The sequence below is a fragment of the Halorubrum saccharovorum DSM 1137 genome (assembly GCF_000337915.1).
Classification (GTDB): Archaea; Halobacteriota; Halobacteria; order Halobacteriales; family Haloferacaceae; genus Halorubrum; species Halorubrum saccharovorum.
Genome location: NZ_AOJE01000057.1, coordinates 227830 through 279133, shown reverse-complemented (window position 1 = coordinate 279133; position 51304 = coordinate 227830). Strand labels below are relative to the sequence as shown.

46 protein-coding genes (1 of these 46 cut by a window edge) are annotated in these 51304 nt (G+C 68.2%); 18 read left to right on the top strand and 28 right to left on the bottom strand.

Annotated features, from left to right (window positions below; all coding sequences use genetic code 11):
- Nucleotides 1-144: 144 nt before the first annotated feature.
- The 3 genes from C471_RS10700 to C471_RS17705 all read right to left on the bottom strand — a co-directional run bounded on the left by C471_RS10700 (nucleotide 145) and on the right by C471_RS17705 (nucleotide 1411).
- Entirely contained in the window at nucleotides 145-585 is a 441-nt protein-coding gene (locus C471_RS10700) for a DUF7346 family protein (RefSeq protein WP_004048874.1), read from the bottom strand.
- A 27-nt stretch (nucleotides 586-612) separates the two neighbouring features.
- Nucleotides 613-1119, bottom strand: coding sequence for a DUF7322 domain-containing protein (locus C471_RS10695; protein WP_004048872.1), 507 nt, complete (start codon nucleotides 1117-1119; stop codon nucleotides 613-615).
- Nucleotides 1120-1237: 118 nt separating this feature from the next.
- Complete coding sequence (locus tag C471_RS17705; RefSeq protein ID WP_004048870.1) at nucleotides 1238-1411, bottom strand: DUF7331 family protein; 174 nt, start codon at nucleotides 1409-1411, stop codon at nucleotides 1238-1240.
- A gap of 101 nt (nucleotides 1412-1512) precedes the next feature.
- Between C471_RS17705 and C471_RS10690 the strand changes: the two genes are divergently transcribed.
- From C471_RS10690 to C471_RS10665, 6 genes are all read left to right on the top strand, one after another.
- On the top strand, nucleotides 1513-5535 hold the full coding sequence (locus C471_RS10690) for an intein-containing DNA polymerase II (protein ID WP_004048868.1): 4023 nt from the start codon (nucleotides 1513-1515) through the stop codon (nucleotides 5533-5535).
- A gap of 148 nt (nucleotides 5536-5683) precedes the next feature.
- Nucleotides 5684-6604 carry an ABC transporter ATP-binding protein gene (locus C471_RS10685; RefSeq protein ID WP_004048866.1) on the top strand — a complete coding sequence of 307 codons (921 nt, stop codon included), beginning with the start codon at nucleotides 5684-5686 and terminating at the stop codon, nucleotides 6602-6604.
- A 52-nt stretch (nucleotides 6605-6656) separates the two neighbouring features.
- The gene (gene sufB / locus C471_RS10680; protein ID WP_004048865.1) at nucleotides 6657-8087 is read left to right on the top strand and encodes a Fe-S cluster assembly protein SufB; all 1431 of its coding nucleotides are present in this window, start codon (nucleotides 6657-6659) and stop codon (nucleotides 8085-8087) included.
- A gap of 1 nt (nucleotide 8088) precedes the next feature.
- Complete coding sequence (sufD, locus tag C471_RS10675) at nucleotides 8089-9321, top strand: Fe-S cluster assembly protein SufD (protein WP_004048864.1); 1233 nt, start codon at nucleotides 8089-8091, stop codon at nucleotides 9319-9321.
- A 175-nt stretch (nucleotides 9322-9496) separates the two neighbouring features.
- Nucleotides 9497-9982 carry a hypothetical protein gene (locus C471_RS10670; protein ID WP_004048863.1) on the top strand — a complete coding sequence of 162 codons (486 nt, stop codon included), beginning with the start codon at nucleotides 9497-9499 and terminating at the stop codon, nucleotides 9980-9982.
- 43 nt (nucleotides 9983-10025) lie between these two features.
- Nucleotides 10026-10466 carry a metal-dependent transcriptional regulator gene (locus C471_RS10665; protein WP_004048862.1) on the top strand — a complete coding sequence of 147 codons (441 nt, stop codon included), beginning with the start codon at nucleotides 10026-10028 and terminating at the stop codon, nucleotides 10464-10466.
- 45 nt (nucleotides 10467-10511) lie between these two features.
- Here the strand turns inward: C471_RS10665 and prf1 are convergent, their stop codons facing one another.
- Nucleotides 10512-11762 (bottom strand): peptide chain release factor aRF-1, encoded by a 1251-nt coding sequence (prf1, locus tag C471_RS10660; protein WP_004048860.1) that lies wholly within the window; start codon nucleotides 11760-11762, stop codon nucleotides 10512-10514.
- Nucleotides 11763-12088: 326 nt separating this feature from the next.
- Complete coding sequence (gene argS, locus C471_RS10655; RefSeq protein ID WP_004048858.1) at nucleotides 12089-13897, bottom strand: arginine--tRNA ligase; 1809 nt, start codon at nucleotides 13895-13897, stop codon at nucleotides 12089-12091.
- Between the two features lie 221 nt (nucleotides 13898-14118).
- Between argS and C471_RS10650 the strand changes: the two genes are divergently transcribed.
- Together C471_RS10650 and C471_RS10645 are read left to right on the top strand one after the other, a co-directional pair.
- Nucleotides 14119-14250 carry a hypothetical protein gene (locus C471_RS10650; RefSeq protein WP_394295193.1) on the top strand — a complete coding sequence of 44 codons (132 nt, stop codon included), beginning with the start codon at nucleotides 14119-14121 and terminating at the stop codon, nucleotides 14248-14250.
- A gap of 45 nt (nucleotides 14251-14295) precedes the next feature.
- Nucleotides 14296-14856, top strand: a complete 561-nt coding sequence (locus C471_RS10645) for a rhomboid family intramembrane serine protease (RefSeq protein ID WP_004048856.1) — start codon at nucleotides 14296-14298, stop codon at nucleotides 14854-14856.
- Between the two features lie 108 nt (nucleotides 14857-14964).
- Here the strand turns inward: C471_RS10645 and rpsJ are convergent, their stop codons facing one another.
- The 5 genes from rpsJ to C471_RS17470 all read right to left on the bottom strand — a co-directional run bounded on the left by rpsJ (nucleotide 14965) and on the right by C471_RS17470 (nucleotide 18493).
- Nucleotides 14965-15273: a 30S ribosomal protein S10 gene (gene rpsJ / locus C471_RS10640; protein WP_004048854.1), complete on the bottom strand. Its 309-nt coding sequence runs from the start codon at nucleotides 15271-15273 to the stop codon at nucleotides 14965-14967.
- 3 nt (nucleotides 15274-15276) lie between these two features.
- Complete coding sequence (gene tuf, locus C471_RS10635) at nucleotides 15277-16542, bottom strand: translation elongation factor EF-1 subunit alpha (protein WP_004048840.1); 1266 nt, start codon at nucleotides 16540-16542, stop codon at nucleotides 15277-15279.
- A 219-nt stretch (nucleotides 16543-16761) separates the two neighbouring features.
- Nucleotides 16762-17748: a homoserine dehydrogenase gene (locus C471_RS10630; RefSeq protein WP_004048838.1), complete on the bottom strand. Its 987-nt coding sequence runs from the start codon at nucleotides 17746-17748 to the stop codon at nucleotides 16762-16764.
- Nucleotides 17745-18338 carry an amino acid-binding protein gene (locus tag C471_RS10625; protein ID WP_049909281.1) on the bottom strand — a complete coding sequence of 198 codons (594 nt, stop codon included), beginning with the start codon at nucleotides 18336-18338 and terminating at the stop codon, nucleotides 17745-17747. The genes C471_RS10630 and C471_RS10625 overlap by 4 nt, the downstream gene beginning before the upstream one ends.
- On the bottom strand, nucleotides 18335-18493 hold the full coding sequence (locus C471_RS17470) for a hypothetical protein (RefSeq protein ID WP_160163147.1): 159 nt from the start codon (nucleotides 18491-18493) through the stop codon (nucleotides 18335-18337). The genes C471_RS10625 and C471_RS17470 overlap by 4 nt, the downstream gene beginning before the upstream one ends.
- Nucleotides 18494-18721: 228 nt before the next feature.
- Between C471_RS17470 and C471_RS10620 the strand changes: the two genes are divergently transcribed.
- A complete protein-coding gene (locus tag C471_RS10620; protein WP_004048834.1) occupies nucleotides 18722-19216 on the top strand; it encodes a DUF3592 domain-containing protein in 495 nt (164 codons plus the stop codon).
- A gap of 63 nt (nucleotides 19217-19279) precedes the next feature.
- On the opposite strand, the gene C471_RS10615 is transcribed toward C471_RS10620, so the two are convergent.
- Nucleotides 19280-21469: an elongation factor EF-2 gene (locus C471_RS10615; RefSeq protein ID WP_004048832.1), complete on the bottom strand. Its 2190-nt coding sequence runs from the start codon at nucleotides 21467-21469 to the stop codon at nucleotides 19280-19282.
- A gap of 203 nt (nucleotides 21470-21672) precedes the next feature.
- Here C471_RS10615 and C471_RS10610 point away from each other — a divergent pair, with 203 nt between their 5' ends.
- Nucleotides 21673-22317, top strand: a complete 645-nt coding sequence (locus tag C471_RS10610; RefSeq protein ID WP_004048830.1) for a bifunctional 4-hydroxy-2-oxoglutarate aldolase/2-dehydro-3-deoxy-phosphogluconate aldolase — start codon at nucleotides 21673-21675, stop codon at nucleotides 22315-22317.
- 92 nt (nucleotides 22318-22409) lie between these two features.
- Nucleotides 22410-22559 carry a hypothetical protein gene (locus C471_RS17465; RefSeq protein WP_160163146.1) on the top strand — a complete coding sequence of 50 codons (150 nt, stop codon included), beginning with the start codon at nucleotides 22410-22412 and terminating at the stop codon, nucleotides 22557-22559.
- Between the two features lie 56 nt (nucleotides 22560-22615).
- On the opposite strand, the gene C471_RS10605 is transcribed toward C471_RS17465, so the two are convergent.
- The 4 genes from C471_RS10605 to C471_RS10590 form a co-directional block, all read right to left on the bottom strand.
- The gene (locus C471_RS10605; RefSeq protein ID WP_004048828.1) at nucleotides 22616-26725 is read right to left on the bottom strand and encodes a DNA-directed DNA polymerase II large subunit; all 4110 of its coding nucleotides are present in this window, start codon (nucleotides 26723-26725) and stop codon (nucleotides 22616-22618) included.
- Nucleotides 26726-26741: 16 nt separating this feature from the next.
- Nucleotides 26742-27161, bottom strand: coding sequence for a PPC domain-containing DNA-binding protein (locus C471_RS10600; protein ID WP_004048826.1), 420 nt, complete (start codon nucleotides 27159-27161; stop codon nucleotides 26742-26744).
- A 204-nt stretch (nucleotides 27162-27365) separates the two neighbouring features.
- Nucleotides 27366-27743, bottom strand: coding sequence for a NifU family protein (locus C471_RS10595; RefSeq protein ID WP_004048824.1), 378 nt, complete (start codon nucleotides 27741-27743; stop codon nucleotides 27366-27368).
- Between the two features lie 102 nt (nucleotides 27744-27845).
- Nucleotides 27846-28175: a DUF5783 family protein gene (locus tag C471_RS10590; protein WP_004048822.1), complete on the bottom strand. Its 330-nt coding sequence runs from the start codon at nucleotides 28173-28175 to the stop codon at nucleotides 27846-27848.
- 214 nt (nucleotides 28176-28389) lie between these two features.
- Here C471_RS10590 and C471_RS10585 point away from each other — a divergent pair, with 214 nt between their 5' ends.
- Nucleotides 28390-29313 (top strand): hypothetical protein, encoded by a 924-nt coding sequence (locus tag C471_RS10585; protein ID WP_004048820.1) that lies wholly within the window; start codon nucleotides 28390-28392, stop codon nucleotides 29311-29313.
- A gap of 19 nt (nucleotides 29314-29332) precedes the next feature.
- Here C471_RS10585 and C471_RS10580 read toward each other — a convergent pair whose 3' ends face one another.
- Both C471_RS10580 and C471_RS10575 read right to left on the bottom strand, forming a co-directional pair.
- On the bottom strand, nucleotides 29333-32047 hold the full coding sequence (locus C471_RS10580) for a heavy metal translocating P-type ATPase (RefSeq protein ID WP_004048818.1): 2715 nt from the start codon (nucleotides 32045-32047) through the stop codon (nucleotides 29333-29335).
- Nucleotides 32048-32580: 533 nt separating this feature from the next.
- The gene (locus C471_RS10575) at nucleotides 32581-33180 is read right to left on the bottom strand and encodes an AsnC family transcriptional regulator (protein ID WP_004048816.1); all 600 of its coding nucleotides are present in this window, start codon (nucleotides 33178-33180) and stop codon (nucleotides 32581-32583) included.
- A gap of 131 nt (nucleotides 33181-33311) precedes the next feature.
- On the opposite strand from C471_RS10575, the gene C471_RS10570 reads away from it, so the two are divergent.
- Nucleotides 33312-33509 carry a CopZ family metallochaperone gene (locus tag C471_RS10570; protein ID WP_004048813.1) on the top strand — a complete coding sequence of 66 codons (198 nt, stop codon included), beginning with the start codon at nucleotides 33312-33314 and terminating at the stop codon, nucleotides 33507-33509.
- A 30-nt stretch (nucleotides 33510-33539) separates the two neighbouring features.
- Here C471_RS10570 and lpdA read toward each other — a convergent pair whose 3' ends face one another.
- From lpdA to C471_RS10535, 7 genes are all read right to left on the bottom strand, one after another.
- A complete protein-coding gene (gene lpdA, locus C471_RS10565) occupies nucleotides 33540-34967 on the bottom strand; it encodes a dihydrolipoyl dehydrogenase (RefSeq protein WP_004048810.1) in 1428 nt (475 codons plus the stop codon).
- Nucleotides 34967-36646 carry a dihydrolipoamide acetyltransferase family protein gene (locus C471_RS10560; RefSeq protein ID WP_004048808.1) on the bottom strand — a complete coding sequence of 560 codons (1680 nt, stop codon included), beginning with the start codon at nucleotides 36644-36646 and terminating at the stop codon, nucleotides 34967-34969. The genes lpdA and C471_RS10560 overlap by 1 nt, the downstream gene beginning before the upstream one ends.
- Before the next feature lie 2 nt (nucleotides 36647-36648).
- Entirely contained in the window at nucleotides 36649-37635 is a 987-nt protein-coding gene (locus tag C471_RS10555) for an alpha-ketoacid dehydrogenase subunit beta (RefSeq protein WP_004048805.1), read from the bottom strand.
- Nucleotides 37636-38739 (bottom strand): pyruvate dehydrogenase (acetyl-transferring) E1 component subunit alpha, encoded by a 1104-nt coding sequence (pdhA, locus tag C471_RS10550; RefSeq protein ID WP_004048802.1) that lies wholly within the window; start codon nucleotides 38737-38739, stop codon nucleotides 37636-37638.
- 310 nt (nucleotides 38740-39049) lie between these two features.
- Complete coding sequence (locus tag C471_RS10545; protein ID WP_004048800.1) at nucleotides 39050-39454, bottom strand: hypothetical protein; 405 nt, start codon at nucleotides 39452-39454, stop codon at nucleotides 39050-39052.
- A gap of 104 nt (nucleotides 39455-39558) precedes the next feature.
- On the bottom strand, nucleotides 39559-40239 hold the full coding sequence (locus C471_RS10540) for an RPA family protein (RefSeq protein WP_049909278.1): 681 nt from the start codon (nucleotides 40237-40239) through the stop codon (nucleotides 39559-39561).
- Nucleotide 40240: 1 nt separating this feature from the next.
- Nucleotides 40241-41167: a hypothetical protein gene (locus C471_RS10535; RefSeq protein WP_004048794.1), complete on the bottom strand. Its 927-nt coding sequence runs from the start codon at nucleotides 41165-41167 to the stop codon at nucleotides 40241-40243.
- 310 nt (nucleotides 41168-41477) lie between these two features.
- Here C471_RS10535 and C471_RS10530 point away from each other — a divergent pair, with 310 nt between their 5' ends.
- The 4 genes from C471_RS10530 to C471_RS10515 all read left to right on the top strand — a co-directional run bounded on the left by C471_RS10530 (nucleotide 41478) and on the right by C471_RS10515 (nucleotide 45996).
- The gene (locus C471_RS10530) at nucleotides 41478-41780 is read left to right on the top strand and encodes a DUF7091 family protein (protein WP_004048788.1); all 303 of its coding nucleotides are present in this window, start codon (nucleotides 41478-41480) and stop codon (nucleotides 41778-41780) included.
- Between the two features lie 88 nt (nucleotides 41781-41868).
- A complete protein-coding gene (locus C471_RS10525) occupies nucleotides 41869-43083 on the top strand; it encodes a hypothetical protein (protein WP_004048786.1) in 1215 nt (404 codons plus the stop codon).
- A 106-nt stretch (nucleotides 43084-43189) separates the two neighbouring features.
- Nucleotides 43190-45202, top strand: a complete 2013-nt coding sequence (locus C471_RS10520; RefSeq protein ID WP_004048784.1) for an ABC transporter substrate-binding protein — start codon at nucleotides 43190-43192, stop codon at nucleotides 45200-45202.
- Nucleotides 45199-45996 carry a phosphatase PAP2 family protein gene (locus C471_RS10515; protein WP_004048782.1) on the top strand — a complete coding sequence of 266 codons (798 nt, stop codon included), beginning with the start codon at nucleotides 45199-45201 and terminating at the stop codon, nucleotides 45994-45996. The genes C471_RS10520 and C471_RS10515 overlap by 4 nt, the downstream gene beginning before the upstream one ends.
- Here the strand turns inward: C471_RS10515 and C471_RS10510 are convergent, their stop codons facing one another.
- Nucleotides 45997-46662: a DsbA family oxidoreductase gene (locus C471_RS10510; protein ID WP_004048780.1), complete on the bottom strand. Its 666-nt coding sequence runs from the start codon at nucleotides 46660-46662 to the stop codon at nucleotides 45997-45999. It lies immediately after the preceding gene.
- Between the two features lie 85 nt (nucleotides 46663-46747).
- Between C471_RS10510 and thiD the strand changes: the two genes are divergently transcribed.
- On the top strand, nucleotides 46748-47587 hold the full coding sequence (gene thiD, locus C471_RS10505) for a bifunctional hydroxymethylpyrimidine kinase/phosphomethylpyrimidine kinase (protein WP_004048779.1): 840 nt from the start codon (nucleotides 46748-46750) through the stop codon (nucleotides 47585-47587).
- Nucleotides 47588-47602: 15 nt separating this feature from the next.
- On the opposite strand, the gene C471_RS10500 is transcribed toward thiD, so the two are convergent.
- The 3 genes from C471_RS10500 to C471_RS10485 all read right to left on the bottom strand — a co-directional run.
- Nucleotides 47603-48400 (bottom strand): ZIP family metal transporter, encoded by a 798-nt coding sequence (locus C471_RS10500; protein ID WP_004048777.1) that lies wholly within the window; start codon nucleotides 48398-48400, stop codon nucleotides 47603-47605.
- Nucleotides 48401-49235: 835 nt separating this feature from the next.
- A complete protein-coding gene (locus C471_RS10490) occupies nucleotides 49236-50354 on the bottom strand; it encodes a signal peptidase I (RefSeq protein WP_004048774.1) in 1119 nt (372 codons plus the stop codon).
- A protein-coding gene (locus tag C471_RS10485; RefSeq protein WP_004048773.1) for a DUF7467 domain-containing protein crosses the window boundary here: on the bottom strand, nucleotides 50354-51304 show its 3' portion. Its footprint extends 135 nt past the window's final position; the window shows 951 of its 1086 coding nt (coding positions 136-1086); the start codon falls outside the window, past its right edge — the gene reads right to left on this strand; its stop codon occupies nucleotides 50354-50356. Before C471_RS10485 ends, C471_RS10490 begins: the two co-directional genes overlap by 1 nt.

The following is a 51304-nucleotide window of genomic DNA, read 5'->3' as shown; positions in this document are numbered from 1 at the left end:
CGAGCGGTCCGCGAGGGAGTCGGTGGTCCGGAGCGACGCGGAGGACCACCGACGAGGCTGGGGAGGCGTGAGGCACACGCTCGGCCGAGCGAGGGTACGGACGCGAACCGGCGCGAACGCCACCGTATTACGCTTATAAGCGAATCACTCGACGCTCTCCGACCCGCCCCGCAACAGCCCCATCGCTTCAACTGCGACCGAAGTCGCCTCGTAGCCGCGCCGCCCCGCGACGTCGACCTCGTCGATCAGGCCGGCCGCGCGGAACTCCGAAATCGTCCCGTGGAGGTCGGACTCGCACATGTCGGCCGCGTCGAGGAGGTCGATCGCGGCGATCGGCCCCTCGTCGACGACCACCGCGAGGAGGCCGAGTGACCGATCGTCGCGGACCGCTCCGATCGCCTGGCGGACCGGGGCCGGAACGCCCGAGGCCGCGGTCGCGAGCGGCGACTCGCCGTCGACGACGCGAAGCTCGTCGTTGTCGACGTACCGCTCCTCACCGGTGGCCGGATCCCGCACTCGACTCGAGTCGGCGGAGCGTTTCACGAGGAGGTACGTCGCGCCGGTCGCGTCACGAACCGTCTGCATGGATCGGAAACAGCGGTCGCGCGGGCATTACGCTTCCGGGGGCTCGGCGTCGGTACCGGAGTCGTCGGGGCCGGCGGGACCGGTGGGGGAGTCGGAGGTGGCGGAAGAATCGGGGGCGGACCCGTCGTCCGCGTCATCTGCGTCGTCCGCGTCATCCGCGTCATCCGCGTCGCCGCCGGGCTCCGGCTCCGCCGCGTCCCGCGATCGCTCCCACGACCGGTACGTCTGGTAGGTCCGGACGCCCGCGAGGAGTCCCGCGACGAACAGGGCCGGACCGATCCGCGACCACCCCTCGAAGAACCACAGCATCGGGCCGAGCGCGACGAGGAGCACGGCGGCGTTGGCGTAGATGACGGCGACGACGAACGCGCGGAGAGTCCCCGAGTCGACATCGCTCGCGCCCTCGAAGTCCCCGCCGTCGTCGAACGTCTTCACCGAAGGCGCCTTCGGGATGTCGGGCGTCATCTCCCGCTCGGCGTCGGAGCTCTCTCCGAAGGAGACCTCGCCCTCGTCGTCCTCGTCGAGGCTGAACACACCGAACGTACGCGGGGACGGGGCAAAGGGGTTCCGCCAGGGTTCGTCCGCGAGTCGCGGCTGCGAAGGGCTGGGATCGGAGCGAAAGGGGCGAAAGGGGCGAAAGGGGTGGCCGCCGTCAGAGCGCGTCGGCCAGCCGAACCGTTCGGCTCGCCTCGACCCACGCGAGGGGGTTCGCGGCGTCGAAAAGCACCACGTTCCCGTCGTCCTCGTACACCTCCACCTCGGCGTCGACCTCGTCGCGATCGGCCGGGCGAGCCGCCTCGGGTTCGGAACGCGGGTCCGAAGACATAGAGCGTGGTATGCCGTCACACAATATATGCCTTTCCGTGGCGGGAGTGCTCGCCGCACCCGAAAGCCGAGTTTTTTAGCCGGGTGCGCCGAAGCACGGGTATGACTCAGTCGGGGCTGTCGGACTTCTCGTCGTCCGGAGAGGCGGGCGACGAGTCGGGAGACAGCACGGAGGCCGAACGGGAGGAGCTGGCCGCACAGGAGGCGGCCGTCGTCGCCGGCGGCGGACGCGGACACGTCAGCGACGTGGTCGACGTCGACGAGGCGAAGTTCCCGGAGTCGACCGGGACCGTCGACCTGATGATCACCCAGATAGACTACGCCGTGGAGGGGTACGGCAGCGACGAGTACCCGGTCGTCCACGTGTTCGGCCGGCGACCGGCGGAACACGTCGACGGCGAGGACGACGCCGTCGAACACCTCCGCGTGCTCGGCGTCGAGCCGTACTTCTACGTTCCCACGTCCGACCTCGACCGCAACCCCGTCGAGGAGTACGACGTGGTGATCGGGACCAGAGAGGAGACCCCCGACGGCGAGCCCTTCGAGAGCATCCGCGGCGAGCCGCTCACCCGGATCGTCACCCGGACGCCCCGCGACGTGGGGAGCATCCGCGACGACTTCGCGACGACGTTCGAGGCGGACATCCTCTTCCCGAACCGCTTTCTGATCGACAACGGGATCAACGGCGGCATCCGCGTTGAAGAGCGCCGCCTCGACGACGGAGAGGGGACGATCCAGGTCCACGAGGGAATGCTCGAACCCGCGGATGTCGACGCCGAGATGCGGGTGAACACGTTCGACATCGAGGTGGACGACCGGCGCGGCTTCCCCGAGGACGGCGAGGAGCCGATCATCTGTCTCACCAGCCACGACTCCTACGACGACGAGTACGTCGTCTGGCTGTACGACGCGCCGGAGGCCGAGATCCCGCCGCCCGAGGATCTCCCCGACTACGAGGGGATCGTCGACGAGGGCGAGGAGCTCGACTTCCGAGTCCGCACCTTCGACGAGGAGGCCGCGATGCTCGACGCGTTCGTGGAGTACATCGCGGAAACCGACGTAGATCTTATGACGGGGTGGAATTTCGAAGATTTCGACGCACCGTACCTTCTGGACAGGATGGAGGTGCTCGACGACGGGAGCCAGTACGACCTCTCGATCGATCGGCTCTCCCGGATCGGCGAGGTGTGGCGCTCCGGCTGGGGCGGCCCCGACATCAAGGGCCGGGTCGTCTTCGACCTGCTGTACGCCTACAAGCGCACGATGTTCACGGAGCTGGAGTCGTACCGGCTCGACGCCGTCGGCGAGCGCGAACTCGGCGTCGGCAAGGAGCGCTACACGGGCGACATCGGCGACCTCTGGGAGCAGGACCCCGAACGCCTGCTGGAGTACAGCATCCGCGACGTGGAGCTGTGCGTCGAGATCGACCGGAAGCAGGACGTGATCGCCTTCTGGGACGAGGTGCGCACCTTCGTCGGCTGCAAGATCGAGGACGCGCCGACACCCGGCGACACCGTCGACATGTACGTCCTCCACAAGGCGTTCGGGAAGTTCGCGCTCCCGACGAAGGGCCAACAGGAATCGGAAGAGTTCGAGGGCGGCGCCGTCTTCGACCCGATCACCGGCGTCAAAGAGATGGTGACGGTCCAGGACCTGAAGAGCCTCTACCCGATGTGCATGGTGACGATCAACGCCGGCCCGGAGACGAAGGTCGACCCCGCGGAGTACGACGGCGAGACGTACGTCGCGCCCAACGGGACGCACTTCCGGAAGGAGCCGGACGGGATCATGCGCGAGATGGTCGACGAGCTCCTCACCGAGCGCGAGGAGAAGAAGGCGCTCCGGAACGATCACGATCCCGGCACCGAACCCTACGAGCAGTACGACCGACAGCAGGGAGCTGTCAAGGTTATTATGAACTGCTTCACGCCCGATACCGAGGTCGTAACCCCGGACGGCGTTCGGTCGATTACGGACTTGGAGGTCGGCGACGCCGTGTATTCGCTCGATCCCGATACGGAGGAGATGGAGGTGAAGACCGTCGAAGAGACCCACGCGTACCCGGACTACCGGGACGAACTCGTCGACATCGAAACGTCGAAGATCGACTTCCGGGTGACGCCGAACCACCGGATGCTCGTCCGGAAGAACGAGACGAACGGGATCACCGAAGACGGGTACAGTTTCGTGGAGGCGGGCGACCTGGACCGGGCGACGAACTACGAACTGCCCCACGATTGGGATGGACCGGACGGCGAACGGATCGACGAGGTCGATCTGACCGAACTCGTCGACGGGGAGTACGAGGTGTGGGTCCGACCGAGCGTCCACGACCACACGTTCACCGCCGAACTCGGCTGGACGCCGCGACGCGTTCCGAAGGCGGATGTCGGTCAGACCGGATACGTCTTCACGGCCTCGGAGTTCGAGGAGCACCGCGAGTACGTCGAATCGGTGTGTGAGACGAGCTTCGTTCACCGCGAGTCCGGTCGAAAGTGGATCCCGCGGACGTTCGACGGCGACGACTTCCTCGATCTGCTCGCGTGGTACGTCACCGAAGGAAGCGTGTACACCTCAGAGGAGAAGACGTTCGGTGAGAATCACCGGAGCTCCGCGACGACGGTAAAGATCGCACAGAACGCCATCGTCGACGGAGGCGGCCATCACGCGAGCATCGGCGAGCTGCTCAACGGGATGGGGTTCGACTGCTACGTCGACGACCGCGCGTATCAGTTCACGTCGGGGCTTCTCGGAGATCTGCTCCGAGAGATCTGCGGCGGCGACAGTTTCGAGAAACGGATTCCGGACATCGTGTTCGATGCGACCCGGACACAGAAGCGCCGCTTCTTGGAAACGCTGATCGACGGCGATGGGGATCGACAGTCGGGATCGTGGCGGTACACGACCTCCAGCGACCGGCTCCGTGACGACGTGCTCCGGCTGTGTGCCCACCTCGGGCTCACCGCGAGCTACAACCGCGACAACGGGAGCTGGCGGATATACGTCACGGAAGACGCGAAGAACACGCTCCGGATGCATCGGGGCGGAGCTCGGAGCGAGGCGGAAGACGGGGTCTACTGCGTGACCGTCGAAGATAACCACACGCTCCTCGCGGGGCGGAACGGAAAGTTCCAGTTCGTCGGACAGTCGCTATACGGCGTGACGGGATGGGATCGGTTCCGCCTCTACGACAAAGAGGGCGCTGCGGCCGTCACGGCGACCGGGCGGGAGGTCATCGACTTTACAGAGGAAGCCGCCGAAGAACTAAATTATCAAGTTGCGTATGGAGACACCGACAGCGTCATGTTATCGTTATCTGACATGTCGAAGGAGGAGGCGATCGATACCTCCTTCGAGATAGAGGACCACATCAACGAGCGCTACGACGACTTCGCGCGCGAGGAGTTAAACGCGGATTTCCACCGCTTCCAGATCGAGTTCGAGAAGCTCTACCGGCGGTTCTTCCAGGCGGGCAAGAAGAAGCGGTACGCCGGCCACATCATCTGGAAGGAGGGGAAAGACGTCGACGACATCGACATCACCGGGTTCGAGTACAAGCGCTCGGACATCGCACAGATCACGAAGGAGGTCCAGCAGAACGTCATCGAGACGATCGTCACGGGCGACGACATCGACGAGGACTTAGAGGAGGTGAAGGCGTACCTCGTTGACGTCATCGCCCGCGTGCTCGACGGCGAGATGGATCTCGACGAGATCGGGATCCCCGGCGGGATCGGGAAGAAGCTCGACGCCTACGAGACGCCGACCGCGCAGGTGCGCGGGGCGAAGTACGCCAACCTCATGCTCGGGACCAACTTCGGCAGCGGGTCGAAGCCGAAGCGGCTCTACATCGAGAAGGTCCACCCGGACTTCTGGACGCGGATGGAGGAGGAGAAGGGACTCGATCCGCAGCGCGATCACCTCTACGGGGAGTTCAAACGCGATCCGGACGTGATCTGCTTCGAGTACGCCGACCAGGTCCCCGAGGAGTTCGACGTCGACTGGGAGAAGATGCTGGACAAGACGCTCCAGGGACCGATCGAGCGCGTCATCGAGGCGCTCGGGATGTCGTGGGAGGAGGTCAAGACGGGACAGGAACAGACCGGACTCGGCTCCTTCATGTGATCCGGACCGGACGCTGAAAACGCCTTCTGAAAACCGCTTTTCGATCGGCGAGAACAATTCTTATCGATTTCGGGAAATTCTACGGGCAGATGCGTAACCATTAACCCGCCAAGACACCACTGTTCGGACACGAGGCACGAGAATACATATGGCAACTCTCGAAATCAACGATCTTCACGCGCGAGTGGCGGAAGAGGACGGCGAACGCATTCTTCGGGGGGTCGACCTGACCGTCGAGTCCGGGGACATCCACGCGCTGATGGGCCCGAACGGCTCCGGGAAGTCGACGCTCGCGAAGGTCATCGCCGGCCACCCCGCGTACGAGGTCACAGGCGGCGAGATCCTCCTGCATCTCGACGAGGAGGATCTCGACGACATCGACGCCGAGCTCGACGACGAGGACTACCACTGGGAGCTGCTGGAGCTCGAACCCAACGAGCGCGCCGCGCTCGGTATCTTCCTCGGATTCCAGTACCCGGCGGAGATCGAGGGTGTTACGATGACGAACTTCCTCCGACAGGCGCTCAACGCCAAGGCGGACGAGCGTGAGGAGCTGTTCGAAGACGAGGACGAGGAGTCGGCCGACGAAGACGACGAGGAGGAAGGGTACGACACCTCCCCGATGGAGGGCCCCTCGGACGACGGCGAGATCGGCGTCGCCGAGTTCCAGGAGATCCTCTCGGAGAAGATGGAGCTGCTCGACATGGACGAGAAGTTCATGCAGCGATACCTCAACGCCGGCTTCTCCGGCGGCGAGAAGAAGCAGAACGAAGTGCTGCAGGCCGCGATGCTGGAGCCCGCGGTCGCGGTGCTCGACGAGATCGACTCCGGGCTCGACATCGATCGCCTGCAGGACGTCTCGAAGGGGATCAACGCGCTCCGCGACGAGCAGGGCACGGGCGTCCTCCAGATCACTCACTACCAGCGGATTCTCGACTACGTCGAGCCCGACCACGTCCACGTAATGCTCGACGGCGAGGTCGTCAAAAGCGGCGGCGCGGAGCTCGCCGAGAAGCTCGAGGACAAGGGGTACGACTGGGTCCGCGAGGACGCGTTCGAAGCCGCGTAACCGAATCCAGTCACGCGATACACGTAAGTCCGGAACAACGTAACATCATACTATGAGCTCACAACAGGACGAACTGAAGGAGACAGACACCGAGGCCCGCTTCGAGTTCAAGAAGGAGGAGAAATCCGCCTTCCAGACCGAGAAGGGTCTCACCGAGGAGACGGTCCGCGTCATCTCGGAGGACAAGGACGAACCGGAGTGGATGCTGGAGCGGCGCCTGCGCGCGCTCGAGCAGTTCCAGGAGATGCCGATGCCGACCGACTGGCCCGGGCAGCCGGACCTCAGCGAGGTCGACATCGACGAGATCATCCCGTACATTCGGCCAGACGTGGACGTCCGCGCCGGCGTCGACGACTGGACCGAGCTCCCGGACGAGATCAAAGACACCTTCGACAAGCTGGGTATCCCGGAGGCCGAGAAGAACGCACTCTCCGGCGTCGGCGCCCAGTACGAGTCGGAGGTCGTCTACCAGAACATGCAGGAGCGGTGGGAGGAGAAGGGCGTCATCTTCTGTAACATGGACGAGGCCGTCCAGGAGCACGAGGAGATCGTCCGCGAGCACTTCATGACGAAGTGCGTCCCCCCGAGCGACAACAAGTTCGCCGCGCTTCACGGCGCGATCTGGTCCGGCGGCTCGTTCGTCTACGTGCCGGAGAACACCACCGTCGACATGCCGGTACAGGCGTACTTCCGGATGAACTCCGAGGGGATGGGCCAGTTCGAGCACACGCTCATCATCGCCGAGGAGAGCTCCGAGGTCCACTACATCGAGGGCTGTTCCGCCCCGAAGTACTCGGCGTTCAACCTCCACTCCGGCGGCGTGGAAGTGTTCGTCGGGGAGGACGCCCACGTCCAGTACTCCACGGTGCAGAACTGGTCGAAGAACACCTACAACCTGAACACGAAGCGCGCCATCGCCGAGAAGGGCGGGCGCATGGAGTGGATCTCCGGGTCGATGGGGTCGAAGGCGACGATGCTGTACCCGTCGACGATCCTGAAGGGCCGCGGCGCCTCCGACAACCACATCACCATCGCCTTCGCGGGCGAGGGGCAGGACATCGACACCGGCGCGAAGGTGTACCACAACGCGCCCGACACCAAGTCGACCATCGAGTCGAAGTCGATCTCGAAGGACGGCGGCCGCACGAACTACCGCGGGCTCGTCCACATCGCCGACGGCGCCGAGAACTCCTCGACCGCCGTGGAGTGCGACGCGCTGATGTTCGACAACGAGTCGACCTCCGACACCATGCCGTACATGGAGATCAACGAGTCGAAGGTCGACGTCGCCCACGAGGCGACCGTCGGGAAGATCGGCGACGAGGACATCTTCTACCTGCAGTCGCGCGGCCTCGACGACGACGACGCCAAGCAGATGATCGTTTCGGGCTTCATCGAGCCCATCACGGAGGAGCTGCCCATCGAGTACGCCGTCGAGCTCAACCGGCTCGTCGAGCTCGAGATGGAGGGCTCGCTCGGATAACATGAGCACGCAAGCAATCGAGAGCCTCTCAGAGGACACGGTACGACGCATCGCCGACGAACGCGACGAGCCCGAGTGGCTCTTGGAGACCCGTCTGAACGCGCTGGACGCGTTAGAGACGGCCGACCTCCCCGACGTTATCCAGACCCCCGGGCGACGCTGGACCGACCTGGAGGCCCTCGACTTCGAGTCGCTGGTCGACCCGCTGAACCAGTCTGACACCACGGAGCGGACGGTCGGCGACGACGAGGTCGTCGTCCTCCCGTTCACCGAGGCGTTCGACGAGTACAGCGACGTCATCGAGGCGAACTTCGGATCGGTGCTCGACCCCGAACACAACTACCTCACCGCGCTGTCGGTCGCGCTCTTCACGACCGGGACGTTCGTCTACGTCCCCGAGGGCGTCGACGTCGAGGACGTGACGGTGCGCGCGGAGATGAACTCCCGCTCGCTGTTCAGCCAGACGCTCGTCGTCGCCGAGGAGTCGTCGTCGGTGACGATCCTCGAATCGATCGAATCCGGCGACGGCGAGGCCGCCGCCTCGGGAAGCGTCGACGATGACCGGTACTTCTCGAACCTCGTCGAGATCGCCGCGGGCGAGAACGCGAGCGTCCAGTTCGGATCGCTCCAGAACCTCGACGACGACACGTACACCTACTCGCTGAAGCGCGCCGACGTGGGCACGTACGGCACCGTCGACTGGATCGAGAGCAACTTCGGGTCGAAGCTGACGCGCTCGGACGTCGAGTCGGAGCTGAACGGCGACGGCTCCGAGAGCCAGATCGTCGGGACGTTCTTCGGCACCGACGACCAGCACTTCGACATCAACGCCCGCGTCTGGCACCAGGCCGAGCACACGACGGCCGACCTGGTCACGCGCGGCGTGCTCGACGACGTGGCCCGTTCCGTCTACGAGGGGGTCCAGGACGTGGGCAACGACGCGTGGAACACCTCCAGCTACCAGCGCGAGAACACGCTGATGCTGTCGGACGACGCCGAGGCCGACGCGTCGCCGAAGCTGATCATCCACAACCACGACACCGAGGCGTCTCACTCCGCGACCGTCGGACAGGTCGACGCCGAGGACCTGTTCTACTTGCAGAGCCGATCGATCGACTCGCACACGGCGCGGAACATGCTCGTCGAGGGCTTCTTCGTCCCCGTGTTAGAGGAGATCGCCGTCGACGAGTTCCGCGACGACGTCGAGGACCTCGTCTTCGAGCGCCTGCAGTAGGTCGCGGGCGATCACGGGACATCGCGGTTCCCGGTTGTCGTTATTTCCGTGCGCAACGACGGCGAGCCCCGGGTATCGCGGGCGAGCGCCGATCGAAGGGGAACTCCTTAAGTCGGACTACGTCTGAGTTGGCGTGTATGCGAACGGTCGTATCGAACGGTGACGGGTGGTCGCCGTGAGCGTAAGCCAGCGGATCGCCTCGGACGACCAGCTCGCCCGGCTGTTACAGATCGGGATCGTCCTGGAGGAGGTCGTGGAGGCGCGAGCGCACCACCACTACCAGAGCCTCGACGCCGAACTCGACGAGGAGATCGAGACGCTGCTCGCGGACGCCGCCGAGGAGTCGGCCGAACACCGTCAACGGTTGGAGTCGCTCATCGAGGGGCTCGGCGTCGACAGCGTCCCGTTCGACGAGATCGAATCGCTCGTCGACGCGCGGTACGGGCGGACCCAGCCGGAGGACTTCGACGGGATCCTCTACGACCAGCTGTGTAACGAGGAGACCGCCTACAAGTTCTACGACGACCTCATCGAGGCGATAGAGGAGTCGAACGCCGAGTTCACGATCGATCGCGCGGAGCTTCTGGACGAACTGCGGGCGATCCGCGAGGACGAGGCCGAGGGGGTCAGCGAGGTAACGGAGGTCATGGAGCGACGATGAACCAGGGGACCGAACCGACGACGAGTGCCGACGGAGGGAAGCCGTGAACACCGCAGACCAGTACCTCAAGACGATATACGTCGTACAGAAGCAGGAGGACGGCCCCGCCTCGACCGGGTCGATCGCCGATTCGCTCGGTGTCAGCCCGGCGAGCGCCAACGAGATGATCGGGAAACTCGAAGAGCGCGGGCTCGCCGAACACGAGAAGTACAAGGGGGTCCGCCTCACCGACGACGGAATCGTGCGAGCGCGCGACGCGCTCCAGACCTACTGCATCATCGAGCGCTTCCTCGCGAACGTGCTCGCGGTCGAGGAGTTCCGCGACGAGGCCCGCGAACTGGAGGCGGTCATCGACGACACCGTCGCCGAGCGGCTCGACACGATCATCGACCGGCAGCCGGAGTGTCCGGACTGTTTCGACCCCGAAACGGACGCCTGCAAGTGCTTGGATATCGCGGCGGCGCCGGTCGAGCCGGAGCAGTAGACGGGAGGAGCGGCGCAGGAGGAGAGGAGCTTTCGACGCGTCCGCTTAGACGCCGGTCGAATAGCGCAGGATACCCGCGATTCCCCCGAACGCGTCGAGCAGCTGTTCGCCCTTCTCGAAGTCGGTGGAGATGAACTTGGTGTCGGTCCCGCGCTGTTCGGCGATCGCCATCAGGTGTTCGATCACGTCCTCGCGCTCGTCGACGTCGGCCTCCTCGCCGCACTCCGAGCACTCGTGGGACGGGGTTGAGTGTCGCGCGTCGACCACCTCGTACTCCTCGTGACCGTTCGGGCACTCGTAGACGACCACGTCGGACCGGAGGTCCTCGGAGATGAGCAGGCGGTCGACCGAGCCCATGATCAGGTTCCGACGGGTCTGCTCGAAGCCGTACGTGGCCTCCTCGCCGGTGTTGAGGTTCTCGAAGAACTCCTCCATGTGGCGTTTGTCCTCGACGATCTCCTGATCGGAGAGCGCCTCGCTGGCGTTGTCGACGAGGTCCTTCAGCCCGGACTCGTCGGTGTACGCCACGTCGAACTTGCCGAGCACCTTGTCCTGCAGCTCGTGGTGGAGGTAATCGCCGTCGAGGAACTCGTCTTTCGTCGGTGAGGGACCGCCGACGAGGATGCCGTCGAGCTCGTGGCGCTTGTCGACGAACAGGTCGTTGGCCATCCCCGCGACCTCCTGGTAGAAGTTGTCGATCGCTTCCAGCCGGAGGCGGGCGAACCGCTGTGCGGACTGACCCCCTTTCCGCTGTTTGCCGGGGACGAGCGAGGAGGCCGACTTGACGGCCTCGACCCGCTTGCCCTTCAGCCAGCCGACGTTGGCCTCGCGCCGGTCGAGGACGATGAGCCCGAACAGGCCGGTGTCCTCCAGCATGTGTTCGAGCGGCTCGGTGAGGAACTCGGAGTCGCAGTGGTAGCGGAACGACTGGACGGGCTGGGGGGGCGACTCCAGCGTCTTGGTGACCATGTCGGTCTGGCCGCCGCCGGCGTCGATCGCTCCGGAGAAGATCACGATCCCGTTCTCGGGCGGGAAGGTGTCGTAGTAGCGGAGGCGGTCTTTGATCGAGGTGAGCGCGTCCTGTACGGCCGTCCGCGTCTGCTTGGACTTGATGTTGGACGCCTCGCTGTGTTCCTGCGTGACGTGGGCGACCACGTCGGAGATCTGCCGATCCTCGGGGATGTAGATGGTGACGAGCTGCGTGCCGGAACCCTCGAAGTCGCGGAGTTCCTCGATGACCTTGCGGAACTCGTACTTCCGCCGGTCCTCGCTCGCCTCTTGGGCGTCGCTACTCATTACCCTAAATACGGCGTCGTGTGTGTAAGTAAGCTTTGACCTCCCCGCCAGCGCGACGACACCGTGTCACACGGGTGGCCAAGCGCGTGATTGTTCATACATCAACTGCGGTGGCGTCGCCGGCGGCTTCGCCGCCGGCTGCCAGAGGGACCGGAGGTCCCTCGCTGGAGTCGGTGGTCCAAGCGAAGCGAAGGACCACCGACGAGGCTGGGGAGGCGTGAGGCCGAGCGGTACGGTCGGGCTGGCCCTTTGGAAGTGTTCGCAGCAGCGTCGACAGCAACATCCCGATCGAAGAAAACCGAACGACGACCCTAATCGCCTCGTTCCTACATCGACTCGGGCGCCTCGACCCCGAGCACGTCAAGCGCGTTCGCCATGGTGTGCTTCGCGGCCGCGACGAGCGCAACGCGGGCGGCCCGGAGCTCCTCGTCCTCGGCCGTGACGACCGGGCACTCCCGGTAGAACGCGTTGTACGCGTCGGCGAACTCGCGGGTGAATGTGGCGATCGTGTGCGGCTCTAAGTCGTTCGCCGCCTCCTCGATGGCGGCCGGGAAGCGGGCGACCTCGCGGAGGAGGTCGCGGGCCTCCTCGGTCTCGAAGACCGCGGCGTCGACGTCGAGGGCGCCGTAGTCGACGGCCCCGCCCGCGTCCGCCGTCACGCCCGGTACCTCGATCCCGGCGTCGGCCGCCTCGTCTAAGATTCCGCAACAGCGCGCGTGGACGTACTGGACGAACGGGGCGGACTGCCCCTCGAAGTCGAGCGCGTCCTCCCACTCGAAGGTGATCGCCTTCGCGGGCTGCTTCGAGATGATGTCGTATCGGACCGCCCCGATCCCGACCTCGTGGGCGATGCGCTCCACGTCCGCCTCGGTGAGGTCGTCGTCGCGGATCCGGTCGTCCATTCGGCTCTCGACCGCCTCGCGAGCGCGATCGATCGCCTCGTCGAGTAAGTCGTCGAGCATCACGCCGGTGCCCTTCCGGGTGGACATCTTCCCCTCCGGGAGGTTCACGTACGAGTAGATGACGTGACCGAGCCGATCGGTGTCGTTGCCGAGCAGTTCGAGAGCCGCGTCGAGCTGGTCGGCCTGCAGCTTGTGGTCCTCGCCGAGCACGGTGACGGCGCGGTCGTAGTTGTCGAACTTCCACTCGTGGTGAGCCAGATCGCGGGTGGTGTAGAGGCTGGTGTCGTCGGAGCGCAGGAAGACGAGGTTCTTGTCGATCCCCCAGTCGTTGAGCTCCAGCTGCCACGCGTCCTCCTCGTAGACGGCGTGGTCGGTCTCCTTGAGCCGCGCCGCGATCTCGTCGGTGGAGCCGTCGCGCATGAACCGCGTCTCCTTGACGAACTCGTCGAACTCGGCGGGCAGGCGGGCGAGACACTCCTTCATCCCGCCGAGGACGGCGTCGACGACCTCGCCGACGCGCTCGTACGTCTCCTCGTCGCCGGCTTCGAGCCCCTGCAGGATCGCGGAGATTTCGTTTTCCGCGGCCTCGACGGCCTCGGGGTCGGCCTCCTCCAGGTACGCGTTCCCCTTCCGGTAGTAGCGCACGAGGTCGTACTCGGCGCGGTCGCGTGCGGGCTCCTCGTCTAAGTCCGACTCGTCGAACCGCTCGTACGCCCACGTGAACACGGCCATCTGCCGACCCGCGTCGTTGACGTAGTAGTGGCGATCGACGTCGTAGCCCGCGTATTCCAGGAGGTTCGCGACCGCGTCGCCGACGATGGGGTTTCGCGCGCGGCCGACGTGGACCGGGCCGGTCGGGTTCGCGCTCGTGTGTTCGACGACGACAGAGGTATCCCGATCCGGGAGCGCGCCGTAGCCGGCGTCGGGGGCGGCCGCGTCGAGCGTGTCGGCGAGGTAGCGCTCGCCGGCGTGGAAGTTGACGTACGGACCCGCGGTGTCGACCGCGGCGAGGTAGTCGTACCCGTCGGCGTCAACCGCGTCCGCGACCGTCGCGGCCACGTTCGGGGGCGCGTCGCCGACCTCGCCCGCGAGGCGGAAGGCGACGCTGGAGGCGAGCGTCGCGTCCATGTCGTCGGGCGGGCGTTCGATGCCGAGATCGTCGGTCGGGAGGTCGAGCGAGGCGAGCGCGTCGCCGAGCGCGTCGGCCACCTCCGACCGGAACTGCCGGAACATACCGTCCGTTCGTGGGTCGCCCTAAAAGGCCCTTCCGAAGCGGCTCGGAGGGGAAGCCTCGGAACGGTGCCGCCTCTCGTCCGCACCCGGCCGTCTTCGACCCGCCACCATCGACACAACGCGCTTACAGCGCCCGGACATGCGGCCGCGTAGCTCCTTCGAAACCGAAAAGCGACGAGCGTAACTTCCGCAAGGAGCGAGCGCTCACCCCCTTCACCGACGTGCGCGACACGACGGCCGCCGTCGACGCCGCCCGACAACGTCGGCACTGTCGGCGACCTGCCGACCGCGACCGGTACGCCGCCGAGGCCGAGCGGATGACCCGAGTACACGATCCGGACGACGCGATCTGACCTCCCCGATCGCGTTTAACCCGTTCCGGTGCGAACGACAGCACGATGCGCGCCACGTTCGAGACGCTCGCGATCGCCCTCCTCGTCGGAATCGCACAGCTCGCGCTGAGCGTCGTCAATCTCGCGGGGCTCTTCGCGCTGTCGACGCCGCTCGCCGTCGCGCCGTGGACCGTCGTCACCAGCGTGTACGCGCACGGGTCGATCGGCCACCTGCTGGCGAACGGGCTCGCGCTGCTCCTCGTCGGCCCGCTCGTCGAGCGCCGGACCACCCGCCTCCGATTCCACGCGTTCGTGGTCGGGACCGGCGCGCTCGCCGGAATCTCGCAGGTAACGCTCGGCGGACTGCTCGGTCCCTCGGCGGCCGTGTTGGGACTCAGCGGCGCCGTCTTCGCGCTCGGGGGGTACCTCCTCGCGGGCAACGTCGTGAGCGCGACGCTGTTCGACCGGCTGCGGCTCTCCGCCCGGGCGCAGTTCGCGCTGTTCGGACTGGCCGCCGTCGTCCTCACCGCGACGACCGCGGCCCCCGGCGTCGCGCTGATCGCTCACGCGACCGGCGCGTTCTGCGGGCTCGTCGCCGGGCGCACGGGGCTACTCGACGTGCGATAACCTCGTGACGAGCGTGGCGGCCCTCGATCGGGTCGAAGGCCGACCGACGGCGGCGACGCTAGCGAGCGTGAAAGAAAACGAAGAGAGCGTGAACGGACGCCCTAGCGCTTAGTCTTCGAGAACGATCTCGATGCTGACGTCGTTCGGCACTTGGACGCGCATGAGCTGGCGGAGCGCGCGTTCGTCGGCGTCGATGTCGATCAGACGCTTGTGGACGCGCATCTCCCAGTGCTCCCACGTCGCCGTCCCCTCACCGTCCGGGGACTTTCGCGACGGGATCTCGAGCGTCTTCGTCGGCAGCGGGATCGGGCCCGACAGGGCGACCCCCGTCGAGTCCGCGATCTCGCGGACGTCGTCGCAGATGTCGTCGAGGTCCTCGGGGCTCGTGCCGGCGAGGCGGACGCGTGCCTGCTGCATCGATTATCGCTCGTTGACTTCGAGCACCTTGCCGGCCGCGATGGTCTGACCCATGTCGCGGATGGCGAAGCTGCCGAGTTCCGGGATCTCGCCGGACGGCTCGATGCTGAGCGGCTTTTGCGGGCGCACGGTGACGACCGCGGCGTCGCCGGACTTGATGAAGTCCGGGTTCTCCTCGGCGACCTCGCCCGAGGACGGGTCGATCTTCTGATCGATGGACTCGATCGTACAGGCGACCTGCGCCGTGTGGGCGTGGAAGACGGGCGTGTACCCGGCCGTAATGACGCTGGGGTGCTGCATGACGACGACCTGCGCCTTGAACGTCTCTGCGACGCTCGGCGGGTCGTCGGCGGGACCACAGACGTCGCCGCGACGGATGTCGTCCTTGCCGATGCCGCGGACGTTGAACCCGACGTTGTCACCGGGCTCGGCCTTGGGGACTTCCTCGTGGTGCATTTCGACCGTCTTCACTTCGCCGCCCACGTCGGACGGCTGGAAGGAGACGTTGTCGCCGGTGTTGAGGATCCCGGTCTCGACGCGTCCCACGGGGACGGTCCCGATGCCGGAGATGGTGTAGACGTCCTGGATGGGGAGTCGGAGCGGCGCGTCCGTCGGCGGCTCGGACTCCGGCAGGTCGTTGAGCGACTCCAGCAGGGTGTCGCCGTCGTACCACGGCGTGTTCTCGGACTCCTCGGAGATGTTGTCGCCCTCGAAGGCCGAGATCGGCACGAACGTCGTGTCGTCGGTCGCGAAGCGAACCTGGTTGAGCAGGTCCTCGACCTCGCCGATGACCTCCTTGTACGTGGACTCCTGGTAGTCGACCAGGTCCATCTTGTTGACGCCGATGATGAGCTCGTTGATGCCCAGCGTGCGGGCCAGGAACACGTGCTCTCGGGTCTGGGGCGCGACGCCGTCGTCGGCCGCGACGACGAGCACCGCGTTGTCGGCCTGCGAGGCGCCCGTGATCATGTTCTTCACGAAGTCACGGTGGCCCGGGCAGTCGACGATGGTGAAGTAGTAGTTGTCCGTGTCGAACTCCTGGTGGGCGATGTCGATCGTGACGCCGCGCTCGCGCTCCTCGGCGAGGTTGTCCATCACGTAGGCGAACTCGAAGCCGCCCTTGCCCTTCTCTTCGGCTTCCTCGCGGTGCTGCTCGATTACGTGCTCGGGGACGCTCCCCGTCTCGAAGAGGAGGCGACCCACGAGCGTACTCTTGCCGTGGTCGACGTGGCCGATAATGGCCAGGTTCTGATGCGGTTTGTCACTCATGGGGTAATCACGCGCTAAGGCGCTCTGTGAGTAAGTTTCGGTAGATTCCACTAAAACGGTTTCGATACGGACCACAGACTATCGCAACGCGGTCGGGCGATTCTCGACAACGCGGGGCACGGGGGATCGACACACGGCCGGATTCGCGTCTCGGTTTCCCGCCCGGTTCGCGACCGCGAGGTTCGGGAGCGCCGAGGGGCCGTTCCGACGCCCGCGACGCTACTCCAGGCGACCCACGTCACCGAGCACCGCGCTCGCCGTCTCCGGACCGCCCGCGCCCCGTCCGGAGATGTTGAGCCGACCGGCGTGGGTGGTCTCGATCTGGACGATGTTCTGCGTCCCGGAGACCGCGAGCGTCCCGTTCTCGGGGACGAGCCGCGGCGCGACCCGGACCGTCTCGCCCGTCGCCTCGCCGATGAGCCGGACCGTGCGACCGTCTTCGGTCGCGAGCCGGAGCGTGGAGCCGGGCACGTCGCGGATCCCCTCCACGTCGGCGTCGTCGAGCGTGAACTCCCGGGCGTCGACCGGGTCGTCGGCCGCGCCGAACGAGAGCACGTTCGCGAGGATGACGCACTTCAGCGCCGCGTCGGTGCCGTCCACATCGAAGGAGGGGTCGGCCTCCGCGACGCCGAGGTCCTGCGCCTCCGCGAGCACGTGCTCGTAGTCGAGCCCCTCCGCGGCCATCCGCGTGAGGATGAAGTTCGCCGTCCCGTTGAGCACGCCGCGGACCGCGGTGACGTGACCCGGCTCGATGTCCTCGACGGTCGACACGGCGGGGATCGCGCCGCCGACGGTGGCCTCGAAGCGGATGTCGCCGTCGCTGTCGTTCACGAGCGACCGGAGGTCGCCGAACCGCTCCGCGACCGGGCCCTTGTTCGCGAGCACGGCGTGGCGGTCCCGCTCCAGCGCGGTCCGAACGTGCGAAAATCCGGGCTCGGCGTCGCCCAGCGTCGTCGGCGTCGCCTCCACCAACACGTCGTAGTCGGCCGCCAGCGCGTCCTCCGGATCCCCGTCGCCGACGATCCCCCGCTCGGCCTTGCGGGCCACCACCGCGTCGGAGTCGACACCGGTGCCCCGACCCCCGGTCCTGTCCGCGACGACCGCGCTCGACGAGTCCGCCACCGCGACGACCTCGTGACCGTACTCGCTCGCGAGGTCGACGACCGAGCGCCCGACCGCGCCGGCTCCGACGACGGCGAGTCTCACGCCTCCACCCCCGTGAGCGGCTCGACCAGACGCAGGTCCTTCTCGGCGGCCAGCTCCCGGACCGCCGCGAGCGCCGCCTCCGTCTCGCCGGCGCGGGCCTCCAGGCGGAGCCGGGCGCTCGACGCCTCCTCGGTCCCCTGCGGCGCCGCCAGCGACACGTCGGCGACGGACGCCGACTCGCAGGCCTCGATCTGCGAGAGCGTGTCCGACAGGTCAGTGTCGATGAGGTGGCCGAAGAGCAGGATGGTAACCTCCTCCGCGTACCGCTCCGTCCCCGCCTGCATCACGTTCACGCCCTCACTCCGGAGCGCCTCGACGATCCCCTCGAACCGCTCCTGCGTCGCCTCAAAGTCGACCTCGACGGGGATCCGACCGCGGGGCGTCTTGTTCCCGCGTTCGTGGTAGATCGAGAGGAGGTTCCCGCCGTTGTCGGCGATCGGGTGGAGCGCGGCGAGCAGCTGCCCCGGCTCGTCGACGAGTTCGAGCCGCACCGTATGCGTCGACGGCGTCGTCGAGGCGTGGCCGCCGTCGGGAGTCGCGTCCTCGTCGTCAACCGCCTCTTCGGGGACGCCGTCACGGGCGTCGCTCACGCCGCCACCTCCGCGCCTGAAGCGGTCATCGCGGCGAGCGACGTTCCGGAGGTCCCCGTCCGCGGTCCGATCCGGCACGGTCCTGTCGGCGGCGCGGAGCGGTCGCTTGCTGGCTCCGTCGCGATGCGCCGAGCGGGAGTCGTGCCCGTCTGCATATCCGAAACGAGTCGGGGGATCCGGTATAAGCCTTCGGCGATGGCAGGCGTTGCCTCGCCGCCACGGCTGTCAACGTACCGCACAGTCGGACGGACGCCACCATCCACACTTACGGGCGATGAGGATCGACGACACGGCGTGCGACACCGCCCACCCAGTCAGCGACCGATCGTGACACAGCCCTCCGTGCCGAGCCGTCGCGCGCCGAACGGGGGTGAGACGACCGAATGAGCGACGGCGGGCTCTCGATCGACGGCCCGAAGACGCTCCGCGGTGCGGTCATCGTGTTGGTGATCGGGCTCGCGGTGACCGGGTACGGCGCGTACGACTACACCCAACAGTCGAGCGCGGTCGACGACGCGGTCGCGGTCGACGCCACGATCACCGACCTCGATGTCGAGTCGACGTCGACGGGAGGCGAGGCCGGCGTCGACTACCGACCGGCCGTCCGGTTCACGTACGAGTACGAGGGAACCGAGTACGCGAGCACGAACGTCTTCCCGTCGGCGATCACGTCGAACTACGACACCGAGTCGGCGGCGCGCGAGGTCGTCGAGGGATACGCCGTCGACGAGTCGGCCACCGCCTACGTCGACCCGTCGGACCCGGACGGCGGGTTCCTGAAGGCACAGACCTCGAACGCGCCGGTCGTCGCGGCCGTGTTCGGCTCGTTCTTCGTCCTCGTCGGCGGCGCGTCAGCGGTCAAGCAGTTCCGCCGCTGACGGGTCGGAGCGTCGAGAGAACCGCGAAAGAGATCGCAGAAAACCGCGAGCCGCGTCGTCGACTTAGAAGTAGTCGATCGACTGCGGCAGTTCCAGCTTCATGCCCTTCCGCTCGCGGATCTCCATGATCTTCTCGCGCTGGAGGTTGTCGACGAGCACGCGGAAGCCCGCGTTCTCGGTGTTCCACGAGGCGCGGCCCTCGGTGGCCGAGCGGATGTCGGAGGAGAAGCCGATCATCTCCTCGACGGGCGCGATGCCCTCGACGACCATGAGGTCGCCCTCCTGGTACATGTCGTCGACACGGCCGCGGCGACCCTGGATCTCGCCGGACGCCGCGCCCATGTGCTCCGAGGGCACGTCGATCCGGACGTCCTGGATCGGCTCCAGCAGGCGGACCTCGCCGTCGATCAGCGAGCGGTGGACCGCGTCGCGGACCGCGGGGATGACCTGCGCGGGACCGCGGTGGATGGTGTCCTCGTGGAGCTTCGCGTCGTGGAGGCGGAACAGCGACCCCTGGACCGGCTCGGCGGCGAGCGGCCCATCGTCGAGCGCTTCCTGAAGCCCCTCAAGCACGAGCTCCATCGTCTCGTTGAGGTGCTGGATCCCCTTCGTGTCATCGATGAGGATGTTGGTCCGGTGGATGTGCTCGACGTTCTGGGAGGTGTCCTTGTCCATGCCGGCCTCCTGTAGCGCCTCGCGGCGCTCCAGTTCGGGCATGTCCATCGAGACCTCGCCGAGCTGGATGGCGTCGACGATCTCCTGGTCCATCGGCTCGACGGTGATGTAGAACTTGTTGTGGCGGTTCGGCGACTGCCCCTCGACCTCGCGGGACGCCTCCTGCGGCTGCTCGCGGAAGACCACGATCGGCTCGCCGGTGATGACCGGGATGCCCTGGTTGTCGCGGATCCGCTGGGTGATCACTTCGAGGTGGAGCTCGCCCTGCCCGCTGATGAGGTGCTCGCCGGTGTCCTCGTTGATCTCGATCTGGATCGTCGGGTCCTCCTTGGCGACCTGCTGGAGCGTCTCGATGAGCTTCGGCAGGTCGTCCATGTTCTGCGCCTCGACGGACTTGGTGATGACCGGCTCGGAGATGTGCTCGATCGACTCGAACGGCGTCATCTCCACGGAGGAGACCGTGGAGCCGGCGATGGCGTCACGCAGTCCGGTGACGGACGCGATGTTCCCCGCCGGGACGCGGTCCACCTCCTCGCGCTCGGACCCCATGAACAGGCCGACGCTCTGGATCCGGTTTTTGCCGGCGGTCCCGGAGACGTACAGCTCCTGGCCCTTCTCCAGCGTGCCGGAGAAGACGCGGCCCGTCGCGATCTCGCCCGCGTGCGGGTCCATGGAGATGTCGGTGACCATGAAGACGACCTCGCCGTCCTCGTTGACCATCCGCATCGTGTCGGCCAGATCCGAGTCGGCGTCGCCGCGCCAGATGCGCGGGACACGACGGGGCTGGGCGTCGACCGGGTTCGGGAAGTGCTCGCAGACCATGTCGAGCACGACGTCCGAGAGCGGCGTCCGCTCGTGGAGCTCGTCGCGCTTGTCGTTCTGTTCGAGCTCCATGATGTCGCCGAAGTCCATGCCGGTCCGCTGCATCGACGGCATCGAGACGCCCCACTTGTACAGCGCGGAGCCGAAGCCGACCGTTCCGTCCTCGACGGAGACGGTCCAGTCTTCGGGGATGTCGTCCATGTTCTCGGCCATCCCGCGGATGAGCTCGTTGACGTCGGCGATGACCGACATCAGCCGCTCCTGCATTTCCTGGGGCCCCTCCTGGAGCTCGGAGATGAGGCGGTCGACCTTGTTGATGAACAGCGCCGGCTTCACGCCCTCGCGGAGCGCCTGCCGGAGCACCGTCTCGGTCTGGGGCATCGCGCCCTCGACGGCGTCGACGACCACCAGCGCGCCGTCGACCGCGCGCATCGCGCGGGTGACGTCGCCACCGAAGTCGACGTGGCCCGGCGTGTCGATGAGGTTGATGAGGTGGTTGGTGTCCCCGTACTCGTGAGTCATCGAGACGTTCGCCGCGTCGATGGTGATGCCGCGCTCCTGTTCGTCCTCCTTCGTGTCCATCGCGAGCTGCTCGCCCGCGGTGTCCTGGGAGATCATGCCGGCACCGGCCAGCAGGTTGTCGGAGAGCGTCGTCTTCCCGTGGTCGACGTGGGCGGCGATGGCGATGTTCCGGATGTTCTCCGGCGTGTCCATCAGCCGCTCGCACTCTTGAACGATCTTCTTGCGTCGGCCCATTATACCGCTTGTTACCGAAAGGAGGGTCAAAAGGGTAGTGTTTCGTCTCGGCCGTTTCGACCGGATCGACCCGCGATCGCGCCGGTTTCGTGTCGATCGGTCGCACGATCCGGGGCGTCCGGTCGGCACGATCCGGGGCGTCCGATCGAAACGTCTCGTGCGCATCCGCGTCTATTTAGGTGATCGCTCGGAAACGGGAGCGCATGAACGAAACGCTCTCACGGATCGTCGACAGCGGTGTCGTCGCGGTACTGCGCGGAGTCGAGGCCGACCAGCTCATCGAGATCACGGAGGCGCTCCGCGAGGGCGGCGTCACCGCCGTCGAGATCACCGCCGACACGCCCGACGTGGCCGAGAAGATCGGCGAGGTCGCCGGCTCCTTCGACGACGAGGTCGTCGTGGGCACCGGGACGGTCCTCGACAGCGAGACGGCCCGGACCACGCTGATGGCCGGCGCCGAGTTCGTCGTCTCGCCGAGCCTCCACGAGGACGTGATCGAGACGTGCAACCGCTACGGCGCCGTCAGCGCGCCCGGCGTGATGACCCCGACCGAGGCGATCCGCGGCTACGAGGCCGGCGCCGACTTCGTGAAGGTGTTCCCCGCCAAGACGGTCGGCCCGGACCACCTCGGAGCCATGAAGGGGCCGCTCGGCCAGATCCCGATGATGCCGACCGGCGGCGTCGGCCCCGACAACGCCGCGGACTACATCGCCGCCGGCGCGTTCGCGGTCGGCGCGGGCGGCGCCCTCGTCGACTACGACGCCGCCGAGCGCGGCGACTACGAGGCGATCACCGAGACCGCCCGGGAGTTCGTGCAAGTGGTCGAGGAAGCGCGCGCGGGCGAATAGACGCCGCGATGACCCGACCGCGGACGTGACAGCGGAACGTGAGTATGTGGTTATCCCGTCCGCCGGCGTATGGGAATCATGAGCACGATCCGATGAGCGCCGGGAGCGACGTCTGCGTCCGCTGCGGTGAGTCCACTCGACCGAGCCGGCTCGTCGTCGTCAACCCGGTCGACGACCCGCTACAGGTGTTCGAGTGTCCCGGCTGTGGCGCGGTCGTCCGGATCGGCGGTCACGGCTGGTGAGCCGCGGGGCGCGCTCGGTGACCGCCGCGATCCCGATCGGTGACCGCCGCGGACGGTCACATGAAGTCCGCGATGCCGGACTGCTTGTTCGTGTCGTCCTCGAAGATCGACTCCAGCGACTGGTCTAACACCTTCAGTCGCTGTTTCGTGTACGGGCGGCAGCCGAACCGGTCGGCGACCTCGATCGCGGTGTCGACGTACTTGTTCACCGACCCCTCGTGGACGGTGAGGTTCACCCGCCCCCCGCACTCGCGGCAGTCGCCCGAGAGGGGCATCCGCCGGTACTTCTCGCCGCAGTCGAGACACCGCGTCTCCTGCCGCGAGAACGCCCGGAGGTTCCCGATGATGTCCGGCAGGAAGTGGTACTCGATCACGCGCTCGGCCACGTCGGTCTCGTCGACCGCGCGGAGCTTCCGGGCCAGCTCCAGCTGCGCGTCCATCTTCTCCATCATGTCGCCGAGCGTCTTGTACGCCGACAGATCCGGCCCCATCGCGATGTCGGTGGTGTCGTGAGTGTGGCCGAACCCGTGGTACTCCTCGTCGGTCCCGAGCGTGTCCTCGCCGATCTGGATCAGGTCCTCGACCGACTCCGGATCGGCCATCTCCAGCGTCGCGTCGTAGAACTCGCGCGGGTACTCCCGCGCGATGTCGACGTTGTGCGCCTCGTCGTCGATCTCCGAGGGATCGATCCGCGAGGACATCACGAGGGGCGCGTCCATGCGACCGCCGCGCTGGTCCGGCAAGAAAGTTTTCGAGAAGTTGAGAAGACCGTCCATGAGAAGCATCACGCAGTCCTCGTCTCCGTCACATTGCTTAGAATACAGATTATTTGTGACAAGTGAATGGGTCTCGGCGACAGTCACACAGTACGTGTGGTCAACATCGCTAGCAACGGGTTCGACGGTACTGATCTCGTCAGTCACGACCCCACCGTCAGCGAGAGCAGTCGTCTCGCCCGTAACAGATGACGGATCGGCACCGGCAGGACACGGGATATCGTCTCCAGCAGACAGTTCACTTGCCCTGACATCCCGGAGTCCATCGGAATCGACTCGGAGCATTGTGTGATCAGGAGTCACGCGGAGCGATCTACCACCGGTCGTTCGAACCTCGACGAGGTGGTCCTGGCTTCGGTGTTTCGAGACAGCTGTTACGGGCTGTACGGTGGGTTCACCGTGTTCGTCGATCGAGCGGACATAAACGTCCGCGTCAAGTTCGTCAACGAGCGTTCCGAAGTCATCAGTCTCGGGATCGTCCAACCGATCCTCGACGAATTCCTCGATGGTCTCGCGGTGCCAACCCGCGCCGTCTCGGTACTCGATCTCCGTCTCCGGGTGGAAGCAGTTCCGCCGTTTCGCGGCGTGAAAGTACGGATGAGCGTATCCGACGGCGGCCGAGGTGAAACCGACCACTCTCCCGACAGTCGCGGCGCTCGTGTGGGGGGCCATCCCGAAGACGAGCTCGCCGACGAGGTCGTCGCGCTCGTTGACCTCGTAGAAGCGGGGGAGGTCGTAGTACTGCTCTAAGAGGTCGTCGACGAAGTCCGCGGTCTTGAGCATGTGCTCGGCGGCGCCGTCGGAGAGGACGATGTCCTGCACGCGGAGCTCCACGAGCTGGTCGTCGTGGCGCAACGGCTCGCCGTCGATGTCCGTCTCGTAGCCGATCTCCCGGAGGTGGTCGGCGGTGACGTCGAGCTCCTCGGGCCGGACCGACGTGACGGGGAGGTCGGTCATGTCGTAGCGGACCGTCCCGTCCTTGAACGAGGTGACGCCGTTCTTCGCGCGGAGGATCCCCTTCTCGATCGGCTCGGGGGTCTTGTTCCGCGAGGTGAGCCCCTGGACCCCTTTGAGGATCTCGAAGGCGGACTCCCGCTCGCCGACGTTCTCAAGCGCCGAGCGGTACGCGTCGTTGAGGTCGACCTCCTGGTCGGTCGCCGCCGTCACCTCCCACTCGCAGCGCGGGCACTCGACGCGCCCGGCCTCGTCGGGCTCGCAGACGGTTCCGCAGCCGCCGCACTCGTAGTGGAGGTCGGTGTGGACCTCGCAGTCCGGGCACTGCGCCCGGTACGTGTGCTCGCCGCACTCGGGACACACCCGGTCGGAGACCTCCAGCTCCAGCCGGCCTCGATGGCCCGAGTCGTCCATGACGCTCGCGGCCTCCGTCACGTCGCGCTGGGGACCGCCGGCCTCGTTGATCGGGAACAGCGTGTGGACCGCGGGCGAGAGGTCGCGGCTCTCCGACTTCTCCGGGCGTCCCATCCGGTTCCCGATCCGGGTCGGCGCCCGCTCTCGCACCTCGAAGGGGGCGACCTCGTTGACGGCCTTCACCGCGTTCTCGCCGTCGTCCCACTCGCGGGCCGCGGTCGAGAGGTCGCTCGCGTCCCACGTCTTTCGGAGCCCGTCGTCGACCCCGAGCGAGCGCGCCAGCGGGCGCCACGTGGGGATCCGGAGCGCGTCCGGCGTCGCGACGTGTTCGACCAACAGCGACTCCAGCGCGGTCTGGGTCGCGTCCGTGCGCTCGATCGCGAGGACGCCCTCGACCACGTCGCCGGCGGCGACCGCGTCGGCGAGCGCCTCGAACGCGTCGACGGACACGTCGTGCCAGAGGTAGGTGTACTCCGGGTGGAGCGGGCAGTCGTACTCGCGCGCCCACGCGAGCGCTTCGTCGACGTCGGGGTGTTCGAGGTCGACGTGCGGGTCGTCCTCCATGGCCTGCACGTCGGCGCCGGCGGCCTCGAACTCCTGGACCCACCACTCGTAGACGTACGACGCGGGCGCGAGCGGGTGGTTGTTCTCGACGAACTCGCCGTAGTTGACGAGGTACTCGCCGAGATCGAGCACCTTCTCGACGCCGTTCCGGATCTCCTTCGCCTCCTCGGGGTCGTCGATCCGCCGGACCTCGCCGTTCGCGAGGCGCACCGTCGGGCCCTCGATGGAGTCGACGGGGACAACCCCGTGGGCCTTCCCCGGCCGCTCCGTCTTGATCTGGGTGCCCGCCGCGAGGAAGTCGTCGACGAGGTGCATCGTCGCCGGGTGGACCCCACCGGTCGCGAACCCGTGGTTGCGCGCGCGACCGTATCGGAGCCGGAACCCGCCCGCCTCGCTCGGATGGGTGAAGACGGGCCGGCCCGCGATCAGGTCGCGGAGGAACTTCTGGGAAGAGTTCGCGCGGAGGGGTCCGTCGGGCTCGGCCGCCTCCGAGTCGTCGCTCTCCGGGTCGTCGGCCGCGTCGTCAGCCTCGTTCGGATCCGTACCGGCGTCCTCGCCGTCGTCCGTTTCTGCGTCGGCGTCCTCGGCGGCCTCGTCGCTCGCGCCGCCGCCGTCCTTCCCGATCGTCCCGTCGATCAGGTCCTGGAGCCACGGCCAGTCGACCTCGTCGAGGTCGCGGGTGTACCGCTGGATCTTCGGGGCCTTCAGCGCGATCCCCTCGGCGGCGACGAGACACATCCCGCCGCGCGCGGAGTTGGTGTCGACGCGCTCCAGGTCGCGGAACCCCGAGACCTCCTCGTCGCCCGTCGCCTCCCCGTCGAGCATGACGGGCATGTGCTGGGCGATGAACTTCGACTCCTTGTCCTTCGGCGTGTACTGGAGCCCCGTCTCCTTGTCGTAGAGGGCGATCTCCTCGGCGTATCGCTCGACCTCCACGTCGCGGGGCTTGTACTCGTCGATGTCGAGCAGCGACCGGGCGTAGTCAGCGACGAGCACGGACAGCGCCTGTGCGGTCCCGCCCGCCGACCGGATCGGGCCGGCGTAGTAGACGTTGACGAACTCCGTGCCGTCGTCGTTCTCCAGCAGCTCCACCCGGTCGATCCCCTCGATCGGCGCGGCGACGACCCCCTCGGTGAGCAGCGCGACCGCGGTCCGGACCGCGCCCTCGACCTTGCCGGCGCGGGAGTCGTAGTCGCCGACGGTCCCCTCGACGAAGTCGGTGACGAGCTCCAGCGCCGCCTCCTCGCGGGACATCTCGCCCTCCAGCTCGCGGACGCGCTCCGCCACCCCGTCGATCCCGAGGATGTTCTCGACGCGGTCGGCCATGTCGCGAGCGATCGGGATCTCGATCTCCGGTTTCGGGTCGTGACCCTGCTCTTTGGCGGCTTCGGCCACGTCCCACGCCTCGTCGAGGCGGTCCTCGATCCGAGCGAAATAGCGCTCGTCGTCCGGCCTCATCGCCGCGCGCTCCGCCTCAGAGCCATAGGTCGAGGTCGGTGGCCTCGTCGTGGGAGCGCTCCAGCGGCTCCGCGAACGCCCGCAGGTGGCACTCCCCGGCCCAGACGGTCGCGGAGTCGAGGTGGCCCGCGAGCGCCTGCCCGCTCGGCCGCGACAGCACGACGTGCGTGTGCGCGAACACGTCGCCGTCGAGCAGCGAGACGTTGCCGACGCAGGCCGCGACCTCCAGCGGCTCGTCGAAGCTCACGGATTTGTACTCGGTGTCGTCCTGGTCGTAGAACCACACCTCCGCGTCCTGTACGGCTCCGAGCGCCGTGAACCAGCCCGCTTCGACATCCTCCGCCCGGGCGAGGTCCTCGATCTCCTCGCGCCAGTCGGCGCCCGTCTCGAACCGCGCGACGTACTCCGCCGTCGTCTCGACCTCCCGATGGTGCATAGAAATCGTCCACGACCGCCGGGGGCAAAAACCCTTCAGTCGCACCGCGAACCCGAATTGATATAGCGACATTTGATTTAATTCGTCCGGAAGAGGCACAGCTATGTCGACAAGGAATCGTCGAGAGACGCCTTGAACACCGAGAGAACGGCTATCGAACGCGAAAAACCGAAGAGAACGGAGCCGCGAGATCGGGAGAACCGCTCAGAACGGGGCCTGCGGGCCTTCGTCGTCGCCGCCGTCGTCGGTCGTCTCGCCGGGGAAAGAGGGGGACATGCCGCCGCTGCTGGTGCCGCCGAGGTCGCCGTCCGCGCCGGAGTCCATACCGGTGTCGGCGTGGACCGTCTCGATTTCCGGGATCTCCTTGACCATCCGGGACTTGATCGCCTGGATCGTCATGGGGGAGATACCGCAGCCGGAGCAGGCGCCGCCGAGCTGGATCGTGACCTCGCCGCTCTCGCGGTCGAGGTGGCTGATGGCGGCGCTCCCGCCGTGCATCTGGATCTGCGGGAAGTTGCGTCGCAGGAAGTTCGTGATCCGCTCGCGGAGGTCGTTGTCCGCGTCAGTCGTGTCCGTGCTCATGTACGCGAGTTGGCGTCCGGGCGGCTTATGCCTTTGGTTCGACGGAACGCAGGGTGCGAGAACCGTCGTCTCTGGGGGTGAAGCGGTCGGAACGCGGCTATCTCACTCCGGGCGGTCGACACCCAGCGTCCGGTACAGCTCCGTCTCGATCCGGTCGACGTACTCGTCGAGCGTCTCCTCGAACGTCTCGTCGTCAACGGGGACGGCACCCTGAATGCGGTCGCGGGGGTTCTCGGGGAGTTCGACGCGGAACTCGCCGTCCTCGTAGAACGGCTCGGACTCGTTGAGCACCGTCTGGTCGATCCCGTGGATCAGCTCCGAGTCGTACCGGTCGTTCATCTGGTTGAACGCGTTCTTGTACGCCCGCTGGAGCTCGTTGAAGTAGTTCGCGTACTTGTCCTCGAACTTCTCGGGGTCGAACTCGTCGGCCATACCCGATCCGACGGTACGGCGGGGAAAAAGCCGGTCGATCGTCTCTCAGTGGACCGGAACCGACGTGCGAGGCGGTCGTAGCTGTCGATCGGGGATTGGGGCTCGATCAGGTGTTTAAATTGTATATCGCTATACTAAATGTGGATTCGTGGGCTAGCTGTGTCTCATCGAGACCCCCCACAAGAGCCTTCACACGCTGGCGAACAGGGAGGGTATGCGCCGACGCGCCCTCCTCGCCGGCCTGTCGGTCGCCCTCGGGGCGTTTGCCGGCTGCAACACGCCGGAAGAAGGATCGAACGAATCGGCAGACGAACCGACGACGAGAAGCGAGTCGACCGACCCGGCAGACACACCGGGACCGACAACCGACTCGGAGTTCGCCGGGATGTCGGTGCCGGACCTTCCGGGCGAGAACGAAGTCACTTGGTACCACGAATCCGACGAAACGACTCAGGGATTCGTCCGTCCGAGCACCGAAAGGACGGAACTGCCTGCTCAGATCGACTTCACGTATCACAATCGGTCACAGGAATCGACCGGCTGCGGCCACTGGAACCTCTACAAGCTGCGGGACGAACGGTGGTTTCACATCGGTCCGGGCGCCCACGACGGCATCTGTTACAATCTCTCGGCAGGCGAGAGTGAAACGTGGACGATAGAGGCAGCGGCAGGTGAAATAGACACCAACGATGACGTGCAGTATCCATATCTCGGTGGAGGCCACTACGCGGCCGTGGTGGGATACGGGCACGCGACATCGGAGAGCGCCGCCATCGTCGAGTTCGACGCGCCGCCGGTCTCCGTCGTGCCGACCGACGACGCGACGAGCGAGTCGGACGGGACCACGGTAACCGTCACGACAGACGGGTGGCGGGCGGCGTCGGACGGCGACGACGGGGATCGGGCCACCCTCACGCTGGAGCGAGCGCAGACGGCCGACCGCACGATCATCGCCGAGCAGATGATGCGGTGGCGGAATCGCGGCTACCGAAATCTGCTCGCGTTCACAGTCGAAGATGTCGAGCAGATGGTCCTTCGGACAAACAGGCGAACAGCCGACCGGGTCGTCGACGACGACGAGACGGTCCGATTCTGGTACGCCGATCAGGCGTACCGCGTGACGAGGGGCGAGCCGTGATCGGAGCGGTCGGCCTCGCTCACCGCAGTCGGCCGAGCAGCCGGTAATCGCGGTCGGGGTCGTACCGGCGGAACAGCAGGCTGTTGGTGAGCACGCTCACGCTGGACAGCGCCATCGCCCCGGCGGCCAGCGCGGGCTGGAGCAGGCCGAGCGACGCGAGCGGGATCATCAGCGTGTTGTAGCCGAGCGCCCACACGAGGTTCTGTTTGATCTTCTGGAGCGTCGCGTCCGAGATCCGGATCGCCTTCGCCACGTCGAGCGGGTCGTCGCGCATCAGGGTCACGTCCGCGGCCTCGATGGCCACGTCCGTGCCGCTCCCGATGGCGGTCCCGACGTACGCGACCGCGAGCGCGGGGGCGTCGTTGACGCCGTCGCCGACCATCATCGCCTGCCGACCGTCGGCTTGGATCGCCTCGATCGCGTCGGACTTGTCCTCCGGGAGGACCTCCGCCCGGACGTTTTCGGGGTCGATCCCGACCTGCTCGGCGACCGCGCGGGCGGTGCGCTCGTTGTCGCCCGTGATCATCATCACGTCGATACCGCGGTCGCGGAGGGCCGAGACGGCGTCGGCCGCGCTCGGCTTCACGGTGTCCGCGTCGGCGACGACGCCGAGGAGCCGGCCCTCGTTCGTGTCAGCGGACACGCGGGCGACGAGCATCGCCGTCTTCCCCTCGCTCTCCAAGCGCTCCATCGTCTCCGCGGCGGGCGAGGGGTCGATCCCGTTGTCACGCAGCAGCTTCCGGTTGCCGACCAGCACCTCGGTGGCCTCGCCGGACCCGTCCGAGGCGACCGTCGCGCGGACCCCCTGCCCGGGGACGTTCTCGAACTCGTCCGGGGATCCCACGTCGATCCGGTGCGACTCGGCGCCCTCGACGATGGCGCGGGCGAGCGGGTGTTCGCTGCCGCGCTCGGCGGTCGCGGCGAGTCGGAGTACCTCGTCTTCCGGGTTGCGATCGGTGTCGGGATCGGAGCCGGGGGACGGGAGGTCGTCGTCGCCCTCCCACCGCTGCGCCGCGCCGCCGTCCGGGAGGGGCTCGCCGTCGCGGTCGAACGCGACCACGTCGGTCAGCTCCATCTCGCCCTCGGTGAGCGTCCCCGTCTTGTCGAAGACGACGGTGTCGACGTCCTTGGCGCGTTCGAGCACGTCGCCGCCCTTGAACAGGACGCCGTGTCCGGCGCCGATCGTCGTGCCGACCATCGTCGCGGCGGGCGTCGCCAGCCCGAGCGCGCAGGGGCAGGCGATGAGCACCGCGGAGGCGAACACGACGATCGCGAACTCGGAGACTGTGACGGCACCGCCCGCGGCGCTCGGGCCGCCGGCGACGAGCCCCCACAGCGGCAGGGCGTCGACGAACCCGGCAAGCGCCTCCGGGAAGAGGAACCAGACGGTTCCCCACAGGAGGGCGTTGACGATGACCGCGGGGACGAAGTACGCCGAGATGCGGTCGGCGAGGTTCTGGATGTCGGGCTGGCGCGACTGCGCCTCCTTGACCGTGCGGACGATCTGCTGGAGCGCGGTGTCGGCGCCGACCTTCGTCGCCTCGACCACGAGCAGCCCGTTCTCGTTCACCGTCGACCCGACGACCTCGTCGCCTTCCCCCTTCTCGACCGGGACCGACTCGCCGGTCACCATCGACTCGTCGACCGCGCTCTGGCCGTCGACGACGACCCCGTCGGTCGGGATTTTCTCGCCCGGGCGCACCTTCATCCGGTCCCCGACCTCGACCTCGTCGACGGGGACCTCCCGCTCGGTTCCGTCATCGTCGACGAGGGTTGCCTGATCGGCCTCCATCTCCAGTAACTTCCGGAGCGCCTCGCCGGCGCGGCCCTTCGAGCGGGCCTCCAGGTAGTTGCCGAGCGTGATGAACACGAGGATGAGCGCGGCCGTATCGAAGTAGAGGCTCCCGGCGATCGCGCCCGAGAGCGCCGCGACCGAGTAGACGTACGCGGTCGTGGAGCCGAGCGCGATCAGCACGTCCATGTTGGCGCGCCCGTTCGTCACGAGCGCCTTGTACGAGTTCCTGTAGAACGGGCGCCCCAAGACGATCTGCACGGGGGTCGCGAGCAGGAACTGGACCCAGCCGAGACGCACGCCGAAGACGCGGTCCGGGAATATCTCGCCGGCGAACAGCAGGTGATCGGCCATGAACGCCAGCAGGGGAGTCGCGAGGACCGCACCGAAGAGGGTCAGTCGGAGTTGCTTGCGGATCTCCTCCTCGCGGGCGGCGTCGCGGGCGTCCTGTTCGGCGTCGCCCGTGCCGGCGCCGTCGGCGCCGTCGGCGCTGTCGTCGCCGTCTCCACCGCCCTCGCCGCCCTCCCGGACCGGCGAGTACCCCGCCGACTCGATCGCGTCGTAGAGGTCGCCGAGCGAGGCGTCGGCGGGGTTATACCGGACCTGCGCCTCGTCGGTCGCGTAGTTCACGTCGGCCTCGATCACGCCCGGCGTCGATTCGAGGGCCTCCGTGTTGGCCTCCGCGCAGTTCGCGCAGGACATGTCCGTGATCGCGACCGAAACCGTCTCGGTGACTGCGCCGTACCCCGCCGACTCGATCGCGTCGAATATCTCGCCGAGCGACACCTCCTCGGGGTCGTACTCGACCGATCCCTCGTCGGTGGCGTAGTTGGCGTTCGCCGACGCCACCCCGTCGAGGTCGTCGAGGGCGTCCTCGATCGTCGCCGAGCAGTTGGCGCAGGACATGCCCGTGACGTTCAGGTGAGCTGTTCTCGTTGGCATGTGTACTACTACGTGTTCCACCCTTAGGCGGTTTTCTGCTTCGAGAGTTCGCCTCCGAGTGGGTCGAAACCTTCGATTCCAAAGTGGCCGTTGTGATCAGTCGATCGGAGAGACAAGGAAACGGGACGAGCGAGGGCGTCGATCTAAAGAAGGCGGTGGCGCGTGCCTGCGAGCGGCCGACAGGCCGCGAGTCAGCACGCGCGAGGGAGTCAGTCGCCCGAAGGCAACGCGGAGGGCGACTGACGAGGCTGGGGAGGTGTGAGGTGCTGTGCGGTTGCAGTTCGGGCGGGACTCAAAGGGGCAGTCGCGAGGGCGAAGCACGCCGCAGTAAGCACCGCAACGAGGGAGCGAAGCGACCGAGAGAGGAGCGCAGCAAGGCGCGCGAGCCCTCGCGACTGGGGCTTTGGCGGAGTTCACCGTCGCGCTACCGACAGCAATCAGTTATAAGCGATCGGCCGAGACGTTGATAAGCGATCGGCCGAGACGTTGGCGGAGTTCACAGACGATCCGGGGTCAACTGCGTATTCACCGTATCACGCCCCCTCCTCCAGTCGCTGGTACCGCTCCCTAAAACGCGACAGGCAGGACGGACAGCAGAAGTGGTACACCTCGCCGTCGATCCGCGCCGTCTCGCCTTCACTATCAACAGTATTCGAGCATTCCGCACACGTCAACGCGAACTCCACGCCCTCGACCGAGGGCGTCCACTCGAACACGTCGACCAGCGTGACCGCGTAGTCGTCGACGGCGACCCCCTCGAACAGCCCGGCCACCCACTCCCGGGCGTTCCGACCCTCGACGCGAGCGTACACCCGGAGGTCGCCCTCGGCCGTGACGAAGACGTGTTCGACCGGGTCGGCCGCTCGGACCCGATCCCGCGCCGCGTCGAGCGCCTCGGGGCGGTTCGGCGGCAGCTCTACGTCCACCAACACCGGAACGCCCGCCTGGAGCTTCGTGCGGTCGACGTCGACCGTGAACCCCTCGATGACGCCGGTCTCCTCCAGCCGCGTGACGCGGTCGGAGACCGCCGGCCCCGACAGCCCCACCCGCTCGCCGATCTCGCTGAAGGGACGCCGGGCGTTCTCTGCCAGCAGCGACAGGATCTCCAAGTCCGTCTCGTCGAGGTCGCGCATGTCTCCCGGTACGGCTCCGATATATAAGACGGTTGGGCGATCGGGTTCGGATTCCAAAGTCGAGACGGCGTTCGAACCCCGATCGCGAAGGAGAAAGCGACAAACCGCTTCCGACCCTACCGGAACCCGTCATGAGTCAGACGATCACCGTCGAGGGGATGTCGTGTGAGCACTGCGAGCAAAGCGTGACGGAGGCGCTCGAAGGCGTCGACGGCGTCGAAAGCGCGACCGCGGACCGCGAGCGCGAGTCCGCGACCGTCGAGGGCGACGCCGACCCGGACGCCTTGGTGAGCGCGGTGAGCGAGGCGGGCTACGACGCGTCGGCGTAAGAGAAGAGCCAGAGTCGGATCGGCTCTCGACTACCGATTCAGCGTGTGAATCGCCTGGCCGCGGGCGTTCTCCGCGGCCTCCATCACCGCCTCCGCGAGCGTCGGGTGGGTGTGGACCGTCGCCGCCACGTCCTCCAGCGTCGCGCCCATCTCGATCGCGAGCGCGACCTCGGCGATAAGCTCCGAGGCCTCCGGGCCGACGATCTGCGCGCCGAGCACGAAGCCGGTCTCGTCGTCGGCGACGATCCGGACGAACCCCTCGGTGTGGCCGGTCGTCATCGCGCGCCCGGAGGCGTTGAACGGCATCTCGCCGACGACGGGATCGAACCCCTCCGCCTCGGCCTCCGCCTCGGTCAGTCCGACCGTCCCGATCTCGGGGTCGGTGAAGACGGCCGCGGGGATCGCCTGCTGGTCCATCGCGGCCGGCTCGCCCGCGATCACCTCGGCGGCGACGATCCCCTCCTTCGAGGCCGCGTGCGCGAGCATCGGCTCGCCCGAAACGTCGCCGACGGCGTGTATGTGGTCGACCGCGGTGCGGGTGCGGTCGTCCGTCTCGATGAAGCCGCGGTCGTCGGTCTCGATCCCGGCCTCGCCGAGGTCGAGCCCGTCCGTGACCGGCCGACGTCCGACCGCGACGAGGACTTTGTCGACGCCGTACGTCGACTCCTCGCCTTCCTCCGTCTCGGTGTGGAGGAGGTAGCCGCCGTCGGCGGCCTCCGACCACTCGCTCGCGCCCTCGCCGAAGTGGAACTCGACGCCGAGCTCCTCGGCGCGCGTGCGGACGATCCGCTTCACGTCGTCCTCGTAGGGGTCGAGGATGTCGTCGAGCATCTCGACGACCGTCACGTCGGCGCCGAGCTTGGCGTACGTCGTCGCCAGCTCCATGCCGATGTACCCGCCGCCGACGATCCCGAGCCGGTCCGGGACCGTGTCGGCGTCGAGCGCCTCGGCGGAGCTCCAGACGTGGTCCTCGGCGAAGTCGAAGCCGGGGATCTGGATCGGACGCGAGCCGGTCGCGACGACCGCGTGCTCGAACTCGATCGACTCGGAGCCCTGTCCCTCGCCGCCGTGGGCGACGCGAGCGGTGTGCTCGTCGACGAACGAGGCGGTCCCCTCGATCAGGTTGACGCCGTTGGCCTTACAGAGCTTCTCGACGCCGCCGGTGAGCCGGTCGACGACCCCGTCCTTCCACTCGACCATCTTCCCCATGTCGACGGCGGGGTCCGCGTGGATCCCCATCGACTCGGCGTTGCCGGCCTCGTGGGCGAGCCCCGAGCCCGTGATCAGCGCCTTCGAGGGGATACAGCCGCGGTTGAGGCAGGCGCCGCCGTAGGCGTCCTTCTCGACCAAGGTCGTGTCGAGTCCCTCCTGCGCGGCGCGGATGGCGGCGACGTAGCCGCCCGGTCCCGCGCCGATCACCAGTACCTCCGTTCCGGTTGCGATGTCTCCGACAACCATTAGTGTGACAACAGTAGCAACGGGTGTTCAAGGTGTTCAATCACGGTGTTCGCGAACTCGGCCGCGACCGCGCCGTCGATCACGCGGTGGTCGATCGACAGCGACAGCGGCAGGGTCGGGGCCGCGACGACCTCGCCGTCGCGAGCGACCGGGCGTTCCTCGATGGCGCCCAGCCCTAAGATCGCGGTCTCGGGGTAGTTGATGATCGGCGTGGCGTACTCCCCGCCGATGGCGCCGAAGTTAGTGATCGAGAACGTGCCGCCCTTCATCTCTGCCGGCTTGAGCTTCCGTTCGCGGGCGCGCGAAGCGAGGTCCCTGACCTCCGCGGCCAGCTCGAAGAGCCCCTTCTCGTCGACGCTCTCGACGACCGGCACCATCAGCCCGGCGTCGGTCGCGACGGCGACCCCGAGATTGTAGTCGCCCTTCAACACGATCTCCTCGTCGTCCTCGCGGAGCTCGCTGTTGAGGGACGGGTACTCCTTCAGCCCCGCGACGATCGCCTTCATCACGAACGGCATGTAGGTGAGCTTCACACCCTCCTCTTCCGCTCTCGGTTTCAGCTCCTCGCGCGCCTCCACGAGCGCGTCGACCTCGGCGGTGTCGTGGTGGGTGACGTGCGGGGCGGTGAACTTCGAGCGCTCCATCTGCTTCCCGATGGTGCGGCGCACGCCGCGGTAGGGGACGGTCTCGTCGGTCGAGCCGGCGCTCGATGAGGCGTCGACGGACCCCGGTTCGGGCGCAGACGCGTCGGCGTCGACGACCGCCGCTTCTGGCGCTTCTGGCGCTTCTGGCGCTTCTGGCGCTTCCGTCGCTTCCGTCGCTTCCGGTTCGGGCGATTCCCCCGACTCCAGCGCCTCCGCGTACGCCCGAACCGCCTCGCCGGTGACGAACGCCTCGCCGTCCCGGGTCTCGTCGGTCGGCACGTCGTCGACCTCGACACCCAGCTCGCGGGCGACCTTCCGGGTCGCCGGCGTCGCGAGAGTCGTCTCGCGGCCGGCCGGCTCGGGGGCGTCGGGCGCGGGCGCGGTCGTCGCCGCGGATCCGGTGGCCCCGTCGTCGCCGCGCTTTTTCACGGCCGACTTGCGGCCGCCGGATCCCACGTCGGTCGGGGTCGGCGCCGGCGCCTCGTCGGAGCCGGAATCGGCGGTATCGGAACCTCCGTCGCCGCCCTCCGCGTGCGCCCGCACGTCTGCCTCGCTGATCCGGTCGCCGGGGCCGCTCCCGTCGACCGCCGCGATGTCGACGCCCAGTTCGCGGGCGAGCCGGCGGGCCGACGGCGGCGCGAAGGTCCGGCCGGACGGGGTCTCAGGCTCCGGCTCGGTGCCCGGCTCCGACGCCGACTCGGTGTCGGCGTCAGCCGCCGATTCGGTCGCGTCGGCGTCGGCTTCCGCCGAGTCGGCGTCGGCTTCCGCGGTCGCCTCGCCGCCCTCCCCGTCCTCGCCGACGCGGAACGAGATGATCACGTCGCCGACGGGGACGATGTCGCCCTCCTCGACGAACAGCTCCTCGACGGTCCCGTCGTAGCTCGACGGGACCTCGACGAGCGCCTTGTCGGTCTCGACCTCCGCGACCGGCTGGTCCTCCTCGACGCGGTCGCCGGGCGCGACCAGCCAGGTGACCAGCTCGCCCTCGGCGACGCCTTCGCCCACGTCGGGCAGTTTGAACTCTTTGACAGGCATACTCAGAACTCCACCGCCTCTTTGATACCCTCCTCGATGCGCGCCGCGGACGGGAGGTAGTAGTCCTCCAGCGCGTACAGCGGGTACGGCACGTCGAACCCGGTGACCCGCTTCACGGGCGCCTCCTGATACAGCAGCGCCTCCTCCTGGACGATCGCCGTGATCTCGGCCGCGAGCCCGCCGGTCTTCGGGGCCTCGTGGACGACGACGGCGCGCCCGGTGGCCTCGAACGCCTCGACGATCGCCTCGCGGTCGAGCGGGGAGACGGTCCGGAGGTCGACGACCTCGCACTCGATCCCCTCCTCGGCGAGGCTCTTGGCGGCCTCCAGCGTCGGGCGCGTCATGGCGCCGTAGGTGAACACCGCCACGTCGCCGCCCTCGCGGCGGGTGACCGCCTCGCCGATGGGGACGGTGTACGGCTCCTCGGGCACCTCGTCGCGGAACGCCCGGTAGATGAGCTTCGGTTCGAGGAAGATCACCGGGTCGGGGTCGCGGATCGACGCCGCCAACAGCCCCTTCGCGTCGTACGGTGTCGAGGGGATGACGACTTTCAGCCCGGCCTCGTGGGCGTAGAACGCCTCCTTCGACTCGGAGTGGTGCTCGGGGGCCCGAATTCCCCCGCCGTAGGGCGCGCGGAGGGTCATCGGGAGCGTGAACCGCCCCCGGCTTCGGGCCCGGAAGCGGGCCATGTGGGAGACGATCTGGTCGAAGCCGGGGTACATGAACCCCGAAAACTGGATCTCTGGGACGGGTCGGAGCCCCATCGCGGCCATGCCGACCGCGGCGCCGACGATGCCCGACTCCGCGAGCGGGGTGTCGACGACGCGGTCGCCGCCGAACTCGTCGAACAGGCCCTCGGTCGCGCGGAAGACGCCGCCGTTCTTCCCCACGTCCTGGCCCAACACGAGGACCTCGTCGTCCTCGCGCATCTCGGTGTACAATCCGTCTCGGACCGCCTGTACCACGGTGAGGTTCTGTGTCTCGCTCATTTACTCCTCCAGGAACGCCTCGTCGCCGTGCGCCTCGCGGAACGCCGCGAACTCCTCGTACTGCCGCTCCAGTTCCGGCGGGAGCTCCGCGTACGCGTGCTCGAACATCTCCTCCGGCTTCGGCCGCGCCTCCGACTCGGCCGCCTCGATGGCCTCGGCCACCCGCGTCTCGACGAGGGTCTCGATCTCCGCGACGCGCTCGTCGTCGAGCACGCCCTCGGACCGGAGGTAGCGCTCAAGCCGCGGGATCGGGTCCTTCGCCTTCCAGCGGTCGACTTCGTCCTCGTCGCGGTAGACGGTCGGGTCGTCGGCGGTGGTGTGCGCGCCGAACCGGTACTGGACCGCCTCGATCAGCGTCGGCCGCGGCCGGTCAGTCTCGGGGTCGCGCGCCTTCTCGACGGCCGCCTCCGTGACGCGGTACACCGCCAGCGGGTCCATCCCGTCGACCTGTACCCCGTCGATCCCGTACGCCTCCGCCTTCTGGGCCAGCGTCGCGCTCCGGGTCTGCCGCTCCCGGGGGACGGAGATAGCCCACTGGTTGTTGTTACAGAAGAAGACGGTCGGCGTGTCGAACACGCCGGCGAAGTTGACCCCCTCGTGGAAGTCGCCCTCGCTGGTCGCGCCGTCCCCGAAGTAACAGAGGAACACCTCGTCGGTGCCCCGGAGCTTCGAGGCCCACGACGCGCCGGTGGCGTGCGGGACCTGCGAGGCGATGGGAACCGCGACGGGGAACACGTTCACGCCCTCCGGCGTGGCGTTGCCCGCCTCGTGGCCCATCCAGTAGAGCAGGGTCTGTTTCAGGGGAAGCCCGCGGACCAGGGCGGCGCCGTGCTCGCGGTACGAGGGGACGATCCAGTCGTCCTCGGCGAGCGCGGTCGCGGAGCCGATCTGCGCGCCCTCCTGTCCCGACAGCGGCGGGTACGTCCCCATCCGCCCCTGTCGCTGAAGGCTCACGGCGCGCCCGTCGAAGTGCCGCGCCAGCCGCATGTGTCGGTAGATCCCGACGAGCTCCTCGTCGTCGAGGTCCGGCACGTCGCCGACGACCTCGCCGTCCTCGTCGAGCACGCGGACCGGATCGTCGTACGCCCTGTCGAACACGCTCACGGTTGGACCCACCTCTTCATACACGAAGGGTTCGCCGCCCGGGTATTATTGTTTTCGTACATAGTTTATTATAGTCAGAAATCGGTGAGAGGGATGAGAGAGTGTCCATCAGATTCGGAGAGAATCAAACGTCTTTGAACAAACGACAGTCCTCTCGGCAATATTTTCGCCAATATCGTCGTTTCGCCGAACAGTACCGAACGATCGGGAAGGTTTCTCCGCGGATCGGAGTCACGGCCGCGGGGGATCGAAACGTGGCCGAACGAGATCGACGGCTCGGAAAATCGGAAACTGCCCGCCGTCGCGTCGGCTACCCGAGTCGGAAGGAGGGCTCGTCGGGCTCGCCGTCGAGGTCTTCGAGCTGGATCACTTCTTCGTCGCCGTCCTCCAACTGCTCGCGGAGGTAGTTGACGTAGCGTTTGTGCTCCTCCAGCTGCTCGCGGAGGTGATCCGCCTCGAGTTCGAGCCGCTCGTGCTCCCGCACGAAGCTCTTCGGGACCTCGATCTTCGGGGGGAACGACTCCCCGCTCTCGCCCATGCTGTCGAGCTCCGCCTCCGGGACGACGCGGACCTGTCCGTCGTGGGCAACGAGCGTATCCACGTAGTCCCGGAAGACGGCCGACAGCGAGATGTCTCGCTCCTCAGCGATGTCGCGGAGGGTCTCGAATGCGTCCTCGTTGACGCGGAACGAGATCGTCTTGTTCTTGTTGCCCATTATCGGACCGATCGTCGCGCAATATACTTAAGCGTTTGTCAGACGATCGCAAGATTGAAAATTGGTTCCGGAGTCGAGCCGCGGATCGAGGCGCGCCGAGAGCGTCAGGGTTCCGGCGTACCGGCCGAATCCGTCCCGTCGGAGACGGTCTCGTCGCTCGCGGCGTCGCCGGACACGGACTCGTCGGAGGCGACGTCGTCGCCCGCGAGCTCGTCGCCCTCGTCGAGGTCCTCGAGGGCCGACAGCGCGGCGGCCCTGTACGTCTCGGGGTCGAGGTCGTACTCCTCGCGGGCCATCCGGGCGTACTCGTTGCCCTCGTCGTCGAACGCGGCGACGCGTTCGATCGTTCGCGTGGCCGTCTCGGCGACCCAGCGGTCGCGGGTGTCGGCGTCGACCTCGGTGATCGACTCGGGGCGGACCGAGACTCGGACGGTGCCGTCGTCGGTCTCGTACGTCCGGGGCTTCCCCACGACTGCGACGTACGCCGGGGGCTCCAAGTCCCGGAGTTTGGAAGCGGCTTCCGGCTGGTACTGGCCGGCGTACACGAAGAACGTGCCCGTCGGGTCGACGATGCGGCCGCGCCAGTACTCGGCGTCCTCGCCGACGTCCTCCTTCTCCGTGAGGGTGCCGACGAAGAACACGCGGTTCGAGGACTCGCCCGTCGGCAGCAGCGCGTAGACGGGAGCGCGCTCGTCGTCGGACTCGGTGAACGTGTAGCCGGCGTCGTTGAACTCGCTCGCGAACACGCGCCGGGCGACCTCTCGGGTGGGTGCGGATTGACTCATTTCAAATCGACCTCGCTTCGATCAGCGCGCTTTCGACGTCGACGGCGCCGGGATCCTCCATCTCGTCGACCAGGACGTACCGACCGAAGGTGGGGCCGGTGACGCGGTAGTACCGCCCGAGCACGTCGTCGCCCATCTCCTCGGCGACGACGGTGGTGTCGAGCGCGTCCATCGCCATGTCTTTGGCCGCTTCGAGGCCCATGCCGGTGAGCTCCTCGGTGGCCTCGCGGTCGAAGATGACCTCGGTGACGGTCTCGCCGTCGTCGAGGACGCCCTTGATCCGGAGGTCGAACTCGCCCTCGACCTGCCCGTGCTCGGAGCACCGCCCGTTCTGGAGGACGCGCGTGCAGTCGTCCTCGGGGCAGCGCTTGATCAGCCCGGAGCCGGACTGGATGTCGACGAGGGCGCCCTCAACCGTGTCGGCGTTGTCGCCGACCTCGATCTCCTCGTCGATCTCGGTGATACCAGTCGTCCGATTGAGCTTCACCGAGTAGCTCCCCTCGTACTCGTCGGTGACGACGTTGGAGAGCTCGTACGCCTGCCCCTCCGTCAGCTCGGGGAGGTCCGAGGTCTCGAAGGCGACGAACTTGATCGTGCCCGACTCGTCGCCGAGGAGGCCGACCTGCGAGATCGAGTCGCTGCGGGGCTCCCAGAGGTCGACGAGCTCCACGCGTAAGTCGACCCACTGCTCGTCCTCGTCGATCTCGTCGGCCAAGACGGACTCGCTGCCGCCGCGGCCGAGCTCGTCGCGCTCCATCCCGGCGTCTTCGAGGTAGCTGTTGGTGACGCTCCGGCGCGCCTCGTCGAGGGGGACGCGGTACTCGTTGACGAGGTTCTCCAGTCGCTCCTCGATCTCGTCGGCGTCCACGTCGAGGTGGTCCGAGAACTGTTCCGCTATCGCTTCCGCTTCCTGTCGCAGTTCGCTCATGGGGTGTCTCCGCCTCCGGTCGTGTTTCAATGGGAGGCGTACGGCGGTTGGTTCCTCACGGTATTAAAACGTGCGTGACCGCGGTGAAAGTGAACGCATCGAGGGTTCTCACGGCCCGTACCGCGGTTTCTCCGGATCGAGTCGGCTGTCGTCGAAGATGGAATCGCGCAGGCGTCTGACGCGCGTCAGCCACGCGCGGGCGCCGTTTCAAGTGGAACGCTACCATGTTCCGGGCTGTCGCGGCAGTGGATCGAGGCCCGGAAGCCGCGCCCGGCAACGGACCTATATCCGACGCGCCGGTACGGCCTCCATGGACGACCGGCTCGAACGCGTCATCCGCCAGCAGCTCCGCAGGGCGGGCAAGCAGTTCGAGGAGGCCAAGCGGGCGTACTCCGAGGCGAAGGACGACTCCGCGGACGACGGCGCGGGGGCGAAGCGATACGACCTCCCGACCGACGACGACGGGCGCGCCCGGATCGTCTGTCGCCGCCACGCCGAGCGCCGGACCGTCGCCGTCGACGGCGAGGGGCGGCCGGCGTGTTTCGAGGGCGGCCACCCCGACTGCGAGGGGTGCGCGGAGGACGTGCGGGAGGGGTTCGTCGAGACCTGGTGAGCGGGGGAAGCGCAGGGGCCGGGTGAACCGCCTGGGATCGCGGGATCCCACCCAAAGGCGTTTCTTCCCCGGCGGCTTCACACGAGCCATGAAACGGGCGACGGTCGTCGTCGCGCTCCTCGTGGCGGTCGGCGTCGGCCTCGCGGCCTCCGGGTTCTTCGCCGGCGCGGGCGACGAGGCGCCCCCGCCGACCGTCGAGGAGCCCGAGCCCTCAGGGGTCGATGAGGCGTCGCTCATCGCGGTCGCGGGCGACTACCGGCTCTGGCCGTACACGAGCCGGAGCACCTCGGTCGAGGGGCGGACGCTCGCGATCAACGTCCTCTTTCACGCCGACGCGGAGGCGACGCGACGGGCGATCGAGGGCCGGTCGGGCACCGACTGGGAGGAGACCGAGCCGGCGGAGGCGGCGGCGACCGCCGACGCCGAGCAGGTACAGGCGATCGTCGAGCGCGACTGGGCGGACGCGCACAGCTCCGACCGCTACAGCTACGTGGAGGGACCGGACGGCGGCGTCTGGCTGGAGGAGACGTTCGAGCTCCACGACGGCGCGTACCTCGGCGTGCGCGACCACCTCCGGGCGTACGAGTCGCCCGACGGCGCCTACACCGCGGTACAGGCCCACGAGGAGTACTACGACTGGTTCCGGCTCCGCCACACGGTGCCGGGCATCGACGACCCGGCGGTCCGGCTCGAAGACGAGTTCATCCACGGAGCGGTCGACGCCGAGGTCAGCCGCGAGTACCGCGGCATCGACGGCGGGTGGAGCGACGGCTGGGTCTCGGTGATCGAACTGGCGTCGCTGGCGACGCTCTCGGGGGCGCTGCTCCGGCGCCGGACCCGAGCCGCGGCCCTCGAACTCGCGCATCGAGCCCGGCGGGAGGCGGGTCGCCACGCGGACGCGGCGGTGCTCGGCGTCGCGCTCGCCGCCGTCATCGTCGGCGTCCGGGCGGCCGGAGTCGCGCTGGAGACCGCGTACCCCGGAGTCGGGCCGAAGCTCATCGCGGCCCCGCTGTACCTCGTCATCGCCGTCGGGATCCCGGCGCTCGTCGTCGCTCACTCGCCCGAATCAGAGCCGAGCGCGGCGCTCCTCGGCGTCGTCGTCGGCCTCGGCGCGGGGTTCGTGATCGACTTCGCCGCGCTCGGCGTGGCGGTGCCGCCCGGCCTCCTCGTCCACCGCGTCGCCCTGCTCGCGGCGCTCGGCGTCGTCGCGGTGGGGCGCGCCGCCGCCGACCGCCCGGTGCTCGCCGCGGGGCTAGCGGCGTGGGTCGTCGGGCTGGCCCTCCCGCTCGCGGACGTGATCTGAGGGTCTCACCCGTCGAGAGAGTCGGTATGGCGGACGTACCGGGGGTTCGATCCGACGGCGACACCACAGAAGAGATATACGCGAGGCGCGAAACAGCGACGAACACATGGCGCGGCACGTGAGCCGGCGAGAGACGCTCGCGGGGGTCGGGATCGCGGCCCTGAGCGCCGGCTGTCTCGACCGCACGCGGAACATCGCGGGACGCGACCGGTCCTCGCAGCTGACCTTGGAGATCAACGCCCCGCCCGCCGACCGGGACCCCAACGCGATCCGGATCGCGAGACACCTCGCGGAGAATCTGAACGCGGTGGGCATCGATGCCCGGATCAACACCCTCGGGCTCACCGACCTCCGCCGGAAGGTGCTCATCAACCACAACTTCGACGTGTACGTCGGGCAGTTCCGGGAGGCGGAGCCGTTCGACCCGGACGCGATGTACGCGTTCACTCACTCGCAGTTCGTCGCCGAGTCAGGGTGGCAGAACCCGTTCGGATTCACCGACATCAACGGCACCGACGAGCTGCTCGCGAGCCAGCGCCGGACGGGGGGCGACGAGCGACGCGAGGCCGTGGAGGACCTCCAGCGGACCCTCTGTGAGCTACAGCCGTTCACCGTCGTCGCGTTCCCCGACCCGCTCACGGCGGTCCGTGAGGACCGCTTCGAGAACTGGACGAACCGTCAGCCGCTGTCGGTCGGTGGGCTGCTCGGCGTAGAGCGCGTCGACGCGGGAGACGGGGACGCCGACGGAACCGGGACCGAATCCGGGGACGGGACTGCCGCCGGCGAGACCACCGCCGGCGACGACGAAACCACCGCCGGTGACAACGAAACCACCGCCGGCGACGACGAAACCACCGCCGGTGACAACGAGACCACCGCTAACGGACTGATCGGCGACAACCCGTTCACGGACAGCGGCGACGAGGAGGGCGACTCCGCGACACTCCGTCTCGTGACGACCGACGAGCGCATCACGCAGAACTGGAACCCGATCGCCGCCGAGTACCGGCGCTACGGCACGTTCACGTCCCTGCTGTACGACCGGCTCGCGCTGGTCGAGGACGGAGAGATTATCCCGTGGCTCGCCGCCGGCTGGGAGCGGGTCGGGGATTCGGGCATCGAGGTATCGCTTCGGGATGTCGACTGGCACGACGGGAAGCCGGTGACGGCCGAAGACGTCGCGTTCACCTACGAATTCCTCCAGGACACCTCGATGGGAACCACCGAGTCGCCGGTGCCGACGCCGACGTTCCGCGGTCGGGTGTCGGCCGTGGACGAGGCGACCGCCGTCGACGAGATCACGGTCCGACTGACGCTCGACGGCGTCAACGACGCGGTCGGCGTGCGCGCCCTCCAGGTTCCGATCCTCCCGAAGCACATCTGGGAGGAGCGGACCGACGTGGCGACGATCGCCGGCTTCGAGGTCGACGCGGAGACGACCGAGGCCGTGGTGACGAACAACGAGGACCCGATCGGGAGCGGCCCGGTGCGCTTCGTCGAGGCGTCCCCGGAGGAGTCGGTCGCCTTCGAGCGCAACCCGGACCACTTCCTCGTGCGCGCGGACGACGGAGACGACTCGACCGGTGACGCGATGGACCCCCTCGCCGGGATCCCCGAGCGGTTCCGCGGGAAGCCGGCGTTCGACCGGCTGGAGATCGAGGTGATGGGGTCGGACATCGCCGCGGTGCAGGCGGTCGGCGACGGATTCGCGGACGCGACCGTCTCGAACCTCGGGCCGGACGCCGTCCCGCGGATCGGGCGCGAGGCCGACGCGCGGCTCGTCACGGGGCGGTCCGGCGGGTTCTATCACGTCGGGTACAACACCCGGCGGGCACCGCTGTCGAACCCCCGGTTCCGCGGGGTGCTCGCGTCGCTGATCGACAAGCGGAGCCTCGTCGACATCGCGTTCGACGGGTACGCCGAGGCCGCCGCCTCGCCGCTCGCCGCCGCTCCGGAGTGGGTGCCCTCGGACCTCCAGTGGGGGGACGGCGAGACGGATCCCGTCCACCCGTTCGTCGGCGAGCCCGGATCGCTCGACGCCGAGACGGCTCGCGATCGGCTCCGCGAGGCCGGGTATCGGTTCGACGAGGAAGGCCGGCTGATCGCGCCGGGCGCATGAGTCCGCTCCTGTCGGTGGTGAGTTCGCTCGCGCTGTGGGTGGGGTCCGCCCTGCTCGTCGCGAGCGTCGCGATCATCCGCCCGCGGCGGCTGTACGGGCTCTGGAACGACCTCCGCGATCGGCTGTGGGAGATCCGGAAGCCCCTCGCCGCGCTGGTGGTGGTACTGATAGCGAGCGCGATCGGTCGGAGCTCCCTCCAGACGGTCTCCGAGCTGTTCGGGCTCCAGCTGACGTGGGCCATCTACGCGTTGGAGGGGAACTTCGTCGCGTGGCTCCAGGCGACGTTCGGCTCGCCCCAGCTGACGATGTACTTCTCGTCGGTGTACGTGTACGGGTACGTGTTCCTGCTCGCGTTCCCGTTCCTCGCGTACCTGGCGCTGCCGCGGACGACGACGGTGAAGCGGCTCCTCGTCGCGTACGCGCTCAACTACGCGATCGGGCTCGTGCTGTACACGGTCGTGTTTGCGTACGGCCCGCGCAACGTCATGCCCGATATGGTGACCTCGCTGCTGTTCACCCACAACCCGGAGTTCATGGCGCTGACGGGAGAGGTGAACGAGCCCACGAACGTCTTCCCGTCGCTGCACACGTCGCTGTCGGTGACCGTGGGGACGTTCGCGGTCCTGACGCGGCGGGAGTACCCGCTGTGGACGCCGCTCGCCGCGTGGCTCGCGGCGAGCGTGGTGATCGCGACGATGTACCTCGGGATCCACTGGCTCACCGACGTGATCGGCGGGACCGCGCTCGCGCTCGGCGCCGTGTCCCTGTCGTATCGGCTCGTCGACGAGGAGTAGCTACCCCTCGACGAGGCGTTCGAGCTGCTCCGGCGGCACCGCGCCGCGCGCGGCGTGTCCCTCGTACGCGAACGTCGGGACGCCGGTGACGCCGCGCTCCCGCGCCGCGGCGAACAGGTCGGTGACGCGGTCGCGGAGGTCGTCGTCTTCGAGCGCCTCGTCGACGACGGTGGGATCGATCCCGTCCACGCGCTCCGCGATGTCGACGAGCACCTCGCGGTCGCCGATGTCGCGGCCGTCCTGCCACAGCGCCGCGAACACCTCACCGTCGAACGCGAGCCACAGCTCCGGCGTGGTCTCCCTGACGTGTACCGAGACGATCTGCGCCGGGAGCGAGTCGACGTCAGTCCTGAGCTCCTGGGCCATCTCCGCGTCGTACTTCTCCTGAAGGCGTCGGACGTTCTCGCGGGCCTGCTCGTAGTACTCCTCGTCTTTCCCGTTGTCCGCGTCGTGGTCGATCTCGCCATCCGGGCCGCGCTGGCCCGCCCGGAGGTCGAAGGGGTGCCAGTCGATCTCGAGTGGCTCATCGCGCGTCGCCTGATACCGCGCGAGCGACTGCCGGCCGAGGTAGCAGAACGGGCAGACGTAGTCGGAGTAAACCGTGATCGACTCGGTCGCGGCGGGAGCCGGCTCGTCCGCTGAGTCCGCGGGGTCGGTGTTCGACATACCGCCGATTCGGCCGCGAGGGGCAAAGGCCGTTCGGCGGCGGCGATCGTCACGATTTTAGACAACCGAGTAGTACCACTAGTGTATGACACCCGCACGCGACCCCGTTTCTCCGCCCGTCGCGCTCGCGATCGCCGGCAGCGACGCCGGCGGCGGAGCGGGGGTACAGGCCGACCTGAAGGCGATGACCGCACACGGCGCCTTCGGCACGTCGGTCGTGACGGCGACGACCGCCCAGAACACCCGCGGCGTCCGCGACGTGCACGCGGTGCCGCCGGCGCACGTCGCGAGCCAGTGCGACGCCGTCTTCGACGACTTCGACGTGGGCGCGGTCAAGACCGGGATGCTCGCAACGGCCGAGACGGTCGAGACGGTGACCGGGCTGGTCGCGACCGTCGAGGCCCCCGTCGTCGTCGATCCGGTGATGGTTGCCGCGAGCGGCGACCGGCTGCTGTCGCAAGAGGCGGAGGCCGCCTACGACGGGCTGATCGGGGCGGCGACGCTCGTCACGCCGAACGCCGACGAGGCGGAGGTGCTGGTCGGCGAGCCGGTCGAGACGCCGGCCGACGCCGAGCGCGCGGGGCGGGACCTGGTCGGAGCGGGTGCCGACGCCGCGCTCGTGAAGGGCGGCCACGTCGGCGACGGGGAGCGCGTGACCGACACGCTCGTGGTCGGGAGCAAGGAGGGAGACGACGCCGACTCGATCGCGCTCCGCTTCGAGAACCCCCGCGTCGAGACCGAGGCGACCCACGGCTCCGGCTGCGCGCTGTCGAGCGCGATCGCCGCCCGGCTGGCGCGCGGCGAGCAACTCCGCGAGGCGGTCGCCGCCGCGGTCGACGGGATGGGGGCCGCGATCCGGCGGGGCTACGACGTGGGCGAGGGCCCCGGCGCGGTGAACCCGACCGCGTTCGACGGCGGGGCGTAGTGGTGTTGCCCGGGGTCAGATGAAGTTGAGCGGCGCCATCAGCAGGGCGCCGAGCGCGATGCCGCCGGCGAGCACGGGCTTGCCGCCGCTCGGCAGATCCCTCCCGGTTTCGAGCGCCTCGGGGATGAACTCGGAGAGCACGAGGTAGATCATCGCGCCCGCCGCGAAGCCGAAGCCGTACGGGAGAAACTCGCGGGCGTAGCGGACGAACGCGAACGCTGCGACCGCGCCGATCGGCTGCGGCAGGCTGGAGAACACCGCCCACCACACCATCTTCCACTTGGAGACGCCCATCGCCCGCAGCGGGATGGAGATGGCGGTCCCCTCGGGAACGTTGTGGATCGAGATCGCGAGGGTCATGAACACCGCCAGAAGCGGGACGGTGAACCCGAACAGCTGGGTCCCGCCCTCCAGCCCGAGGTCGGCGAACGAGACGCCGACCGCGACTCCCTCCGGAAAGCTGTGGACAGTTAACACGCCGAGGATCAGGACGAGCTTCTTGAAGTCGGCCTCCTCGTACTGCCTCGGGTCGATCTCGGCGTCCATCAGCACCTCGTGGGCAAGGACCACGAGGGTCACGCCGGCGAGCATGCCGATTCCGATCTCCACGGGCGTCCCCTCGGCGAGCCCCTCGCCGACGAGCCCGAACAGCGACGCCGCCAGCATGATCCCGGAGGCGAACCCCCACAGCGCCACGTTGCCGCGGTCGCTGATCGTATCGAAGAAGAAGAAGGGGAGCGCGCCGACGCCGGTCGCCAGCGCTGTGACGAGTCCCGCGACGAAGACGAACGCGAACGCGTCGAACGCGACCATATCGTGCGGTGGTTCGATCGGCCGTCACTTAACGATCGTGAACGGACTACGCAAGTCCGCGAACGAGCCCGAAGAGCAGAACGAGCAGGAACAGCACCGCCAACAGCAGCAACACCGCAAGCTTCGTTCCGAGCGGGAAGCAGCGAGCCCGCGAGCGCGAGGCCCCCCTCTCCGCCGGCCCCCGCGGTCGGAGCGGCGAGTTCACGCTCACGCCTCACCCGTCGCGCGCCACGAGGGGCCGGCCCTGAGCGCCGGGGTGCTCCCGGCGGTCGTGTTTCCCGTCGACGCCGACTCGTTCGTTTCGGGAGCGACCGCGTCCGACGGTTCCGACGATTCGTTCCCGCTCGACGCCGACGGTTCCGTCTCGTTCTGCGGCGGCGACGAACCATTCGTGACCGGCTCGCTCGGCGGCGGGGTCGCTGACGGCTCGGTACCGTTCCCGGACGGTGCGGTACCGTTCCCGGACGGTGCGGTACCGTTCCCGGACGGTGCGGTACCGTTCCCGGACGGTGCGGTACNCCGTTCCCGGACGGTGCGGTACCGTTCCCGGACGGTGCGGTACCGTTCCCGGACGGTGCGGTACCGTTCCCGGACGGTGCGGTACCGTTCCCGGACGGCGCGGTACCGTTCGTCCCGTTTCCGTCGGAGCCGGTCGCGGCGGTGAGATCGTCGCCGCTCGGCTGGTCGATCGAGGCGAGTTCGTCGACCGTCTCGAACGTCGTCGTCACGTTAGCGCTCGACGTGAGGACGGCGACGGTGAGCCCCCCGCCGAAGGCGACGCCCCACACCAACACGGCGAGGGCGAGGACGCCGACGAGCCCGCGGTTCACGGGCATCAGTCTCCCTCCCCGGCGCCGTCCGGCCGCGTCGGCGGCGGCGCGGTCGGCGGAGCCGGTGCCGGCGCGTCGACCGCCGCGGCCGGGGCGGGAGCGTCGCCCGTCTCGGACGCTCCGTCGGCGATGGCCGGCTGGTCGTCGGTGCCCTCCCGAGCACCCTCGGGCCCCTCGACCACGTCGGGCGACTCCCAGTCGGCCCCGGACGCGGGTTCCTCGGTGGCGGTCGCGCCCCGGTCCGGACTGGGGGCGTCCCCGTCCCCGGGCCGGTCGGCGGCCGATCCCCCGCGGTCGAGGACGCCGCTGGCCGGGACCCACACCGCGAGCGCGCCGAGCAGGAGCGTCGACGCGCCCACCGCGATCGCGATCGCGACGGCGGTGCGAACCTCGAACGCGACGTAGACGGCGTAGGGGGCGAACGCCGCGAGCACCGCGGCCGCCCCGCCGACCGCGTCGACGGAGACGCCCCCGGATCCGGTCGCAGTGGACGCGTCGGACGCATCGGACGCGTTGGACGCGCTGACCGCGGCGGCCGCGCCGGGCGTCGCGTCCGGTTCGCCCGCGGCCGCCGCCTCCGCGGTCGGCGAGGCCGGCGACTCCGAGTCGTCGCGGCCCCGGACGATCGACCAGACCTCCGTGACCGCGAGCAGGCCGAAGGGGAGCAACACCAGCGCGACGAACCCGACCTGCGTGCCCGCGAACTGGATCACGTACCCGATGTACGGGATCGTGAGCGTCACCACGCCGACGAGGTTCCCCGCGGGGACGAGCCCGGGGTCCGGCCCCTCGTTGGCGTCGCCCATCGTCTCGAACGCGAGGGTCCCGCCCTCGTCGACGACGTCGATCACGCGGTGCGTCACCGGTACGTCGCCCGTGCCGCGAGCGAACGTGATCACGTCTCCCTCGGCGACTGCCGCCGGATCGCGCTCGGCGACGACAACCACGTCCCCCGGCGCGATGGCCGGCGTCATGCTCGGCGTGAGCACGACGAAGCTCTCGTCCGCGCCGACGATCTCCGGTGCCGCGTACACCGCGAACGGGGCGACGACGGCGATCAGCAGGACGATCCCGAGTACGTTCGCCGCCTTCCTGGTCCGTGGTGATGTGAGTGGGTTGTTCATCAGAGTTCCTCCGAGCCGCAGATCGGGTCGCCGTCCGTAGTCGCCATCGAGACGATCTCGAAGTCACCGTAGATGTCGCCGGGCGCGAGCGACACCGAACAGCTCGTGTGGATGTTGACGCCCGCGGGACTGTTTCCGGCGTTTCCGTTCCCGTTATTTCCGTTTCCGTTGCCTCCGGCTCCCCCGGATCCGTCGTCGACGTAGATGTTCGGACCGATCCACTCCGGATCGCCGGTTGGCGACGCGGCTCCGTCGACCACGAAGGTCCCGTCGGGGGCCACCTCGTCGTCGAAGACGACGGTACCGCCGGTGCCCTTTCCGCCGGCACCGCCGCCGGTGGCGACGACGACCACGGTCGCCGGGTCGTCGCCGAGGTACCGGAGCGTGAGCGATCCGACCCTGACGTCGTTCTCGTCCTCGCAGGGGACGCACGTCTGCTCGCAGGCGACCTCCGCGAAGGGATTCGCCCCCGGCGCGTCCGCCTCCGCCTCCGAGACGTGCCGACACTGCTCGGCGTACAGCCGGAACGTCAGGTCGGTCGTCTCCCCGCCCACGTCGGGCGAGTCGGCCGGGAGGTACGGGGAGACCTCGACGACGATCGGGTCGCCGTCGGGGCCGGCCTCGAGACAGTCGGCGTCGATCCGCCGCCCGGTCGCGAGGCGGCGCTCGGCCTGGGCCAGGGGGAGGTAGCCGTCCGTCAGCGACTCGCCGTCGACGACGACCTCGACTTCGAGGGCGTTCCCCAGCCGGTCGCCGTCCGGGCACTCCGTCGCGAGCCACACCCGGACGGGGTTCGCCGACGCGCCCACCTCGAACGTCTCGGGGTCGGGGCGATCGTCGAACGTCGTCCGATCGACCGCGAACGGACCGACGGTGACGGTCCCGGTCGTGAGGTCGCCGTCAACCGTCAGCCCGACCTCGCCGGCGCCGAAGACGTTGTCCGGGAACGT

Coding starts and splice junctions, on each gene's coding strand:
- C471_RS10700 (WP_004048874.1), bottom strand. CDS start 585: ATGCAGACGGTTCGTGACGCGACCGGCGCGACGTACCTCCTCGTGAAA.
- C471_RS17705 (WP_004048870.1), bottom strand. CDS start 1,411: ATGTCTTCGGACCCGCGTTCCGAACCCGAGGCGGCTCGCCCGGCCGAT.
- C471_RS10690 (WP_004048868.1), top strand. CDS start 1,513: ATGACTCAGTCGGGGCTGTCGGACTTCTCGTCGTCCGGAGAGGCGGGC.
- C471_RS10685 (WP_004048866.1), top strand. CDS start 5,684: ATGGCAACTCTCGAAATCAACGATCTTCACGCGCGAGTGGCGGAAGAG.
- sufB (WP_004048865.1), top strand. CDS start 6,657: ATGAGCTCACAACAGGACGAACTGAAGGAGACAGACACCGAGGCCCGC.
- sufD (WP_004048864.1), top strand. CDS start 8,089: ATGAGCACGCAAGCAATCGAGAGCCTCTCAGAGGACACGGTACGACGC.
- prf1 (WP_004048860.1), bottom strand. CDS start 11,762: ATGAGTAGCGACGCCCAAGAGGCGAGCGAGGACCGGCGGAAGTACGAG.
- argS (WP_004048858.1), bottom strand. CDS start 13,897: ATGTTCCGGCAGTTCCGGTCGGAGGTGGCCGACGCGCTCGGCGACGCG.
- C471_RS10645 (WP_004048856.1), top strand. CDS start 14,296: ATGCGCGCCACGTTCGAGACGCTCGCGATCGCCCTCCTCGTCGGAATC.
- rpsJ (WP_004048854.1), bottom strand. CDS start 15,273: ATGCAGCAGGCACGCGTCCGCCTCGCCGGCACGAGCCCCGAGGACCTC.
- tuf (WP_004048840.1), bottom strand. CDS start 16,542: ATGAGTGACAAACCGCATCAGAACCTGGCCATTATCGGCCACGTCGAC.
- C471_RS17470 (WP_160163147.1), bottom strand. CDS start 18,493: ATGCAGACGGGCACGACTCCCGCTCGGCGCATCGCGACGGAGCCAGCA.
- C471_RS10620 (WP_004048834.1), top strand. CDS start 18,722: ATGAGCGACGGCGGGCTCTCGATCGACGGCCCGAAGACGCTCCGCGGT.
- C471_RS10615 (WP_004048832.1), bottom strand. CDS start 21,469: ATGGGCCGACGCAAGAAGATCGTTCAAGAGTGCGAGCGGCTGATGGAC.
- C471_RS10610 (WP_004048830.1), top strand. CDS start 21,673: ATGAACGAAACGCTCTCACGGATCGTCGACAGCGGTGTCGTCGCGGTA.
- C471_RS17465 (WP_160163146.1), top strand. CDS start 22,410: ATGAGCGCCGGGAGCGACGTCTGCGTCCGCTGCGGTGAGTCCACTCGA.
- C471_RS10605 (WP_004048828.1), bottom strand. CDS start 26,725: ATGAGGCCGGACGACGAGCGCTATTTCGCTCGGATCGAGGACCGCCTC.
- C471_RS10600 (WP_004048826.1), bottom strand. CDS start 27,161: ATGCACCATCGGGAGGTCGAGACGACGGCGGAGTACGTCGCGCGGTTC.
- C471_RS10595 (WP_004048824.1), bottom strand. CDS start 27,743: ATGAGCACGGACACGACTGACGCGGACAACGACCTCCGCGAGCGGATC.
- C471_RS10590 (WP_004048822.1), bottom strand. CDS start 28,175: ATGGCCGACGAGTTCGACCCCGAGAAGTTCGAGGACAAGTACGCGAAC.
- C471_RS10585 (WP_004048820.1), top strand. CDS start 28,390: ATGCGCCGACGCGCCCTCCTCGCCGGCCTGTCGGTCGCCCTCGGGGCG.
- C471_RS10580 (WP_004048818.1), bottom strand. CDS start 32,047: ATGCCAACGAGAACAGCTCACCTGAACGTCACGGGCATGTCCTGCGCC.
- C471_RS10575 (WP_004048816.1), bottom strand. CDS start 33,180: ATGCGCGACCTCGACGAGACGGACTTGGAGATCCTGTCGCTGCTGGCA.
- C471_RS10570 (WP_004048813.1), top strand. CDS start 33,312: ATGAGTCAGACGATCACCGTCGAGGGGATGTCGTGTGAGCACTGCGAG.
- lpdA (WP_004048810.1), bottom strand. CDS start 34,967: ATGGTTGTCGGAGACATCGCAACCGGAACGGAGGTACTGGTGATCGGC.
- C471_RS10560 (WP_004048808.1), bottom strand. CDS start 36,646: ATGCCTGTCAAAGAGTTCAAACTGCCCGACGTGGGCGAAGGCGTCGCC.
- C471_RS10555 (WP_004048805.1), bottom strand. CDS start 37,635: ATGAGCGAGACACAGAACCTCACCGTGGTACAGGCGGTCCGAGACGGA.
- C471_RS10545 (WP_004048800.1), bottom strand. CDS start 39,454: ATGGGCAACAAGAACAAGACGATCTCGTTCCGCGTCAACGAGGACGCA.
- C471_RS10540 (WP_049909278.1), bottom strand. CDS start 40,239: ATGAGTCAATCCGCACCCACCCGAGAGGTCGCCCGGCGCGTGTTCGCG.
- C471_RS10535 (WP_004048794.1), bottom strand. CDS start 41,167: ATGAGCGAACTGCGACAGGAAGCGGAAGCGATAGCGGAACAGTTCTCG.
- C471_RS10530 (WP_004048788.1), top strand. CDS start 41,478: ATGGACGACCGGCTCGAACGCGTCATCCGCCAGCAGCTCCGCAGGGCG.
- C471_RS10525 (WP_004048786.1), top strand. CDS start 41,869: ATGAAACGGGCGACGGTCGTCGTCGCGCTCCTCGTGGCGGTCGGCGTC.
- C471_RS10520 (WP_004048784.1), top strand. CDS start 43,190: ATGGCGCGGCACGTGAGCCGGCGAGAGACGCTCGCGGGGGTCGGGATC.
- C471_RS10515 (WP_004048782.1), top strand. CDS start 45,199: ATGAGTCCGCTCCTGTCGGTGGTGAGTTCGCTCGCGCTGTGGGTGGGG.
- C471_RS10510 (WP_004048780.1), bottom strand. CDS start 46,662: ATGTCGAACACCGACCCCGCGGACTCAGCGGACGAGCCGGCTCCCGCC.
- thiD (WP_004048779.1), top strand. CDS start 46,748: ATGACACCCGCACGCGACCCCGTTTCTCCGCCCGTCGCGCTCGCGATC.
- C471_RS10500 (WP_004048777.1), bottom strand. CDS start 48,400: ATGGTCGCGTTCGACGCGTTCGCGTTCGTCTTCGTCGCGGGACTCGTC.
- C471_RS10490 (WP_004048774.1), bottom strand. CDS start 50,354: ATGAACAACCCACTCACATCACCACGGACCAGGAAGGCGGCGAACGTA.